The organism is Schaalia sp. lx-100 (genome assembly GCF_021083625.1).
Classification (GTDB): domain Bacteria; phylum Actinomycetota; class Actinomycetes; order Actinomycetales; family Actinomycetaceae; genus Pauljensenia.
Map to the genome: position 1 here is coordinate 1 of NZ_JAJNRP010000003.1, position 57671 is coordinate 57671.

51 protein-coding genes and 1 pseudogene are annotated in these 57671 nt (G+C 51.1%); 26 read left to right on the forward strand and 26 right to left on the reverse strand.

What is annotated here, in order from left to right:
• Positions 1-206 precede the first annotated feature (206 nt).
• The 15 genes from LRP54_RS02810 to LRP54_RS02880 form a co-directional block, all read right to left on the reverse strand.
• On the reverse strand, positions 207-905 hold the full coding sequence (locus LRP54_RS02810) for a hypothetical protein (protein ID WP_231234885.1): 699 nt from the start codon (positions 903-905) through the stop codon (positions 207-209).
• A gap of 74 nt (positions 906-979) precedes the next feature.
• Positions 980-1165 (reverse strand): hypothetical protein, encoded by a 186-nt coding sequence (locus LRP54_RS02815; protein WP_231234886.1) that lies wholly within the window; start codon positions 1163-1165, stop codon positions 980-982.
• Positions 1162-2523, reverse strand: a complete 1362-nt coding sequence (locus LRP54_RS02820; protein ID WP_231234887.1) for a DEAD/DEAH box helicase — start codon at positions 2521-2523, stop codon at positions 1162-1164. The genes LRP54_RS02815 and LRP54_RS02820 overlap by 4 nt, the downstream gene beginning before the upstream one ends.
• On the reverse strand, positions 2513-2785 hold the full coding sequence (locus tag LRP54_RS02825) for a VRR-NUC domain-containing protein (RefSeq protein WP_231234888.1): 273 nt from the start codon (positions 2783-2785) through the stop codon (positions 2513-2515). Before LRP54_RS02825 ends, LRP54_RS02820 begins: the two co-directional genes overlap by 11 nt.
• Before the next feature lie 271 nt (positions 2786-3056).
• Positions 3057-5432 (reverse strand): virulence-associated E family protein, encoded by a 2376-nt coding sequence (locus LRP54_RS02830; RefSeq protein WP_231234889.1) that lies wholly within the window; start codon positions 5430-5432, stop codon positions 3057-3059.
• 15 nt (positions 5433-5447) lie between these two features.
• Entirely contained in the window at positions 5448-7382 is a 1935-nt protein-coding gene (locus LRP54_RS02835) for a DNA polymerase (RefSeq protein ID WP_231234890.1), read from the reverse strand.
• 70 nt (positions 7383-7452) lie between these two features.
• Positions 7453-7989 (reverse strand): DUF2815 family protein, encoded by a 537-nt coding sequence (locus LRP54_RS02840; protein WP_231234891.1) that lies wholly within the window; start codon positions 7987-7989, stop codon positions 7453-7455.
• A gap of 37 nt (positions 7990-8026) precedes the next feature.
• A complete protein-coding gene (locus LRP54_RS02845; RefSeq protein ID WP_231234892.1) occupies positions 8027-9154 on the reverse strand; it encodes a DUF2800 domain-containing protein in 1128 nt (375 codons plus the stop codon).
• Positions 9147-9452, reverse strand: coding sequence for a hypothetical protein (locus LRP54_RS02850; protein ID WP_231234893.1), 306 nt, complete (start codon positions 9450-9452; stop codon positions 9147-9149). The genes LRP54_RS02845 and LRP54_RS02850 overlap by 8 nt, the downstream gene beginning before the upstream one ends.
• A 2-nt stretch (positions 9453-9454) precedes the next feature.
• Positions 9455-10156, reverse strand: coding sequence for a hypothetical protein (locus tag LRP54_RS02855; RefSeq protein WP_231234894.1), 702 nt, complete (start codon positions 10154-10156; stop codon positions 9455-9457).
• Positions 10153-10353, reverse strand: coding sequence for a hypothetical protein (locus LRP54_RS02860; protein ID WP_231234895.1), 201 nt, complete (start codon positions 10351-10353; stop codon positions 10153-10155). Before LRP54_RS02860 ends, LRP54_RS02855 begins: the two co-directional genes overlap by 4 nt.
• 214 nt (positions 10354-10567) lie before the next feature.
• Positions 10568-10780, reverse strand: a complete 213-nt coding sequence (locus tag LRP54_RS02865) for a hypothetical protein (protein WP_231235084.1) — start codon at positions 10778-10780, stop codon at positions 10568-10570.
• Positions 10781-10978: 198 nt separating this feature from the next.
• Entirely contained in the window at positions 10979-11200 is a 222-nt protein-coding gene (locus LRP54_RS02870) for a hypothetical protein (protein ID WP_231235085.1), read from the reverse strand.
• 432 nt (positions 11201-11632) lie between these two features.
• Positions 11633-11857 (reverse strand): helix-turn-helix domain-containing protein, encoded by a 225-nt coding sequence (locus tag LRP54_RS02875; protein ID WP_231234896.1) that lies wholly within the window; start codon positions 11855-11857, stop codon positions 11633-11635.
• Positions 11854-12102, reverse strand: a complete 249-nt coding sequence (locus tag LRP54_RS02880; protein ID WP_231234897.1) for a helix-turn-helix domain-containing protein — start codon at positions 12100-12102, stop codon at positions 11854-11856. The genes LRP54_RS02875 and LRP54_RS02880 overlap by 4 nt, the downstream gene beginning before the upstream one ends.
• A gap of 108 nt (positions 12103-12210) precedes the next feature.
• On the opposite strand from LRP54_RS02880, the gene LRP54_RS02885 reads away from it, so the two are divergent.
• The 13 genes and pseudogenes from LRP54_RS02885 (at position 12211) to LRP54_RS02945 (ending at position 26684) form a co-directional block, all read left to right on the forward strand.
• Positions 12211-12687, forward strand: coding sequence for a hypothetical protein (locus LRP54_RS02885; RefSeq protein WP_231234898.1), 477 nt, complete (start codon positions 12211-12213; stop codon positions 12685-12687).
• A gap of 46 nt (positions 12688-12733) precedes the next feature.
• Positions 12734-13114, forward strand: a complete 381-nt coding sequence (locus tag LRP54_RS02890) for a hypothetical protein (RefSeq protein WP_231234899.1) — start codon at positions 12734-12736, stop codon at positions 13112-13114.
• A 238-nt stretch (positions 13115-13352) separates the two neighbouring features.
• A pseudogene (locus LRP54_RS02895) lies at positions 13353-13661 on the forward strand (terminase TerL endonuclease subunit); the annotation flags it as partial.
• A gap of 216 nt (positions 13662-13877) precedes the next feature.
• Complete coding sequence (locus LRP54_RS02900; protein ID WP_231234900.1) at positions 13878-14204, forward strand: hypothetical protein; 327 nt, start codon at positions 13878-13880, stop codon at positions 14202-14204.
• A gap of 60 nt (positions 14205-14264) precedes the next feature.
• Positions 14265-14468: a hypothetical protein gene (locus LRP54_RS02905; protein ID WP_231234901.1), complete on the forward strand. Its 204-nt coding sequence runs from the start codon at positions 14265-14267 to the stop codon at positions 14466-14468.
• A gap of 677 nt (positions 14469-15145) precedes the next feature.
• The gene (locus LRP54_RS02910) at positions 15146-15730 is read left to right on the forward strand and encodes a hypothetical protein (protein WP_231204198.1); all 585 of its coding nucleotides are present in this window, start codon (positions 15146-15148) and stop codon (positions 15728-15730) included.
• A gap of 263 nt (positions 15731-15993) precedes the next feature.
• A complete protein-coding gene (locus tag LRP54_RS02915) occupies positions 15994-17247 on the forward strand; it encodes a hypothetical protein (RefSeq protein ID WP_231234902.1) in 1254 nt (417 codons plus the stop codon).
• A gap of 456 nt (positions 17248-17703) precedes the next feature.
• The gene (locus LRP54_RS02920; protein ID WP_231234903.1) at positions 17704-20685 is read left to right on the forward strand and encodes an InlB B-repeat-containing protein; all 2982 of its coding nucleotides are present in this window, start codon (positions 17704-17706) and stop codon (positions 20683-20685) included.
• 124 nt (positions 20686-20809) lie between these two features.
• Positions 20810-22138, forward strand: coding sequence for a heme/hemin ABC transporter substrate-binding protein (locus tag LRP54_RS02925; RefSeq protein WP_231234904.1), 1329 nt, complete (start codon positions 20810-20812; stop codon positions 22136-22138).
• 8 nt (positions 22139-22146) lie between these two features.
• Entirely contained in the window at positions 22147-23187 is a 1041-nt protein-coding gene (locus LRP54_RS02930; RefSeq protein ID WP_231234905.1) for a FecCD family ABC transporter permease, read from the forward strand.
• Positions 23187-24044 carry a heme ABC transporter ATP-binding protein gene (locus LRP54_RS02935; protein WP_231234906.1) on the forward strand — a complete coding sequence of 286 codons (858 nt, stop codon included), beginning with the start codon at positions 23187-23189 and terminating at the stop codon, positions 24042-24044. Before LRP54_RS02930 ends, LRP54_RS02935 begins: the two co-directional genes overlap by 1 nt.
• Positions 24045-24180: 136 nt before the next feature.
• On the forward strand, positions 24181-25272 hold the full coding sequence (locus LRP54_RS02940) for a hypothetical protein (protein WP_231234907.1): 1092 nt from the start codon (positions 24181-24183) through the stop codon (positions 25270-25272).
• A complete protein-coding gene (locus tag LRP54_RS02945; RefSeq protein WP_231234908.1) occupies positions 25269-26684 on the forward strand; it encodes a hypothetical protein in 1416 nt (471 codons plus the stop codon). Before LRP54_RS02940 ends, LRP54_RS02945 begins: the two co-directional genes overlap by 4 nt.
• An 89-nt stretch (positions 26685-26773) precedes the next feature.
• On the opposite strand, the gene LRP54_RS02950 is transcribed toward LRP54_RS02945, so the two are convergent.
• The 7 genes from LRP54_RS02950 to LRP54_RS02980 form a co-directional block, all read right to left on the reverse strand.
• Positions 26774-27835: an NAD(P)H-dependent glycerol-3-phosphate dehydrogenase gene (locus LRP54_RS02950; RefSeq protein WP_231204214.1), complete on the reverse strand. Its 1062-nt coding sequence runs from the start codon at positions 27833-27835 to the stop codon at positions 26774-26776.
• 48 nt (positions 27836-27883) lie between these two features.
• Complete coding sequence (locus LRP54_RS02955) at positions 27884-28585, reverse strand: L-ribulose-5-phosphate 4-epimerase (protein WP_442984585.1); 702 nt, start codon at positions 28583-28585, stop codon at positions 27884-27886.
• Positions 28582-30303 carry a ribulokinase gene (locus tag LRP54_RS02960; RefSeq protein WP_231234909.1) on the reverse strand — a complete coding sequence of 574 codons (1722 nt, stop codon included), beginning with the start codon at positions 30301-30303 and terminating at the stop codon, positions 28582-28584. The genes LRP54_RS02955 and LRP54_RS02960 overlap by 4 nt, the downstream gene beginning before the upstream one ends.
• 39 nt (positions 30304-30342) lie before the next feature.
• Positions 30343-31710: a sn-glycerol-1-phosphate dehydrogenase gene (locus tag LRP54_RS02965; RefSeq protein ID WP_231204218.1), complete on the reverse strand. Its 1368-nt coding sequence runs from the start codon at positions 31708-31710 to the stop codon at positions 30343-30345.
• Positions 31711-31849: 139 nt separating this feature from the next.
• The gene (locus LRP54_RS02970; protein ID WP_231204220.1) at positions 31850-32698 is read right to left on the reverse strand and encodes an HAD-IIA family hydrolase; all 849 of its coding nucleotides are present in this window, start codon (positions 32696-32698) and stop codon (positions 31850-31852) included.
• 83 nt (positions 32699-32781) lie between these two features.
• The gene (locus tag LRP54_RS02975; protein WP_231234910.1) at positions 32782-33852 is read right to left on the reverse strand and encodes a hypothetical protein; all 1071 of its coding nucleotides are present in this window, start codon (positions 33850-33852) and stop codon (positions 32782-32784) included.
• A gap of 101 nt (positions 33853-33953) precedes the next feature.
• Positions 33954-34409 carry a ribose-5-phosphate isomerase gene (locus tag LRP54_RS02980; protein ID WP_231234911.1) on the reverse strand — a complete coding sequence of 152 codons (456 nt, stop codon included), beginning with the start codon at positions 34407-34409 and terminating at the stop codon, positions 33954-33956.
• Positions 34410-35198: 789 nt separating this feature from the next.
• Between LRP54_RS02980 and LRP54_RS02985 the strand changes: the two genes are divergently transcribed.
• Complete coding sequence (locus LRP54_RS02985) at positions 35199-36755, forward strand: FGGY-family carbohydrate kinase (RefSeq protein ID WP_231234912.1); 1557 nt, start codon at positions 35199-35201, stop codon at positions 36753-36755.
• Positions 36756-36889: 134 nt separating this feature from the next.
• Here the strand turns inward: LRP54_RS02985 and LRP54_RS02990 are convergent, their stop codons facing one another.
• A complete protein-coding gene (locus LRP54_RS02990; RefSeq protein ID WP_231204228.1) occupies positions 36890-37729 on the reverse strand; it encodes a DeoR/GlpR family DNA-binding transcription regulator in 840 nt (279 codons plus the stop codon).
• Between the two features lie 212 nt (positions 37730-37941).
• Between LRP54_RS02990 and rsmI the strand changes: the two genes are divergently transcribed.
• The 5 genes from rsmI (at position 37942) to LRP54_RS03015 (ending at position 43276) form a co-directional block, all read left to right on the forward strand.
• Complete coding sequence (gene rsmI / locus LRP54_RS02995) at positions 37942-38805, forward strand: 16S rRNA (cytidine(1402)-2'-O)-methyltransferase (protein WP_231204230.1); 864 nt, start codon at positions 37942-37944, stop codon at positions 38803-38805.
• Between the two features lie 139 nt (positions 38806-38944).
• Complete coding sequence (locus LRP54_RS03000) at positions 38945-40405, forward strand: amino acid permease (RefSeq protein WP_231234913.1); 1461 nt, start codon at positions 38945-38947, stop codon at positions 40403-40405.
• Between the two features lie 165 nt (positions 40406-40570).
• Entirely contained in the window at positions 40571-41521 is a 951-nt protein-coding gene (locus tag LRP54_RS03005) for a metal ABC transporter substrate-binding protein (RefSeq protein WP_231234914.1), read from the forward strand.
• Positions 41522-41559: 38 nt separating this feature from the next.
• On the forward strand, positions 41560-42291 hold the full coding sequence (locus LRP54_RS03010) for a metal ABC transporter ATP-binding protein (protein WP_231204236.1): 732 nt from the start codon (positions 41560-41562) through the stop codon (positions 42289-42291).
• 88 nt (positions 42292-42379) lie between these two features.
• The gene (locus LRP54_RS03015) at positions 42380-43276 is read left to right on the forward strand and encodes a metal ABC transporter permease (protein WP_231234915.1); all 897 of its coding nucleotides are present in this window, start codon (positions 42380-42382) and stop codon (positions 43274-43276) included.
• A 93-nt stretch (positions 43277-43369) separates the two neighbouring features.
• Here the strand turns inward: LRP54_RS03015 and LRP54_RS03020 are convergent, their stop codons facing one another.
• Positions 43370-43948 carry an isochorismatase family protein gene (locus tag LRP54_RS03020; protein WP_231235089.1) on the reverse strand — a complete coding sequence of 193 codons (579 nt, stop codon included), beginning with the start codon at positions 43946-43948 and terminating at the stop codon, positions 43370-43372.
• A gap of 155 nt (positions 43949-44103) precedes the next feature.
• Between LRP54_RS03020 and metG the strand changes: the two genes are divergently transcribed.
• Positions 44104-45945: a methionine--tRNA ligase gene (metG, locus tag LRP54_RS03025; RefSeq protein WP_231204240.1), complete on the forward strand. Its 1842-nt coding sequence runs from the start codon at positions 44104-44106 to the stop codon at positions 45943-45945.
• Positions 45946-46054: 109 nt separating this feature from the next.
• On the opposite strand, the gene LRP54_RS03030 is transcribed toward metG, so the two are convergent.
• Entirely contained in the window at positions 46055-46618 is a 564-nt protein-coding gene (locus tag LRP54_RS03030) for a hypothetical protein (RefSeq protein ID WP_231234916.1), read from the reverse strand.
• Positions 46619-46699: 81 nt separating this feature from the next.
• Positions 46700-48370, reverse strand: coding sequence for a PspC domain-containing protein (locus LRP54_RS03035; RefSeq protein WP_231234917.1), 1671 nt, complete (start codon positions 48368-48370; stop codon positions 46700-46702).
• Positions 48371-48484: 114 nt separating this feature from the next.
• Here LRP54_RS03035 and LRP54_RS03040 point away from each other — a divergent pair, with 114 nt between their 5' ends.
• The 6 genes from LRP54_RS03040 (at position 48485) to sucD (ending at position 57630) form a co-directional block, all read left to right on the forward strand.
• Positions 48485-50005 (forward strand): ATP-binding protein, encoded by a 1521-nt coding sequence (locus LRP54_RS03040; protein ID WP_231234918.1) that lies wholly within the window; start codon positions 48485-48487, stop codon positions 50003-50005.
• A 40-nt stretch (positions 50006-50045) separates the two neighbouring features.
• Positions 50046-50696 (forward strand): LuxR C-terminal-related transcriptional regulator, encoded by a 651-nt coding sequence (locus tag LRP54_RS03045; RefSeq protein WP_231204248.1) that lies wholly within the window; start codon positions 50046-50048, stop codon positions 50694-50696.
• A gap of 136 nt (positions 50697-50832) precedes the next feature.
• Positions 50833-52323, forward strand: a complete 1491-nt coding sequence (locus LRP54_RS03050) for a DUF1846 domain-containing protein (protein WP_231204250.1) — start codon at positions 50833-50835, stop codon at positions 52321-52323.
• A 307-nt stretch (positions 52324-52630) separates the two neighbouring features.
• On the forward strand, positions 52631-55378 hold the full coding sequence (locus LRP54_RS03055) for an ATP-dependent helicase (protein WP_442984586.1): 2748 nt from the start codon (positions 52631-52633) through the stop codon (positions 55376-55378).
• 131 nt (positions 55379-55509) lie between these two features.
• Positions 55510-56685 carry an ADP-forming succinate--CoA ligase subunit beta gene (gene sucC / locus LRP54_RS03060; protein WP_231204254.1) on the forward strand — a complete coding sequence of 392 codons (1176 nt, stop codon included), beginning with the start codon at positions 55510-55512 and terminating at the stop codon, positions 56683-56685.
• An 18-nt stretch (positions 56686-56703) separates the two neighbouring features.
• Positions 56704-57630 (forward strand): succinate--CoA ligase subunit alpha, encoded by a 927-nt coding sequence (gene sucD, locus LRP54_RS03065; protein WP_231234919.1) that lies wholly within the window; start codon positions 56704-56706, stop codon positions 57628-57630.
• Positions 57631-57671 lie beyond the last annotated feature (41 nt).

The following is a 57671-nucleotide window of genomic DNA, read 5'->3' on the forward strand; positions in this document are numbered from 1 at the left end:
GAGAGTCCGAGTGTGAAAATGAGCAGAGTGATGGTGGTGAGTGCGGCCTTGCGTTTCATGCCTTTGAGTATAGCTATCTTAAGGCATTTGTGTGTGTGTGGGAACGGCCAGTCATTGCCCAAGGCCCTTTGTGATAGGGGTGCTGGGTGACTGGCCGTTTGCCGTTTGTTGAGTATGGGCACACTTTACCCCTACAGGTGGGGACATTAGCACACTTTTTGCATGAGTGCATTAATTTCCGCAAGATCGTACCCTTGCGTGTTGTGGGTAATTTTGCCTCGTTGCGCCCATTTTTTGAGCCGCTCCCGACTGAGGTCCGGGTAGATGTCACGAATTTCAGCTGCCGTCAGGCTAATTCCGGGCTTGGTGATGGCGCGGGCCGCGTCTTTCCTGTAGCAACCGATAGTGGTCCATGAGTGCCCCCTCGCGCACTCTAAAGGCCCGCTCGCGCCGCTCCTAGTCTGCTGCTGGGTCACATTCTCTGTGCAGCCCGCCACGATGCAAGGGCCGATCGTGCGTGGAGCGTTCCCTGTTAAGCGCGCGATGCGCTCATGTAATCGTTCAAGGTCTTCAGTAAAAGCCTCCCAATCATCCCATGTGCCGTGTAAAACGTCGGCGCGGGTGATGAGTTGGTAAACAGGGTCACCATCTGGTGGTAGGTCGGCGCTTAGGGCCCAGTCTTTCGCCCAGTCATAAAACCCCTGATAGGTTCGCACTCCGTCTGGGCCTTCTTCAGGGGCATCGAGAGCGGGTGTGATGATGTCGGCCAGATCGCGCACGACGTGTGCTCCAGAGGCACTGATGGCCCCGCGCGGGGCAAGAAGCGTAGAGGTAATGTCGGTGAGCAGTGGCATCCAGCGTTGGAGGTTTCTTAGCTGCCGACACACTGTTTTAGCGGGGGTCATACGTTGCTCCAATAGTCTCAGTTCGTTGATTTTTAACGTTCGGCTAGGTTCTGATGCACAACAGCAACGTGCATTCACTGTGTCACGTCTTCTACTTCGGGCGCTGGCATGGCGCTAAATCCGAGTGTGCGAGGTGTGGAATCGTGGTTTGCGTGTTCAACTAGGGCGCTTGGACCGTCAATGGTGACGGGTGGCTCAGCCGCGCCGGATTCAACGCGGAATTCTTCACCGCTAGACTCAATGGTTATAGTTATTTTCACTGCATCCCCCTTTGGTTTAATTCTACCGTGAGAGCGTCCACTAGAGCTGCTTGTGTCGCGTTTTTATCTTCTAAAGCCCGGGCTACTTGCACATCTATCGTGTCGCGGGCGATAAGCCTGTGGATAGACACTGGGTGGGTTTGGCCTTGCCGATGCAGCCTCGCGTTTGTTTGCTGGTACAGCTCCAAAGACCACGGGAGCGTGTACCAGATGAGGATGTGCCCGCCCGATTGAAGATTAAGCCCATGCCCTGCTGAGGCGGGATGAATCAGGCCAAGATTCACCTCACCACGTTTCCACGCTGCCATGTGCGCCGCAGATTTCAATTCTACGGCACCTGGGAAGCCCTCTAACAGGCGTTCACGGTCGGAGCGGTACCAGTATGCCACTAGAACATTTGCGCCGTTAGAAGCCTCTATAAGGTCGTTTAAGGCTGAAAGCTTCTCGTCATGCAAAATAAGCGTTTCCCCGTCAGACCCATACACGCTCCCTGAAGCCGCTTGTAAAAGCTTGCCTGCGAGAGCTGCCGCATTCATCGCATCCACTTGGCCGCCTTCAAGTTGCAGGCACAGGTCACGTTTAAGCGCACCATACGAGCCTCTAACCCGCTCAGGTAGCGTCACCAAATGGTCGGTGATGCTCACTTCGGGCAAATCCAGCATGTCTGCCGCCCGCATTGACAGCGTGATATCCCCAATGCGTTCATAAATCACCTCCTCAGCGCCCTCACGCGGCTTCCACGAGTACACCACGGACCCGCCGCGCTTATCGGGAGTGAACAAATCGTTCCGAAAACGAGTGATAAAACGCCCTAAACGCTCACCACCATCTAAAAGCCGATACTGCGCCCACAAATCCAACAACCCGTTCGCAGCCGGAGTACCCGTAAGAGCAACCATACGTGCAATTTTCGAACGCACACGCTTAAGCGCCCTGAAACGGCACGACCCATGGTTTTTGAAACTGGCCGACTCATCCAACACCACCATGTCAAACGGCCACGCCCCGTCCAGATACTCAACCAACCACGGCACATTCTCCCGATTGATGACAGTCACATCTGCGAGCGCACCAAGCGCCGCCTTGCGAGCTTTCACATCTCCTACAGCAACCGCCATCGTCAAACCGCTCAGATGATCCCACTTAGCACACTCCTCAGGCCACGTGTCCCGCGCAATACGTAGCGGCCCAATCACCAAAACACGCGACACCTCGAACATGTCATGCATGAGCTGGGCAATGGCTGTCAAGGTGATCGCCGTTTTCCCAAGACCCATATCAAGAAACAAAGCAGCCTGCGGACAGTCGACCAGATGCCGGATCGCCACCTGCTGATAACCGTGAGGCTCAAATCTCATCTAGCACACCCCCAATCTGTGACACATCATTGACAACGAAAACTTTCACACCGCGCTCGCGTAGCTGCTGGGCACGGATTGCTTGTACAGGACGCACGTTGCGTCCGGGGGCTTTGACTTCCACGAAAGCCGCTGGCCGTCCTGGGAGTATCACCACTCGATCAGGCACACCGACTACTGACGGCGAGGTGAACTTCCAACATAGCCCGCCTTTTTCTCGCACCGCCCGAACTAGAGATGCTTCCACGTCTTTTTCACGCATCTTTTTCACCACCGTCAAACGGGGTGTAACCGGTAACCAAAAAATCCCTATATACATATACCCCTATATAATGTGTATATATACGTATTTTTACTATCTATATCTTTTAATAGTATTTTTGGTTACGTTGGTTACAAACGCCTATTTTTCCCTTGTCTTATCTACGTTTCAGGGTGTAACCAAACCTGTAACCAACGTGTAACTAAAACCGTTGGTTACACTTTAGGTTGTAACCAAAATCAGACGTACCCAATTTTGATTACAGGTTTGGTTACACTTTTTCTCGCACTGGAACACCGTCCCAGGGCGCGTAAAAAGCCTTCTGCACTCCATATGGTTTCACTCGTATTGACTTGTTCCCACATTCCCATCCGAGCCGTTTAAGCATGTTCGCGATTACGTATGAATCACCTCTGCGCAGGTCAGCTTTCGGCTTACCGAAACACTCACACCACACTTCCACCACGCTCACATGAGAACGCGGGACAAGCGGCCCGTTCTCGGTTTTCTTCGACTCATCCCACGCCCCCTGTAGGTAACTGATACGCCCGTAAACGTCCATACCAGCCCAGTTAGCAGGTAGCGGAGTATCCAAGTACTCAGCAACAAGCCCGATACGCTCATCGACTTCTATCGCCGCTTTTTGACGTTTCGCAGCCTCCGCAGCAAGGTCCCCCGTCAGGTACAAGCGCTCTTCTTTTTCTTTCACCAAAGCCTCAGCCCAGACCTGGTTCACTTCAGCATCGCTGATATCCCACGCGCGCTTACTGGTCGCACCACTCACGTTCACCGGCCACATGCGCCTGTTACCCGCAGGGTCGGTAAGGAACCCGTTTTCTGCATTCGTTGTACCAATAAAAACGCACTGGCGCGGGTGGGATTCAACCCGCTTAGCATAAGCCGCGCGGTAGGTGTCGTCTTGACGGGAAATAAAAGAGCGGAGTGCCTCTGTTTCAGCTTTACGCATCCCCGCAAGCTCACCGAATTCTTGGATCCAAAAACCTTGAAGCTTTTCAGCGGCCGTCTTGTCTTTCGTATCCGCAAGAGACAAAGAATCGTTAAACCACTGGCCTGCAAGACGCGCGATAAGCGTTGACTTGCCGATACCTTGAGGACCTGCCAAAATCAGCATCGTGTCGAACTTACAGCCCGGCTGTTTGATACGCCGCACAGCCGCACACAACAGTTTCCGCGTGACCGCACGCACATACTCGCAATCTTCAGCCCCCAAATAATCAATCAAAAGGCTATCAACGCGTCCCACGCCATCCCATGCGGGTAGTTCCTCGAAAAACTGTCGGATCGGGTGGAATTTCCGTTTGTCAGCCACATGCGACAACGCTGCTTTAAGATCACGCTCACTAAACTGCACGTAGCGTTTCTCCAAGTAGACAGCCAAGTGAGCATCATCAACATCCCTCCACGCCACAGCCGGCCTAGCCCACGGCAACAGGCGCGTTGCGACAATAGCCCCTTTCAGCTCATCAAACGCGACACCAGCTAGCTCACGATCGTTTTCAAGGATAAGAACCAGATTGGACAGGGAGGGTTTGCAGATGCCGTTTTTCGTCATCTCCAACCTCCCCAGCCACTTATCATCAAAAGGGTCGAAATGGCTGATGGTTTCACGGAACGTTTCTAAACGGACTTTCTCTAAACCCGTAGCAAACTCGCTCATCGCCTTATATGATGCCAACTGGCTGGTGGGGATATCTTCAGCTAACACCTCGTCCATGTCACCGAACTTGTGCAAGCGCACAAGGTCGAAAGCGTTAACCAACTGCCCGGATGTCGGGTCAGTATTGTGATGAGAATACAGCCACTTATCGCCATAGATGATGGCCCCGCCCACGGACTCACCACCCGTGTAGGTTAGACGATTTTCTGAGCCCGCTGGCTCATAAGCCCCGGGGAGGAACTCATCTAAAGCCTCACGGATCGTGTACGCTCGACAAAAAGCCCCGACAAGCCCCGTTTTACTCAGAGGGTCTTCTTGCGCCCGCCCACGGGATACGGGCGCTTTAGCCTGCCGAGAGGACAGCGGCCATGTTGTCGCGTCCGTCCAATCGTCATACAGGCCCAGCATCATATCTGGGTCCAACCAGTCTTTCCCGTACTCCTCGCACCGGTACTGCCCGTCCAGTGCTGTCGAAGGGTAAAACATGAGGCGTGAAGCCTCATATGAAGTATCGTCGAACAGGTCAATCCCGATCTGTTGGGCGATTCTGCGGCCTAACGGGGCATATTCTTCCTCGCTCACATCCCGCGTCAAAGGTACGACAATGCGCACACGCGGCTTTTGAGGAGAATGCTTATGCGTCGTATAAGCCAAAGTCTTAAAATCAATCCAGTCATCCAGCTGCCGCCATAGCGTCTCATCTGCATAGTCGATGTCCAAGCAAACGAGGGAGCGTGAGAGCACGTGACCGTTTTTGCGTTTACCCTCGCGCAGATGCCCACCAACAAACCCGCCTACGTCTTTAACGTCCTGCTGGGCTTTATGACTCATCGCGAGATATTCTGCGAACGTTTCCTCAGTTCGTTTAGTTTCATGTAGCTTGCCGAGCAGCCATTCCCACGTCACTTCACGGTTTTTCCATTTTTTAGAAAAACGGTTTTGCGCGGTCGCTATTTTCAAAGTGCGCATAAACGTCCCCTCTTTTCATCCTTTCTTGTAATACGCGGATTCAAAACCTTCAGATGCCAGCGGCAAGCCACGCGCCCACGAGGGTGGCTTCGACATGATCTGATTCATCTCGTCTAGATCGTTCCCTTTTGAGGCCTCAACGATTACTTCGTCATGCACGTGTCCGACCACCGCATAGCCTGCTTTTTCCAGGCGCATGATCGCGTCCGCTAAAAGATCACGTGCGACAGCTTGCGTAATGTTTTCCACCAGTTTGCCGCCATACGTTTCAACACGAGTCCACCTGCGAGCAAAATCTAGACCCATGTGAGTAATCGACTCACCACCGAAACGGTTCACACCTATAGAAGGGGCGGGGTAGGCCAGGCGACGTCCTGAGGGTAGTTGGATGTATAAAATACCGTTAGTCACGCCGATTTCAATTTTGCCGACGATCATGGTTCGCCCGCTCATGATCGTGGCTTTAGCTGCCTTGTCGATGTCGTACCAGAACTGGACGATCCTCGGGTTCGCCACGCGCCATGCGACCACTAGATCGTGGATTTCCCGCTCTGACAAGCCCATGTCGGACGCGCCCATAGCTTTCAACGCACCGTCCCCGCCACCGTAACCGCACGCAAGCACCGCCACTTTCGCTTTTTGCCGCAACGGATTACCTTTCATGACCGGCTGAGAGAACATACGTGACCCCGTTTCACAGTAGATGTCACCGCCGTTTTCAAAGAGCCTTAGCACCCAGTCCTCGCCAGCAAGCCAGGCGAGCACGCGCGCTTCAATCGCCGAGTAATCCGCAACCAGCAGGCGGCCCGTTTCAGAGACGAAAGCAGTACGGATCAGCTCAGATAAGACCCTAGATGTTGACCCCCACACGAGTTCCAGCAGATCGCCTTCACCGTTTTTCACCAGTTCTCGCGCCACATGCAGACCCCCCAGCTGCTGCCGGGGCAGGTTTTGCATCTGGATAAGCCTCCCAGCCCACCTGCCTGTCGCGCCAGCACCAACAAACTGGAACAAGCCGCGAGCGCGCATGTCCTCTCCGGCGCATTTGCGCATGGCCTCGTATTTTTTCACTGAGGATTTAGCGAGTTGTGTGCGTAGGTGGAGGGCTTGGTGGATGTCGCCTGTTGCGTCTTTAAGGGCTGTGGCAACCGTTTTCTTATCGAGAGAGTCTATTTGCAGACCCGCCCCTTGTAGCCAGGCCAGGAGTTGTGAGGGCGAGTTGGGGTTGTCTAGGCCGGTGAGGTTTTGGAGGGCTGCGCGTTTTTCCGCGTGGTTTTCCTCGTCTATTGCGATAGCTTGCTCTACTAGGCTCATGTCGATGAGTACGCCTCTATCGTTTATTTTCTGATCTATCCAGTAGTTTTCCCATTCAAAGACGGGCACGGGGGATTTTGCTAAGCGTTCGTGAATTGCTTGTTCTACTTCCACGTCCCTCTTGCAGTAGTCTTTGAACATTTCCCAGTCATCAGGCATGTCTTTCGGGTGGTTTCTGGTGCGGCCACCGTTTTTCTTTGTGGGCTTGCAGGGTTGGGAGAAAAGGCGGATGAGGCGTTTACCTTCCGCCATTTTCTCAACAGGCAGGCCAAGGGCTTTAGCGCATGCGTCAAGGGATAGGTGAGCGCCGAGGATTTCAGAGGCTTCCACCATCGTGCAATACCAGCCGCGCGCGGGTAGGAAACCCGTGTCGTTTTTCAAATGGGCCGACAGGCACACTCTTTCGAAGGCGGCGTTGAACGCGTGTTTTTCCACCCGCTCGTCGCTTAGAGCGTTTATGACATTTTCAGGTATCTTTTCGCCTTGCGCGAGGTCAACAACTTTGACTGGGCCACGGTCGGCAGAGTAGGCGAATAGTAGAATTTCAAAACTAGGGTGTGCGGCGTATTTGTAGACTCCGTGCCCAGCTAGTGGCAGTTCACAGTGTGTTTCAATGTCGATAGACAGTGTTTTCATCGTATCCTCCTTGTGCCCGCCCCGGACTCGAACCGGGGAGTGGTCCTCTCGGGCTTGACTCCCCTGCCGTTTAGAGGAAGTCGTAGTTTTCGGTTTCAGTTTCGATCAGGTCGAAAGCTTCACCAGCCTTGGTAGCGACACCTCCTAGGGCCTGCCCATCGCGGACTTTCTGGATTGCTTGCAGGCCGACCGCGACCCCTCGGTTGCCGTTGACTGAGTAGGCGTAGAAGGAGACGAGAACGTTAGCGTAGATGCCGGAGTAGATTTCGTCCGGGTCAAGAACAGGGTTTAACGCGCCGTCAACCAGGTCAGGTTTACGGATGGAGTTAGCGTTGAGAAACATTGAGTCCGCGTAGGCTTCATCGTCGCGTTCCTCGTCCCCGTCGCGCAGTGGGAGTTTGAGAGCTTTCACGGAGGGGATTTTCCCGTTGAACTTGCGGTCTTTCCCATCTTCTAACGCCTGCTTCACAGCCTTTTCAACCTGAGCGATTGTCGCTTGATCGGTCTTTGGGATGATGATGGAGACGGAGTATTTTGGTTTTTGGTCGTCAGAGTTTTGACGCGGCTCGAAAACGTTCACGTAGGAGAGGCGGACGTTTTTCAGCACGGCTTCGTTCTTTTTCAATGTCATCAGTGTGATCCTTTCAGTTTTCGCCGAATGCGTCAGCGGGGGTAGTAGTACGGATAGGCTCACGCTTATCCGTTTCGGGGACGAGGACGGGAGAGCCCTCGGGCTTGTAGATGAGGTCACCGAGAATTTTTTGGAAATTTTCAGCGCCCATCAGTTTTTCCATAGCGGGGATACCGATCAGGTTTTTCTCGAAAATGTCGTCATACCCGCCGGCTTGAGCAGCTGCGATAGCAGCTTTCTCATCTTTGTATTTACGAGTGGACCTGCCAGCAACGACTTTTAATCCTGCGTATGTTTTACCGGCCAGTGCTTCGCTGAGGGCGTGTTTGCCCACGTCAGCGAGCCATCGTTTAATGTGGGGGGCGCGCGTGCAGATATGGGCGATTTCAACGTCAGTTAGTTCAGCTGTTTTACCGAAAGCCTCACCTATGGTTTTGAGGTTTTCGTCGGCGCGGGCCCGACAGGTGGGTTTGAGTTTGCAAAAAGTACACCATTCGCCCGCGTTAAACTCGCCTTCACCAGCATCAGCGAGCGCGGCCACAGGTTTAACCTGCTTCTCGCCCCATGCGGCAAGATCGCTCGTGCTGATAGTGAAGGTTGAGATGTTGTCTCGTCTAGGCTGGTAGATGTGCAGGTGGACCGTCTGTATCTGGTCGAAAATAATGTCGAACTCGTACAGTGCGCCTAGGGCATACAGCATGAGCTGCGGGTTCTCGCTTGCATCCACAATGATCCCCTCGCCATATTTCAGGTCGCACACGTGTAAAACGTTGTTGGAAAGGATGAGTGCGTCTGCTGTGCCGAACCCTGCGGGCACAAGATGCGAAAAATCCACTTGATGTTCTACAAAAAGCGTTTTCACAGGGTCCTCAAGGCGCGAGTACACGTCGTAGACGTATTCTGCGTACTCGTCCGTGTATCGTTCCATGTCCGCGTTAATGTAGGTTGAGCGCGGTTTGCGCGTTTTAACGCCGAAAAGCTTGTTGAGCTTGTGCTCAGCGAGCGCGTGAGCTGCTGTCCCTTCTTTAGCTGCCTCGCCTCCCGCAGTGTCGGGGATGTGGGCTGAGGCTTTAACTGAGGGAGGGCAGTGCATCCACCTGTGCGCGCTGGATGCCGATAGCGTCGCGTGACGTTCAGGCATTGTTTAGCCTTTCGATGAACTCCCTGATCTGCTCGGCTGCTAGGTCAGATACCCCGCTCACACCCATTTCGTCAAGAAGGTTTCGCACGGTTTCGCGTCCCTTCTTGGATGCTCTCGCAACCCGGATCGCCACAGTTTTTGCTTCGTCGAGACTTGGTGGCTCCTGCGGCTCAGGCTCTGGTTCGGTTTCGGGCTCAGTTGTGTGAGCGTCCTCGGGTTGGCTGGTGGGTGTTTCACGTAGTGCTTTCGCCAGTTCTTCCAGAGCTTCAGCGACGCGGTTGATTTTGTGTGTGTGCATTTTTAGTCGTTTCCTTTCTCGGCGTTTTTCAAATCGGTGAGCATCCGCTCTGGGCCCGGCATCCCCTCGGGGTTGCGGATGAGTTGGATGATGCCTGTTTCCATGTCGTCTAGGGCGAAAAGTATTTGTTTTGCTGCGTTATCACTTTTTTTGAAGCTGATGGTCCGAAGGGTTGCTCGCGGGTCAGCTTTCCCTTTAGGCGCGATGGAGGCGAGGTGTTTTGAGTTGATACAGATCGCTTGCGAGGCCGGTTCTTCAAAAGCTGCTTTTTCGGCTGCGTCGAGAATGGGTTTGATATGCGGGAAGTTTTCGGGTCCTGCAGACGGGTATTCTTCGGCCTGATCCATCACTGATACTCTGATGTGCTCATACGTGCTGGTGTCGATCTCGACTTCAACTCGCGCGTGAATGCCTTTCGGCATGTTTTTTTGAGCACTTTTCGCCCACGCTGCGACCTGTTGAGCGACCTTCGCGTTAATGGTGAACGAAAACTCCGCGTCAGGATCAACATTTGCGCCTTCGAGTTTGCGTGAGATCATGCGGTATCTGTCGGTCGCATCCGCGTAGATACCGTTCACGCGCTTTGTAATGCAGATATTGTGTAGATCAGGGATAGGGCTTTTAGGATCAGCAAAGACCGCGACCCTCTCCAGCCAGAACGCGAGATCCTTAGCATATGCTGTGAATTTTTGTGTATTCGTCATTTTTTGTCCTGTTTGTCCCATGTTGTCTCAAGATGTCGCACCAGTGTGCGGGTGGTCAGATACCATGCGCAGAACCCAAGGATCACAAGGGATATGAGGGCTGCCCATGCGTTATCGTGACCGTAGTTAGCCCACCCAAACCCGATAAGCCAACTCAAGGCGAAGGCGAGTGTTACCAGATAGTCGCGTTTCAACATTGCTCACACCCCCGCTTCCAACACTGGTAGGGGCATTTTCGAGTATGCTTATACATGTCTCCTCCTTAGGAGCGATTGGCCCCGTTTTCGTGATCGTCCGCCAAGTTGATAGCGAAAACGGGGTATTCTTTTACTAGGTATGTAGGTACTATACCTACAGTATCAATTGTAATCCTATATGAGCTCGATGTGTAAGGGGAGTATCTACAAGCGTTCAGTGCTTGAGAATTTGATACAACACAGACCTGTGAACACCGATTGCGTTGGCAATCTCCTGCCGAGGGATTCCAGCATCCATAGCAGCCTGTACCGCTTTGCGACGCTCGGACGAAGCCTCGTCTGCGCGCGCTCGCAATGCAGCAGCCTCTCGTGTAGCTTTCTTCGCTTCCGCAAGTAGCCTGCGCTTTTCTGCATCGTCCACAATCATCACCTCTTATGTTACCAATGCACTGCAGACAGGTATGCTTGTACACGTCTCCTCCATAGGGGCAATTGGACCCGTGCTGCTGCTGATCCGCCAAGAAAAGACAGCAGTACGGGTTTTTAACAGAATTTTGTGTAGTCACCGTGACTACATAGAGCATTGTATTATCAGAACGGCAACCTTGCAACCCCTCTGACTGTACTAACGGCGTGTTTTCCCTAGTAGGCGATACACGTTGTTCCTGTGTATCCCTGCTGCATCTGCAATCTCCTGTCGAGGAACACCAGCATCCATAGCAGCTCGCACAGCAGCAGCACGTCGAGCAGCCACATGTTCTGCTTTCTCGTAAGCCGCCCGACTCTCCTCGCTGGCTTTTTCGACCTCTGCGAGCAGTCTGCGCTTTTCTGCATCGTCCACAATCATCACCCCACATACTACCAACGTGCCCGCTCACTTGAGGTACCCCTGTGGGCGCGCAGTCTCACTTTTACGATGGCCTCGATGACGCGGGACATAAAAACTCCAAGGACGCCAACTAAAACGTCCCCTATGCCTAGGTTGATATACAGATGTAGTCATAATGTGCTCCTTACCGTTGTGTTTCATGATTCGTCCCTACTGGTTTTGATCCGGTAAGGCTGTGTTTTTTTGCCGCACTGTGCATCTGATGTATCTCAACAACAGTGGCTTTGCGGACATGGATGGGCCAGTCGTGACCATCGTCGATTTCAGATTCCCGCACGCTGTACGGGTGATAATTCGGCGGACAGACGTTAGGGGTCTCCCAACTCTGCCAACAACCCCTCCACCATGTACGGTGAGCCTTGCCTTTCGGTATTTTCGCGTTCGAGATAATCACAACGGGGCCTTCCTGTATGGGCCACGCGGATTACCTGACACGCCAACTTGGTCGATGGAGCGTCGTGAAATGAGGAGCTTATTACCTTTGCCGCGTCCCGTTTTACGACACCTCAAATCGCCTCGGTGAACCATCCTGTACACGGTCCACACGCTCACGCCCAAAATCACCGCTGTGTCGGCGACAGAGTAAAACTCTGGCTGTACCGTTGCCGCGCTCATGACACGGCCTTTTCAGCTTCTAGCCCGGCACAGGCGCATTGTTGCTCTGCGCGGCGCATGATCTCCCATGCGGGTGTGCATAGCACTTTCCCTATCGAGTACAGCTCGTTAGCCGTGAAATCCTTATGCCCGTTTAGGCGAGCGCTTAAGTATTCACGTCGCATCCCTGTGCGCTCTGCGAGGTGCGTGATCGTCATGTTTTGTCGCGCTATTTCGGCACGAAGTTCAGTTTCAGTGGATATCATTACCGTCCGTTCTTTGTTGCGAACATCTTGGTAAACATTATTGTTCGCAGCAGCGAACGTTGTCAAGTGTTTTTGACGTGATTGATCGCATATGCGAACATTTAGTTCATGGGAAACCCTTTACACACCGGCGAAATCGACCGGATACTCTCTGAAATTTTTGAAAACTACCTGGGCGAGTCGGGCCTTTCACTGAGGCGACTATCAGAAATTTCAGGCGTAAAACTAACAAGACTCGGGGACGTTTTACGACGCGGAAAAGCAATGACAGGAAACGAGATTCACGCTATCGCAGCAGCTTTCCATCGGTCAGGCTGGCGCGTTTTCCGTGAAGCCGAGGAGCGTTTAACCTCTGGTGAGCCACTCATCCACTCAGCCCTGTTTGAAGCCGCATCACCCCCACAAGCGGATGAATCAGAAGTCATAGAGCTACCCACAGGACACCAGATCACACGGGCGGACATTGATCGGGCGGCGGCATTAGATGTAGGCTACGCACCTGAAATGGAATGGGACCAACCGCCCGTTGATGACGAGGACTACTCCCAAGTCCCACCAGAATGGGACAGATGGGACGGAGCTTGAGATAGACGGTACGCAAATGTAGGCACCATGTTCGATCATATGTTCTATGAGATTGTGGGAGGTTGAGGACGCGATAGCAGCTCACGGCGCGGAAATCGTCGAAACAGAACACGTCACCGGAGGCGTATGGGGACGTTATCTTAAACCCAGAAAACTTGTCCTCTTACGTAAAGGGCTCACGCACGTCGGAAAAATTGCAGCACTCTTGCATGAACTGGAACACGTCAAAAACGGGGATGACGGTCACCAAAGCCCACACGAGGAGGAACGCATCAACCGCACAGTCGCACATGCTGTTATCACGGCTGACGAATGGAATCGCGCAACGCAGGTACTCAGCGCCCCACGTTTAGAAGACATAGCTGTAGAGCTCAACGTCCCCCTATGGGTTGTCGAATCGTACGCGGACTCTTTAGGACCATTTTAGGACCTATGAAAATCAGCACCGGAAAAACGTTGAAACTGCGCCAGTGTTAGAGCATCCCCTTAGCTCCACAATCACCCCGTGATTTCGTTGAGATCACGGGGTTTTCATTGAAATAAAGCGGAAAATAGCAAGTTGCGCAAATTAGGACTTTTGCAGCTTTTGGCATATGTGGTCCTAAATAGGAGCTTATTGGTCTTTGGGCCAATAAGCCGCCTTCCACTGACATGGAAAAGAGTGTCAGATGACCCAAAACCTCGCCCGTATAGGACTAAGCGTTATCCCGTTCAAGTAAGGCTTCAAAGACATGTCTCCTCCCGCTAAGGAGCTGATGAAACTCGCGTTGGAGGGCAAGTTCACTCATGACGGACACCCGGTACTGCGGTGGATGATGGACAACATTTTTATCCGCACCGACCCTGCCGGGAGCATCAAATCTGACAAAGAAAAATCCACCGAGAAAATCAACGGCGTCGTCACCACCATCATGGGCCTAGACCGCGCCATCAGATGCAGTGGGCCTGCCAGTGAATCGGTTTACGAGCAGCAAGAGCGCGTACAACAAAAAGCATATTTTTTTCATGTAATGTCAAGTTATATGCTGCATGCGATGAAACTCTCAGGTACTCTCTGAGTAGTGGTGTTGGATACGTCACTATGTATGACGAGTTTATAGTCACTGTAGGGCTTGTTCGGGTTAATAAATTTTACGCACATTTCCTACACGAACACCGAGAAAACGAAAAGAAGCACAAGGAGAATTACAATGACAAAAATTCTAGTAGGTGCTTTTAAAGCGCTGGTCGGTTCTGGCACTGCTGTTGCTCTTGTTTTGGGGTCAGGAGGCATCTCTGGAACGGCATACGCTACTGATTCTGGTGGTAAGCAACTTTTCGCGAGCGCTAGTGCAACAGTGTCTGAAGCTGAGGTAGCGAAATTGGCGGAAGATTTAGAAACGCTTTTCACCAAGTACGTACCTCAAGTCGATGGAAAATATATCGTAAACGAAGAAGCCGTCATTGAAGATGGTTACGCAGATCAACTTGAAGATTTTCGCACAGTCGCGGCGGTCTTCAATAGCACTTCAAATTAATTGGGAGCAGGCTTCTCTGTCGCAGCGGTATCTTGTGCTCTTTAATCTAGGGGAGGTCCGATGCGTGCGAATACTGTATTTACGTTAGGTTTTTTCGCCACTATTGTGCCGGCATTTTGGGTGATTATCTCATTTGCTAGAGATTGGGCATTCTTTGACCCAGTGTCAATTTTGGGTGCAATTGTAGGGGGCGTTTTTGTCACTCTTGTGGCTAGAAAAACACTTAAGAGTGACTCAAATTCCCCTAAAGGACCTAGTGTGTAAAGCGTTACCGAGCGTTGGGCATAGCGATCGCTTGGATGGTGCTAGCTCGCTTCATCTTTCTCAACACGGGACGCTCCTGGATAGAAATTCAGCCCGTACTCACACCACAAGAGGTGAAGCCGTGCTGAACGATTGAGCCCAATGTCAATTCGCAGGAGGTTTCTCGTCAATTGCTGTCTTGAACGAGTGATTCAAGGACGCAGGATTGATCCGATTTTTATCCAATGATTGATGTGTCATCGTTTCTGCGCTTGTTTTGCGCCCCGGTACAGAACGATACGTGCCGTTGCGCCCCGGTACAAAACGATACGTGCCGTTACGCTCCGGCTAACAAACTGATTGTCGCTTTGCGCCCTGGTACAGAACGATACGTGGTGCGTGTGTTACGTGCTCAGCAATAGCGCCATGCAACTCGTTTTTGTGCAGGATGATCCATTAATTTCATTCATCCCCACTTTTCCTATGGAGGTTTGTCAACACTGTTTTCTTCTAGTTCTGTCGCATTTTTAAGTGGCAGTTAAAGTACAAATTTGTCTTAAGACTTTAAGTGATTGTTGAAAGAATGCAGTGTGATTGAACGTCACATTCACGTTTTGTCAAACCTGTTGCTTGACAGTTTTCGGGGGGGGGGGGTAGTTTTGGTCTTGAAATAAAAGCCAAGAATAGGAGGGTGACAAATGTCAACCGAGAATACGACTTCTTTCCAGCTGGCTCCTGGTGAAACAAATGTGTACGGCGCAAAGGTCGCGCCATCGTTGCTGACACCTTACCTTAAGGGTGAGCTTATGTGTTCTTCGACCCGTTTGGTGTACAAGGTGCCTAACACCATTTTTGGTCTTATTCCGGCTGGCGCGTCGGAGAATACGGTTCCGCTTAAGGCGATTGCTTCTGTTAATACTTCTACGTCTTTTGAAGTTGGCCGGATAATCCTAGGTGTTGCTTTGGTGCTTGCTGGTTTTGGGCTAGGCGGTCAGGCCCTTCTTTTTGTGATTTTTGGGGTGATGTTCCTTGCGATGGCTTTTCCGGCGCAGCTTAATGTGGTTAATCATGCAGGCGGTGTTACGTCGGTAAAGGTTTCAATTTTGCATAAGAATGTTCTTCAGCAGTTCGCAAAAGAGCTTCAGGGGCGAGTTTTTGCTGATTTGGATGCGACGCGGCATGATGAAGCTCAAATGGCACGCATGATGCAAATGCAATTGCAGCAGATGCAGCTTCAACAAATGCAGGTTCAAAACGAAAACCGGCTTAATGACCAAAACTAGATAATGCTGGTATGTCGTTTCAAGAGTCCGCAGAAGGGCTAAGACAGGTGCCTGATGTGCGGGAATTGTGAGTGTTTTTCTGGTGCTACTAGTCGCGTGTTTATCTCATTTCTTACCCGCACACTCACAGCTTGCTATTACTCCCAGGCTCTCTACTGATACTTGCTTACCTGAACTTATCTGATCCCATCGAGGAATTTTAAGCGAGTATCACGTGGAGGCCTTCGGACGGGGAACGGCATACATGACGCGGAGGAACACTCATGAAAACACTACGACGTTTCGCATCAACACTGATGCTGACAATCAAAGAACACAAGCTGCTCTCTGCCTTAACTGGCATCGCAACGGTTCTCGCTCTTGTTGCAGGTGGTGTGGCTGTCGCGCAACTTGGCTCCCAGCCAGATCACATCACTGCTCAAAGCGCTGACACGCCAGCTCCGTCTCCCAAGCCCACTCCCAAGCCTAAAGCGAAGCTCAAGCTCGATGTCCAATCGAAAGACAAGACGTGGACAGACTCATCCTCGCCTGCGATCACTCGCATCCAAGGCGCTGAAGAATCCAATAAGAGCACGGACTTCCACCATGCTGTGCGTCCAAACGATCCACAGGACGTGAGCACTGTTGAGGTGCCTGTTGGACGTTATAACGTCTCTGTGATCTCTCCAATCAACGCTGATGGTTCGATTGAAGTAGCATCTAATCCTGCCAAGGCTGAAGCTGTTTCCACTCCTATCAACGTGTCTGCTCGCAACGAGCTGTCTACAGTTGAAATTCCAATTGCCAACGTCAAGCCCGCTGATGTTCCATCCGATGTGATCCATAAGATCGCAGAGGAAACCGGCAAAGCTATTGCCACCGGTGACGCTACTCTTGCGGGGGATGCTGGTAAGAACGCTTTAGACACCGTCGAAAAGAACGGCAAGGCGAACCCGAACATGAGTGAGGACGATAAGAGCAAGGTGGAGGAAACCACAAGCGCTGTCACTCCTGCACCTGAGGATAAGCCTCATGTGGACGCCACACCATCTACTCCTCAGCCTGCCGAGCCTGCTCCTGGCGCGTCCCCTGCCACTCCCAAGCCTGCTCAGCCTGCTGCTCCAGCAGCAAAGCCAAAGAAGTGGGTTGCTGAAAAAGGCCACTGGGATAAGCAACCAGTGTACGAGGAAGTCGATGTTCCCTACACGGAGAACGTTCTCGTCGAGGAAGCTCGTACGGAGTATGTAACTGTACGAGTAGAAGTTTATTTCCCTGAAAGTAAACGTCGATTCACTTATAATAGGGTTGCGGATCCTGTTCAGGATAAAGCAAACTATGACGCTTTTTGGGAAGAAGTATATGCTCATCAACTAGAACTCATGTACGCTGATAAAATCGGTAACTTTACTAACAAATTCATCAAAGGTCCAGTGGAAATCCCCGCGAAATATGAGACTGTGACGAAATACCGTAAAGAGTCTCGTCAAACCGGCACAAAGGACGTCTGGATCGTAGACGTCCCCGCTCACTGGGAGTAATACTCCACCACACCTCATGCGGCACTGCAACACTGTTGTGGTGCCGCATGATTTTACCAGCAACGTAACCGTTGCGATAGCGTGTGGTGTCGCGCGCATAGAGTGTGATGCGCCTGTATGTGGCTTCGCGGGCTGGGCAGTTTTGCATATTGCATGGAATCGCATTGTGGGGGGGGGCTGATGCTGTCTATTTGTACAGGTGACTGAGAGGGAAAGCGGGTAAATCCTGCGCTGATTTTTATTGATTGAGTGTCATATCCTTTTCTTATGTTAACGTTATTTTTTCCTTACAAGCTGTCATTTTGTGACTATTAAAAGTGTGTTATTCTCGGTTGTGCGCGCAGAAATTTTTTAGGTGGCTAATGCTTTAAGGGTCTACCTAAGTTGTATTTACTTAGGTTATACTTACTTACGCTCACCTAAGTTCAAATGTCAAAGTGACGTGAGGAGAAAGACATGCAAAGAAGCAGGGGAAAATGGAAAGGAAGTATCGCCGCTGCCGCGCTCTGCGGGGCATTAGCCACTTCCTTCCTTATTCCAATGGCAGCTCAAGCCTCCCAGCAAGAAATTAAAGACGCAGTCTTCCAATGGGGTCTGAACGCAGAATCAGGAAGCGCCGGATACGCACCCAACACTTGTAACTTCCTTGGCGCTGGTGTAGCCGGAGACAACGAATCTTCCAGCGTATGGCAAGGCGAACTACGGGAAAACGGCGCAGCCTTTGTCAACACTGAAAACCAAGACGTGATGTGGAGGCAAAACGAAGACAACACCTCCATCCTCAAACCCAATAGCAGCGGAGAACTAGTTCCAACCACCTGGGACACCAAATGCCAAACCCGAGACGGTTCTAAAACAAATACCTCAGGGAAAACCTCAGAAAATATTGTTCGTATCGTCAAAGGACAAGGAACGGTTGATCCTGCCGCAAACTCAGCAGAAATTCGCTGGTACGGCTCTTTCACAGTTGTCTACTACTCAGGAATGACCTACTGGAGCGTTGTCAATCCCAAGCTCAGCGTAGTCAACGGTGAAGGCACCCTCAAAGGACGTGTTTCCGGATACGGGACATCCATGGAAGACCAGAGCCAATGGAAAGGTCTGCGTAGCCGAGAAGTCACCCTCGCCACCTTGAAAAATGTCACGGTAACCGAAAACGGTATCAAAGTTACCCCCGAATACAAGGGAGTAGAGATTACTCCTCCCAACGGCGCAACCCAGGTACGCTCCGGAGCAAACTGGGGTTCATGGCCACAAGACTTTGTTGATTTCCAAGGTGAAACTGGGCAAGCACCCTACTGGTACTCCAGCGGCGGCGCAGCAGATGCACGTAAAATCCCCCAGGAAATCGGCATCACCTACAGTGTTGCCATGCCCGCGTCATACGCCATCTCAGTTGAAGGCGGAACAGCCTCCCTTACTCAAGCAACCGCAGGAACCCAAGTCACCTTAACCGCTGAAGTTCCTCAAGGTAAACGCTTTGCCGGGTGGCAGGGAATTAAAGGAGGCGCAACTATCGCCGACCCCTCACAGCCCACAACCACTTTCACTATGCCGGCATCTGACGTAACCATCAAAGCCGTCTACACAGATGAAATTACCCCCAGCTTTGAAGTAACCGTTGACGGTGGAACAGCGTCTCCCTCAAACGCAAAAGAAGGAACGAATATTTCACTGAGCGCAACGATTCCTCAGGGCAAACGTTTTGTTGAATGGAGCACCGAAACAGCCGGCGTATCCTTTGCCAACGCGAAAGATGCGAATACCAGCTTCACTATGCCCGCCTCCGCGGTTTCAATCACAGCAACCTATGAGGACGACCCGGCACTAGCTGCCCATCCGATCACCGTCACCGGCGGCACAGCTTCTCCGGATACGGCGCGTGCAGGGCAAAGCGTGACCATCACAGCTCAAGTCCCAGAAAATCATCACTTCCTTCGCTGGACGACTGAAACCCCTGATGTTACCCCGACCGCTTGGACCAGCCCAACAACAACCTTTACCATGCCTGCTTCAGCAGTGCAGATCACCGCAACTTTTGCGCCTAACGCTGCTCCTACTACTCGCCCCAAGCCCTCTGTGACCGTTGAACCGCACGAGAATCTTGACCCAGCAGCGAAAAATATCCTCACCATTACCGGTAAGGATTTTGTGGGAGATGCCGCGCGTAACGGTGTGTACGTGGTTGTCGGTGAAGAACGTGTGTGGAAGCCAGGAGAATACATCCACACCCAAGGCTTAGGTGAAGGCGAATTCCTTGCTTCCAGCTGGGTGACTCCCGAACAACTCCAAGCCAAAGATGGTGCCTTCACAGTGAAGCTCACTCTGGGCGCTAATAGTATGGACCGTTCCAAGACCTACTATGCAGGGACAATGGCCGCGCACGCTCTTGCTTTGACTGAGCGTTCCCTCGACCGAGCAGAAAAGCTCACATTCAACACGATCTCCTACGATCCCAACGTGATCTTTGCTCCGGATACCGTGACGGGAAGCCTGAGCAACGAAAGTGATGTTCGCGCTGAATGGACATACTCCGGACAAACCCCATCCCACGGATGGGACGTACGAATCGTCTGTGTAGAGAAGTGCTCCGATCCGCTGTATCAGAGCAAACAAAAGAGCATCAATGATCCCGACGCGCGCTCTGCCACCTTCACCGCGGTTCCTCATGGCGTATACACTCTTTCCGTTCGCTCCGCAGGATGGTACGGAAATGACTACAAGGAAACCGAATGGGTGGTTTCTGACAAGGTTTACGTAGGCGTGGATGCTTCCACTGACTCAAAGCCTGAACCGGAATCTCCTTCTGTGTCCCCGCAGCCTTCCCAGCCTGCTCAGCCAGAAACTCCTTCCGTAAGCCCGCAGCCTTCCCAGCCTGAGGACTCATCCACTACTCAGCCGGAAAACTCATTCACTACCCAGCCTGAGGACTCACATACCCAACCGTCCTCACCAGAGGCAGAAAATACCCCGGCAACACCCGCTTTTGTCCAACCAAGGCTCACCCTTGCGCGTACTGAAGTGGCAGCGGGAGAATCCTTAGAAATTGTCGTCTCAGGATTTATGCCCGGAACTGACGTGACCTTCGAGGCTCACTCTGATCCTCTCACCATCGGCACCATCACAGCCGATGCGCAAGGAATCGCACGCCTCACATGGAAAGTACCCGCATCCTTCCCTGCAGGTGAACACACCATACTCGCTACGGGTCTGGCCCGCGGCGCAGACGGCAAAGAACAGATGGTGACTTTATCCCAGAAGATCACCGTTGGAGCCGCAGAAGCAAAACACAACGGAGAGAAGAAAACCACTACCTCCCACGTGAACAGCGGACAACACCTCGCAGTCACAGGTGCCTCAACCCTGACGATCCTCTTAGGAAGCGGGATACTTGTCCTCGCAGGAGGAATCCTCACAAAGCGCCGTTTACAGGGCTGAAACTCCCCTGAAAAAGCGCGCTCCTGCGGGTTGGTCACGCACCACCCGCAGGAGCACCCTCCCGAAACTATGGAATCCTCGCCGCTCACTTAGGCCTTCCGCTCCGCATAAGCATCTGAGATACATGACGAACTTTTTGCAACGATTCAGCGCACACCGCCCCGCTGCCCCTTCCTTTTACACGGGGATACTCTGTGTTCTACTCGTATGCGTACCCGCTCTGGCAGGGTGCGCCAATATCGGTACTCTCAACGAAAACTACACCTCACAGTGCCAGAACATTCCTGCCTCCGAAGAAGCACGCATTCCTGTCCTTCCCCGTCCCGATCAACTCATCGCAGAACCAGCCCACTATCACGGCCCCACCACCGCTCGCACAGCAACACATGGGATAGTGCCAATCAGCGACAACCCGCTTCAATACCAAAAACTTCCCGTACACGTTGAATCCTCCGATGGGCCTATGCAGGAAATACGTGATACCACTCGGATTCTTGCCCTCAACCAAAACGGAGGCCTCGCTGCGGCCGTTGCTGCCCTAGGTTTTGGATGCTCCCTTATCGGCAAAGACACCTCAACAAACTTTCCCGGAACAGAACACCTGCCGCTGGTGACTAAAAACGGGCACGAACTGGACGCAGAATCCATCCTTGCTCTGCGCCCTACACTCATCATTACCGACACAACCGTTGGCCCCTACGACGTGCAACTTCAACTACGCCAATCAGGAATCCCCGTGGTGATGATACCCCATTCCTTCCACGAAGGAATCCAAGGAGTCGCCCCTCAAATCCGCGCGGTCGCGGCAGCCCTAGGAGTACCTGAACTAGGAGAACGGCTCGCACAACGTACCGATGAAGAAATAGCACGAACCGTTCAAACCATCGGAAAACTTGCCCCCACTGACCCTGCGAAAAAACCCCGCATTGTTTTCCTCTACGTTCGAGGAAAAAGCACCTACTACTGGTTCGGAGAAGGCTCAGGAGCAGATTCTCTTATCCGCGCCATTAGCGCCGTAGATGTCGCAGAAGAAGTAGGACTCAAAGGCATGGTACCAACAAATTCTGAAGCCCTGATACGTGCCCAGCCTGACATCATTATCGCCATGACAAAAGGACTGGAATCAGCCGGAGGACTGGAAGGATTTGTTACCCTCCCCGGAGTCGCCCAAACGCCAGCAGGACAAAACCGCCGCATCGTGGATATGAGCGACTACGAAGTGATGAGCTTTGGCCCACGGACAGCTGAAGTGATTGCCGCCCTCGCAACAGCCATATACGCGCCCGAAGCCGCAGAAGAAATACAGCGTGAAGCCTCCAAACCTGCTGCTGATTCTGACTCCTCAAACTCTGTATCTTCCGGCGCTACCTTCCCTTCCGCCCCCGGCTACGGCACGTACAATGCGCACTCTGCTCAGTCAGACTCGACCTCCACCGATGGAAAAGCGAGGTGAGGATGCTGATGAAAAAACGAATACCCCCCGCTTTTCTTGCCCTACTTCTTATCGTTGGCCTGTGCTGCGCGGTAGGAATCTCCGCAGTATATGGGCAGCTTATTATTCCAGCACGCGAAGTAGCAGGGAGCATCCTGCACACCCTGGGAATCCACTGGCTTCCAGAACCCTCCCACCCTTTCGGTAACGAAGCCCTATGGAACGTCCGCTTTCCACGTATCGCCATGGCCGTGATAGTTGGAGCCGCGCTCGCAGTTGCCGGAGCAATCATGCAGGGAATCTTCGGTAACCCTCTGGCAGAACCCGGGACCGTAGGAGTTTCCTCAGGCGCTGCCGTGGGAGCCTCATCCTCCATTGTTTTCGGATGGAACTTTCTTGGTGCCATGACGACACCTACCATTGCTTTTATCTGTGGTTTCGTCACAACAATGGGAGTCTATTTCCTCGCACGACACCACGGCCGTACTGAGGTGATTACACTCATTTTGACCGGTGTCGCGGTGAACGCTATCGCCGGAGCAATCATCTCGTTCATTGTTTTCCACGCGCCTACACATGCCAGAGAACAGATTGTTTTCTGGCAGATGGGAAGCCTCAACGGGAGTCTTTGGGAGCAAGTAGCAATCATTGCGCCCCTAGGAATTGTGGCTATCTGCGCCTCATTTTTTCTGGCCCGTCAATTGGACCTTCTCTCACTGGGAGAAAAAGCCGCAAGACACCTAGGAGTCAATGTTGAGATGCTGCGCCTGAGCGCAATGGGACTCGTTGCGCTACTCGTATCCGCAGCCGTCGCATTTGTTGGGATCATTGCTTTCGTAGGCCTTGTCGTCCCACACCTTTTACGTCTCCTTGTTGGCCCCTCTCACCGGTATCTTCTTGCCCTATGCGCGTTAGGCGGAGCTTTCCTCCTTGTTGTTGCTGATTTTGCCTCACGCACGCTGATTACTTTCGCTGATCTGCCAATCGGTATGCTCACCTCGCTGGTGGGCGGGCCTTTCTTCTTCTATCTTTTACGGCGTTCACGTACACGTTCAGGAGGGTGGGCCTGATGCTGAATCGACATCATCGCATCCCAGATACTCACCGTGTGGGGGAGCGCCTTGTTCGTGCGCGTCATCTGGAAGTGGAAATCGCTGGGAAACGCATTATTCACGACATTAACATTGACCTTTACGCGGGGGAAGTAGTTGCTCTTGTCGGTCCTAACGGCGCGGGAAAATCAACACTCCTTGCCGCACTCAGCGCAGATCTGCCTTTGAGTCGTGGGGAAGTGCTGATAAATGAGAGGGAAATATCTCGGTGGAATACGACTGAACTTGCTATGCGTCGCGCTGTTCTCCTGCAAAATATCGGTATTTCTTTCCCCTTCACCGTGGAAGAAGTGGTACGCATGGGGCGTTCTCCCTGGGCGGGAACACCAGCGGAAACACAAGACGAATTAATCGTCTCAGCCGCTATGCGTATGACCCAAGTGGAAGAACTACGTGAACGTTCCTACACCACTTTATCTGGGGGAGAAAAAGGCCGAGTAGCCTTCGCGCGAGTCCTATCGCAAGCAACACCACTCCTCTTTCTTGACGAGGCTACTGCAGCTATGGACATCCGCCATCAGGAAATGGTGATGGGAATTGCCAGAGACTACGCGCGCCAAGGGGGAGGCGTTCTTCTTGTCGTCCACTCCCTCGATGTTGCTGCAGCCTACGCCGACCGTATTATCCTCATGAAAGACGGCACTATCGTCGAAGAAGGAAAACCCCGAGACGTGCTGAAAGCTGAAACTTTGAGCACAGTGTATTCTCACCCGATCAGAGTTATAGAAGACCCTGACACCGCAAATCTCCTGATTATTCCTCAACGTCCTTTTTCGCCACTGTCCCCTAGCGATCATTCACCCAGCCACCACTGAAGGAGCACAACAAGTGAAAACCATGTATTCGCCTCGCCAGAAAGGAATGAGGACTCTCATAATTTCAGGGCTGGTAACTATGAGCACACTGCTCGGGCTTTTCTTCATGCCAGCTTCAGCGCACGCCGGAGGCCGGGTGAGCTACAGCATCGCTTCAGGAACACTCGCTGCAGACGCCCCCAGCGTTTTAGAAATAGCAGGATCAGGCTTCCAATCCGTGAAAGGAGGATTTGGCGGTATCTACGTCTTTTTCGGATGGGTAGATGATCCTTACGGGATGAGCTGGTCACCCAGCAATGGGGGCCTTACCGGCGTGAACTATCGCTACGCTTACGACGACGAAACCAACCCCGCAGGCTACCAGCTTTTTGTTGCTTTCCCGGGTTCTTCTACCTCTTTTGCAGCCAACGGCGGCCAGATTAATGCTGATGGAACCTGGAACGGTCAGCTCACGATTCCAGGAGCACAGTTCACCACCTACGATCGTTCAGGAAATGCCTCGCAGGTTGATTGCACCCAAGTTCAATGCGGAATCATTACAATCGGAGCACACGGACAAAAGAACGCCCATAATGAGAGTTTCACTCCCGTGAATTTCTCTACTTCCACCGCGCCCGCTCCCGCAGCGGCCCCCGGGGTTTCTCATGATACGACTACAGGAAATAACACTCAGAACACTACGGCAGAAAATAAAGAGAACACGAACGAGCCTCTTAAAGAAACCCCAGATAATGAGAGCAATATTTCTGAAGAAGACACAACTGGAGAGTCTGCCTCGCTCCCTGAGGACACCACGATAAGGAGAACAACGGCAACAAAGGACGCGGGAACTCCTTATGTGCAGGTGAGTGAAGATAATCGAGTCTCCACGTGGCTTCTTATTTTTTCCGCAGTAATTGCCGCTGCCACTCTTGTCTTTTTCGCCATAGGGACGGGCGCTTATCTGGCAATAAAAACTCTTATCGTGGGGATATCCCCTCAAGCTGCTCAGCGCGAGGAAGAACGCCGTAAAGTACGCGAGGAAAAACGTGAACAGCGCCCATCCCGCCGCAGCTACCGTCGCAGAGAATTAGAGAATGAGTCTGCTCCTTCGCTGTCTTTACCTCGAAGCAGTCAAGCGGAAGAAACCCGTGTCCTCCCCGCGTTAGAAGAAGTAAAAGACACGCACGCGCAGGCAGGGACAATGCCCAGCTTCTTCACAGATCAGGTGAAAGGAAAAGGGGAATGATTGAGGCAATGACACATGCTGTGAAGAAAGCCTGCTACATCTGTGCCGCCGCCATTCTGCTGGCTGGAAGCGGGTGGCTGCTCGCTCCTGCTCACGCTGAGGAAACACCTGCTCCTTCGGATGAGCAGGGGAGTAGTACTCCTCTTGAAGGCGTAAAAATACGGTGGGGAATGAATGACGAAAGTTCTTCAGCCTCTTTCAACCCGGGGACGTGCAATTTCCTGTCTGCGGGCACATCTGGAAGCAAAGGAAGCTCCGCGGTATGGACAGAAGCCGACGGTTTATACTCCTCACAAGACGGTCATGTTCGCATCGTTAAAGCGGATAGCAACGGCGGATGGACACAGGCTTCTTGGGCAACGCGTTGCCTTGACCGTAACGGTCGTCAAGTTGGCCTACAACCGATCGGGTGGACCACTCAGAGTGAGGTAGAAATATCTGAAGGAAAAGGTGAAGTCCGAAGTGACGGTTCTTTACGTGTGTCATGGACAGGAAGCTGGACGGTTGTTTACTACGGAGGAATGACCTACTGGAGTGCTAAAAACCCTGTTTTAACCTTGGATGCGCAGGGGAATGGGACACTTCGAGCAGTGGCATCAGGGTACGGAGCTGATCGGGAAAACACGCAGGAATGGAAAGCCATTCCTGAACAAGAAATCACTTTGGCGCAGCTACGTGGAGTTGATATGAGTGCTGCTCGCCGTGCGGGTGGTTTCAGCCATACTCCAGAATACGTGGGGGTTGCTATCCGCACGCCGAACGGAAGTGAAGCTCAGGCTCCTCGTACTGAACAAAACAAGGATTTTTGGGGATCTTTTCCTCAAGATTTTGTGGATTTTCAAGGGCTGACGGGGCAAGGATCCTACTGGTATTCTTCAAATGGTCAGCGTGACCGCGCGAAAGTTGCCTCCCCTGTGAATGTGTCATTTTCTTCCGCCTTTACCCTGCCTCCAGCGCAGAATGAGGGAAATCTGAGCGCACCTCAACCAAAAGATGAAGCGGATCCAGCCCAGTCAGCTCCTCCTGTTCCGCCGTCTGAAACTATTCCTTCCGATGCTCAGATGAAAGAAAACGAAGGAGCAGCGCACAATCCTCCCAACAACGCAGAGGCACGGAGCCAGAATTTTCGTCAGAACAAAGAAAAACCCGTAAACCCTGCCCAACAATCTTCGCAGAAAACACGTAATGCGGAGGAAGCCCAGAGTGACAAAACTTTAGGTTCTGAAGAAGCGAAGAAAAAGAAAACCAGCGAACCTGCTCGGGAAAAAAGGAATGAGACTTCTGCGCTACGTGCTCCAGAGCCTTGGAAAGACACTCCGGGACGTATCGCCCTTGGAGCAGGTACTCTGAGTGTAGCCTCAGCTTTGCCTGTATTGCTTGGAGTGCTGGTGAAACGCCGTCTTGCCTTGTAAGAAAATTCTGAACCGACGAAACTTTCGCACAGAAAGCATCACTGCGGGAAAGCTGACAGGCTATTGTGAGCAGAGACGGACGAATACTTTTACTTCACGGTGCGGAAAAATTTGTCCCACGGCACATCAAGTGGGGCATCTTGTGCCACTACCGAATAAAGGAAACGACAGAGCGGATACTCGTCTTCACCAATTATTCCGCGTTCAGTGAGCGGCCCCAGAGCCTGACCAATCACCTGAATCGCCGCAACACCTTCAAGAGTGACACCTTTCATGTAGCGTTCTTTCACCTCAGAGAAAGGAATACCTTCACCAACAAAAGCTCCTGCTTTGACGTTACGCCCACCCATCGAGGTCACGAACATGTCGCCAACCCCTCCTAAACCGTCAGCGGTATGTGGATTGCCGCCCATGAGTTCAATAAACGAACGTAACTCCATTTGACCTTGAGCGAATATGGCGGCTCCGTAGTTGTACATAACGTAACGGTCATTTTCTTTCCCCGCTTTGCGCAGGAGCCCCTGAGCAAAACCAGCAGCGAAAGCGTACACGTTCTTTGTTGCCGCACCAGTTTCATGGCCTACGAAATCTGTGGAAGTCCACACATGGTAGTAATCTGTGCGGAAAAGGTCAGCAAGATACTCCACATCCTCAGCATGACGGCCACAAAAAACCACGCAAGTATCGTGATGAACAGCCAGTTCACCGGCAATTGAAGGACCAACAATTGCATTCCACGAAATCTGGTCAGCAAGGTGAGGATCAAAATAGGAACGAATAACATCAGGCAAAATATGAAGCGTCCCATCTTCGTCGGCACGCATCCCCTTAGTGACACACAAGAGTTTCTGGCCGGGTTTCATGAAGGAGGCTAGCTGCTGACCGGCCCACTCAATGCCAAAAGAATTCACGCCGCACATCACAACATCAGCATCAGCGATAACATGAGCGGCATCTTCAAGCTGGAAGGCTGTGACACCCTCATTCACGTGAAGGCCAAGATCTGGGTGAATTCCACTTTTTTGAATTGAATCAATAATTTCCCGATCAAGGAAAGTGCCGATCAGACGGACCTCATTCCCGTTCTCTGAGGCTGGGAACGAAAGAGCCGTAGCCATGATGCCGGTTCCGAGAACAGCTATTTTTGCCATTGTTGTCCTTTCAACATGCGGCGGCCCTTGGAGCCTGTTTCAATAATCTCAATGCTGACCATATACCTTCTGGTAGCGTTCATAGAGCGTATCAGTGTGTTTTTGAGCAACAGGAATCGGGGTTCCTAACTGTTCAGCGATTGCGACAGTTCGTGCAACTTCCTCCACCATGACAGCGGCTTTCACTGCTGCCTCGCCATTTTTCCCTATGGTGAAAGGGCCATGATTAGCCATGAGCACGGCAGGGGAACGTGAATCTTTCAGAGTCTCAACGATGCCGCGCCCAATAGAATCATCACCAATAATTGCGAAAGGCCCTACGGGAACTTCACCGCCAAATTCGTCGCTCATCATTGTGAGTACACATGGAATTGGACGATGGGCAGCGGCGAAAGCTGTGGCATATGTGGAATGAGTATGCACAATGCCACCTACTTTACTCATATGACGATAAACGTAGGCGTGGGCCGCTGTGTCAGAAGATGGTGAAAGCTCGGAAGGCGTGCCGTCATCAATTTTTTCTCCATCACATGTGCAAACGACCATTGTTTCTGCGCACAGCTCATCGTAACGCACACCTGAAGGTTTGATAACAAAAAGATCAGTGCCTTCCACTCGTTCGGAAACATTTCCGGCTGTCCACACGACAAGGTTATTGGCGGGTAACTCGCCGTGGAGACGAGCTACCCGTTCCCTTGTTGCGTGGACGCGTTCCTGAATATCTTCAGGTAATTCGCTAAGCCGGATCACTTCACGTCCTGAGCCTCATCGGGGTTTTCGGCTTCAGATTCAGCAACCGCACGGTCCCGGAATATGCGAGCGCGAATATCTTTGAGGCGATGCATAGGTGATTCTCCCTGTGTGTAGCGCCCAAAGTAATCGTGTAGTTCCTTGTAGATCGCGTAGATTTCATCGTATTTAGCTGAATCTTCAAGGTGAGGCGTGTACGCATTTTTCTGTACGTGAGCCATTGCGTCGGCAGCAGAGAAAATGTCAGGGTAAATTCCGGCTGCGACGGCCGCAAAAATTGCTGAACCGAGCGCTCCAGCTTGATCTGAGGTGGAAATAGTGACTGGGCGACGAGTAACAGTGGAAAGGAGCTGCATGTAGAACTTATTTTTCAGCAGACCACCTGCAGCAACGATTTCATCGACTTTGATACCGTGCTTCTCGAAGTTGTCAATGATGACTCGACAACCGAAAGCTGTTGCTTCAAGTAAAGAACGGTAGATTTCTTCAGGACGTGTCGTAAGCGTTTGGCCCATTGTCAGGCCGGATAAACGCGCGTCTGCAAGGATAGATCGGTTACCATTGTGCCAATCGAGGGACACAAGCCCGTGTTCGCCTACTTCTTGGTCTTTTGCGAGTTCAACAAGGAGCTGGTGGACTGAGATGCCTTTCGCATCAGCTTCGTCCTTGTAGCTTTGGGGTACACAGTTGTCAACGAACCAAGCGAAGATATCACCTACAGCCGTTTGACCGCCTTCAAAACCCCAGTAGCCATCTACAGCGCCACCGTCAACGATTCCGAAAACTCCGGGACAGTCACTGTATTTTTCACTGTTCAAAACGTAACAGCAGGAAGTGCCAAGAATGGCAGTGAGCTGTGCGGGACGAACAGCATTCACACCAGCTACTACGACGTGGGCATCAATGTTTCCGGCTGCGACGGCGATACCTTCAGGTAATCCCATCAGATCAGCAAATTCTTTGTTCAGACCGCCGACTTTACCGCCGAGAGGCACAATCGGGTAGTTCATTTTGTCGGTGAACATTGTGCCAAAGCCCGGTTTGACGGCTTCAAGGTACTCGTAGGAAGGGAAAGCACCGTCTTGGAGCATGCGCTTGTAACCTGAATCGCCGGCGGCACCTGTGAGACGGCCAGTCATTTTCCATGTGAGCCAGTCCAAGAGGTTGACGATGTAATCGGTTGCCTCGTAAACATCGGGCGCCATTTCAAATACTTCGAGAACTTTAGGTAAAAGCAGTTCGGAGGAAAGTACGCCACCGTAGCGTGAAAGCCAGTCTTCGCGGCGAGCCTGAGCTACTTGGACTAGGCGGTTTGCTTGGTCTTGTGCGCCGTGGTGTTTCCACAGTTTAACGTAGGCGTGAATATTGTTTTCAAAACCGGGTTTTTCGCACAGGGGTGTTCCTTCTTTATCTGTGAAGAACACGGTTGCTGAGGTCGCGTCTACGCCAATGCCGACGATATCTTTAGCGTCAATTCCGGCATCTTTTATTGCTGCGGGCACGGATTCGCGGAGTACTTTGATGTAGTCAGCGGGGTTTTGTAAAGCAAATTCGGGGGGAAGCTGCTGGTTGTCGCCAGCAGTGAGGGTGCGGTCCATCACGCCGTGAGGGTATTCGGTGACGTGAGTGCCTACCTGCTCTCCATTTGCGGCATCAACAATGACGGCGCGGCCGGAGAGGGTACCAAAATCAATACCGATGAGGTATTTCTTGGACATTGTTATCTCCTTTGCAAAAAGTAAATGGGTGCGTTGAAATCAGGCTTCTGGGTGGCGGTGCTGTCCCCAGAAACCGTCCTTGGAGAACAGGTGTTCAATGATCTTGTCGTAAATACCTAAATCAACCAGAATGTCAAAGACCGTGTAACGGTCACGGATCATTTGGGCTTTGATGTGGGTTTCACGGAAACGATCCCAGTCGATTTTGATGAGTTCAGGGTGGTAGGGTGCTCCCACGGCTTTGAGGCGTGCCATGACATCAGATGGAGACATGAGTTGTGCTTTGCAGCGTTCACGCAGTTCGGGCCATTTTTCTTTGAGAAGGTTGATTCGGTCAACGAGTTCTTCGCCTTCGATGCGTTTTGTGAGGCTGTGGCGTAATGCTTCGTCTTGCATACGAGGTTGCAGGAGGGATCGTACTTGAGTTTCGATTTCTTCTGGTGTTTTTACGCTGGCAAGAGCATGTTCAATATCGAAGTCGTCGGCTTCCATTGCGAGGAATTCTTCCCAGATGGCACATGAGGCGATTGTGCCGATTCCGACCTTAAAGCCGTGAGAGAGCGGTGGTTCCCAATCTAAACCGTGGCCTTCCATTTCCCACGTGTGGGAGAATTGGTGGCCTGCACCTGAAGCTGAACGTGAGGACTGGCCGGCTTGCATAGCCAGACCTGACATGAGATTGCCTTCCATGAGGTTTTCGATGCTCTTTTTGTCGCCTTGAGCAATGGCTTCAGGGTCAGCTAAAGAATCACGCAGAGGCCCTTGCACCATATTCCACACGTATTCGTTGATGGCTTCGATACCTAAAGCGTCTGCGAGTATCCAGTCAGCTCCGGCGGGTATTTTTTCAATGAGGTCGCCGTATCCGGTAGCGATGAGGCGTTGAGGTGAATTGCATACGACCTCTGTGTCAGCGATAAGGCCGGCGGGCGCTGGGCATGAACGAGTGATTTTGAAACCGTCGCGCGCAATCGAGGCGCCAAAAGCTGCGAAGCCATCTACTGAGGGAGCAGTACAGACATTCATGTATTCGCGTCCGAGTTCACCGGAAGCGAGTTTGGCGATGTCGTTGAGGGATCCTGAACCGATTGAACATACGATTGCCTTCTCAAAGGGACGGATGTATTCGCGTAGGATTTCGACGTTTTCGTAGCCTGCGTACAGGGTGGGTGTGCCGGGGAAAATGTAGGGTTCGTCAGCGAATTCCACATTTGCGGCTTGAAGGGATTGAATAACTGCTTCGCCTGTTGCGGCAAAAGTGTTGCCATCAGCGACTAGGAGTACTTGTGCGCCTGGGAATAGTTTGGCAAATAGGGTACCGGTTTGTTTTGTTACGTTATCACCGAAGATGATGTCGCGGGTTTCGGTTGCGGTGGTGAGTGCTTTCTCAATTAATTCACTCGACATTTGTGTATCTTTCTTCTTTGCTGGGTGTGTGAAATGTGTTTATTGAATTGGGGTGCTGTGTGGGAGGCTTGGCTTTTCCTGTTGCGGTGGTAGCTGCGGCAGGAAAAGGCGAGGCATGTTTCATGTGGCGCGTGCTGTTTTAGTTATCGCTGTCTTTCCAGCCCCACTGGTCGCGGATTTGCTGAGGAATAAGATGATCGATCCGGTCGAGAACGTAGGTTGGTTGCTGGGATTTGTCTAGCGCTTCGGCTTCTTCGAGAGTGGAGTCTCCTGTGAGTAAAAGGCAGGAGTACATTCCTGTTTTTATTGCCATACCAATGTCGGTGGTGAGCCGGTCACCCACCATGATGCAACGGGCAGGATCAACATTGAGGCCATCAATAGCTGCTGAGAGCATAATGGGTTCAGGTTTTCCCATGTTGGCTGTGAGTGTGGTGCCGGTGCATCCGGTGATGGCTCCGACGATTGCTGCCGCGTCGGGTTCTCCGCGTCCTCCGGGGAATGGGCAGTAACGGTCGGGGTTGGTTGTGATGAGGAATGCGCGTTTGTGGTACCAGATAGCATCGAAGGCGATCTGGAGTTTACGGTAATCGAAAGTGCGGTCGTAGGAGGCGATAACGATGTCGATTTCTTGCGGGTTTTCGCTTATTTTGATTCCTGCGTCGCGTAGGGCCTTTTTGAGGGGTTCTTCGCTGATGGGGAAAACGGTAGCGTTTGGGTGGTGTGCTGTAAGCCAGCGCACGGTGGTTACTACGGTGTTAGCTATTTCGTTGATTGGTGTGGGGATGCCGAGTTTTTTGAGTTTGTCGACGTAAAGTTCGGGATCTTTGGTGGGGTTATTTGAGAGGAAACGTACGGGCCTACCGAGTTCACGTAGCCCTTCAATGAGGCGTTTGGCACCGGGGAGCAGGTCGTCCCCGAGGTAGATCGTGCCATCCATATCAAAGATGTATGCGTCGTATAGCTCAGTAGGAGCCGTACGTTTCATCGTCTCAACCTTTCTGTGTGTGAGTGGAAATGGGTGCTGTCATTTTGTAGGGAAAGCTCTGGTATCAGAGCAAAGGATCGGGTTTAGGCAAAGAGGGCAGCTAAGCTGACGACCGCGGTGTTACATATCCAGATGGCGGCAGCTGGTGGATCAATGTGTGAGGTGCCGCGTGAGTGCCATATGCGTGCGAAGCATTCGCCGGCGAACATGGTGACGACACCGGCAATTGCTGAGATCACAAGCGTGATGAGTACTGCGCTTTCGTTTGCGTGGAACCATGCGCCAAGTCCTTCGGTGGCGGTGAAGGATCCGCCGACGATGGGGAAGAACTGTATGGCAGCAAGGCCAGCAATATTTGTTGCGTGGTGTTGAACCGGCATGTTGCGGTTGGTGATGAGGAAAAGGATGATAACGGCTGAAATACCGAAAGCGAAGGTGTTTGCTGAGGATATGGCAACTGAGCCGTCGAGTCCGCGTGCGGTGAGTGAGCTAGAAACCATTGAGGCGAGTACTAAGGAAACCGCGCCAGCTGCTGTGCCGAAGGAAAGGCCGATTGCGCTGAGTTGTCCTGGTTTTTCTTGCCAACGTAGCCATTGTGAGCCGAAGTCGTCGCTTGGAGCAATCTTTTGCGCGAAAGTTCCTGAGCGGCCTTTGAGGTTGTGGAGTGAACCTTTGAAAAGGCCTTTCCCGGGCAGGCCGCCGAATAGGAGGCGAGCAGTAATACCGGAAAGGAGGACGGTGAGGGCAATGGAGTCGGTGTGAGAGCCAAACCAGGGGATGTAGGTGATGGCGATTTGAACGATGTGTCCGCCTGCACCAAAAAGTGCGCCTACCCAGAGCACGCTGGGTTTGCCTAGGCCAGCGAGAGGGGAGTTCACATCTTTGCCGTTATCCATGTGGCCTTTGTAGGCGGCGTAAATGGCTGCGGCGACACCGCCAGCAAAGACGATGTGGGGACCCATGAATGGGCCGAATGCAATGTAGTCGAGGCTGAAGGTGCTGCCGGTGGCCACGACGATACCCCATGATGCGAGTACGACGAAGCCTGTGAGGATGAAACCGTAGTTAGCGCCGATTGAGGCACCGAAAGCACCTCCGGCTAATGCTACGAGTAATCCGATACAGAATACTGTGAGCGAGGTTGTTAACATCATTGTTCCTTAATCTCTGGTGATTGCGGGTGTGCCGCATGTGATCTGAAAATGAGATTGTGTGTTCGTTGTGCAGCTTTGCACGTGGTGTGGGAAAGAAGTTTTCAGTCTTCGTATGCGCACAAAATGTCTACGTTGGTTTTTGAATGTGATGAGGGGTCGAATGTGTATCCGAGGAATTCGCCTGCGAGTCGGCGGGCGAGTTCAAGGCCGATGACGCGCTGGCCAAGGCAGAGTATTTGAGCGTTATTTGACAGGACAAGGCGTTCAACAGAGAAGGAATCGTGGGCTGTTGAGGCGCGAATACCTTTGACTTTGTTGGCTGACATGGCTACGCCCATACCTGTGCCGCAGACGAAAATTCCGCGGTCGGCTTCGCCGTCGGCAATTTTACGGGCTGCTGTGACTGCGATGTGCGGGTATTCCTTTGTGTCGTCGGAAGCAAGTACGCCGGCGTCAATAACTTCATCGACGCGAGGGTCGCTTTCTAGGTCTTTTTTGATGGCTTCTTTGTAGTCAAAACCTGCAAAGTCTGAGGCCACTACAATTCGATACCCCATGGTTTGTCCCTTCCTTGCGACATGTGTGTGATCTGTGTACCGCGCTGAGTGGTTTACTTCCTCCTGCGGATTGAAATTAACATATATCATGTTAAGAACATCGTGCAAGCTGTTTCTTATTTTTTCAAGGCAGGGATGTGTGTGCGATTCAAGGATTCTTTTCTTATTGTGCTACTTTGATATAGATATTGTTAAACTGTAAATTATGAGCAATCCTCACTAGAATTATTGGACGTTTATTATTCTAGAATGTAATCTAGCTCATAGTTTTATTGTATAGATTTTTATGTGAAGTCTGTGAATTTCTCCGGATTTCTTCGTGTTAGTTGTGAAAATGTGAAAAATTTTTGTGAGGCTCTGAAATTTTTGTTCACCTAATCCTCCGCTGTGAAATTAGGGATTATCAGGTGGGAATATTCGGTAAAAATCGCTAAAATTCAAAGAAAAATCATGTTTTTTGCAGATTCTTGCATGCGAAAAATTTGCTGTCTAATAGGGTTTTACTTCGTGCTCTCGGCGCATAAGTCTTTGTTTCAAAGCATGAATCTCAACTTATTATCAATTGACACTGTTAAATTTATCAGTCATGATGTGATTTCGAGACGTTGTTGTTTCACGTGAGTCAGATATGTGAACAGGCTCAGCACAGCTTCAAGACGGTGAACCTCCACCTGAAAGTTTCGTGAGCACGTGCAAAAGCCAAACGAGCTCAGCACTGAGTGCAGAAAGCCTTGAGCTTTTCTTGCACGCAGACCTTTATCAATACCTGACAACTCAAGGGAGAGTCACATGCATAACACCGAAGGACCATACCTGCTTGGCATTGATTTCGGTACAGAATCATGCCGCGTCGCTATTTGTGACCTTAATGGTCATCCCCTCACTTTTGCTGCCACTGCTTATCGCACCTACTACCCTCGTCCAGGCTGGGCCGAACAAAAGCCTGAAGACTGGTGGCAAGCACTCCAAGCATCCACTCACAAAGCACTTGCTGCAGCAGGAATCCCTACCTCATCAATTGCAGGAATCTCCTATGACGCCACCACATTGACGATGGTTGTCATGGATGAAAAAGGTGAAGAACTGTGCCCCGCCATCATGTGGATGGACGTGCGCGCCACCGAACAAGCCAAACGCGCTGAGCAATCTGAATCAGTTGCCCGCCTATATAACGGAGGCGGCACTTCCCCTGCAATCGCTGAATGGCTTCCCTTCAAAGCTGCATGGCTACGTGAAAATAAGCCAGAAATCTGGGCAAAAGCCGCTCATATCGTTGATGCCCCAGACTGGGTGACCTACAAGCTCACCGGCGAATGGACAATTAACATTAACTCTGCTGCTCACCGCATGTACTACAACCGCGATCGCGGCGGTTGGCCAGTAGATTTCTACGAAACCATTGGGTGCGGTGACATTTTCGACAAACTTCCCGCACGTGTTGAGGATATCGGCCGACAGATCGGTACCCTCGGCCTTATTCCAGCACAGTTACTTGGGTTGCGTCCGGGTATTCCGGTTGCTCAAGGTCCAGCAGACGCATGGGCTGGTCAGATCGGTCTTGGCGTACTCAACCCTGGTTCAGCAGCACTAATCACTGGTTCCTCCCATGTGCTTTCAGCTCAATCAGCCACAGAAATCCATGGCAAGGGCTTCTTTGGTGCTTACACTGATGGTGTTGTTCCTGGTCAATACACTGTTGAAGGTGGCGGAGTATCCACAGGTTCAGTACTCAAATGGTTCAAAGATAACTTTGCTGCTGATCTTGTCGCCGCGGCAGAAAAAGTCGGCTTGAATCCTTACAAAGTACTTGACGAACAGGCTGCGAATATTCCTCCTGGCTGTGATGGTCTGGTCATCAATGAATACTTCCAAGGCAACCGCACACCATATTCAGATTCTCGGGCACGCGGAATTATTTCGGGCCTTTCCCTCATGCACACTCCAGCGCATATCTACCGTGCCATCATGGAAGCAGTATGCTACGGAACCGCGCACAATATTAAGGCTATGGAAGCAGCTGGATTCTCCATCAACAAGATGGTGGCCTGCGGTGGCGCAACAAAGAGCCGCGACTGGATTCAGATGCACGCTGATGTTTCCGGTGTGCCTATCAGCCTTACTGAGGTGGGTGACGCTGTTGCTTTGGGTACCTGTATGGCAGCAGCGGTAGGCGCAGGTTTCTACAGCGATCTGCAAGAAGCCGCTCAGCATATGGTTCACGAAATTGATGTGCTTGAACCAAATCAAGAGCTACACGAGGAATACCAGTTCTTCCTTGGACGCTACATGGATAACTACGCTGCACTCCAAGAATCAATTCATAAGACAGTAGACCATTTGGCCTGACCTGAGTTCTGCGTATTTTTCACTGAGGGGATCACTTGATGCCTCTCATATGCGGGAAAGACGTAAGCACTGAGAAAAAATAATGGGGGAGGGGATCGGGTTTTCCGGTTCCCTCCCTTATATTGCGACGCGCATTAACGTGCCACCAAAATATTGACTTTTTCTTTTTCAAGTGTGGCAATGATTTTCTCTGGTGTGTGCGCATCAATGACAACATGCGTAAATTCTTGAAGCGTGGCGAACTCATAGAGTGCGCGTCGAGTAAATTTCGTGTGATCGACGAGGAGAATCTTATTTTCAGCGGAATCGAGCATAGCCCGTTTAATCTCAGCATTTTCCTGGTAAGGATGGAAACAAGAAAAACGAGAAATCCCCGATGTTGAAATCACACAAAAATCAGCATGAAGGGAACGAATGAAACCGGTAGCCGCATTTCCCATGAGTGCACGTGACCACGGCTGATATTCGCCACCTGTTACGACGAGCTTATTGGAATGGCTTTGAGCAACTTCAGAGGCTACAAGTAAGGAATTCGTGACCACGGTGATAGAAGCCTGATCGCCTAGAGCGCGAAGCAGCCACACTCCAGATGTGGAGTCGTCAAGCATCAGTGAACTACCTGCGGGGATGAGTGATACCGCGGCTGAAGCCACTGCTCGTTTGGCAGCCGAGGATTGTTCGAGGCGAAATTCAGCATCAGCTTCATGTAAGCCACTTGCTACCGCAACAACTTGGCCCCTGTGACGTTGAAGGATACCGCGTTCTTCCAAAATAGCAATATCACGATAGATCGTCATAAGGGATACGTCTGTCAGCTCTGCAAGGCGTTCCACGCTGGTCGTGCCGCCTTTAATTACAGCTTCAGCGATCATGAGTTGACGTGAGCGAGGGCCGTCCAGATGAGGGTTACCACCGCCTAATGGATTTTCATACACGGTGGCATCTTGTTCCTTCGCCGGTTTTTCTGATGTCATTATCCTCTCCCAACCGAAAATCGGTGTTGGGTACCTGCGCTCACTTGTACATATCTGAAAAGTGGTCGCCGCCTAAAAACGAATAACCACTTTCGTTTACGCGAGAGGTCGTTTGCAGTACAACGCGCCCTCACGAACTTCCCTCAGCTTATCAGTCTGAAAGAGCGGGGCAAAACGTGGAGCTCTTATGACATGCGTGGGACAATAAAACAATGAAAACGACGCAACAGGCGCGCAATTCTGCTGAAGGATACATCACCATTGCTGCTACACCTATTGGTGATATCGGTGACGCATCCCCCCGATTCGTACATGCGCTAGCGCAAGCAGATATTGTTGCTGCGGAAGACACCCGCCGCCTTTTAGCTTTAGCTCACCGGTTAGATGTACGAGTAGTCGGTTCCCTCATAAGCTTGCACGATCACAACGAGAAAGACCGCGCACATAGCCTTGTTGCTCAAGCGCAGAACGGTGCTCATGTTCTGCTTGTTTCTGATGCGGGAATGCCGACAGTATCTGACCCCGGATATCGAGTAGTCAGTGAAGCCGTGGAAGCAGGGGTGCGAGTCACAGCCTTGCCGGGTCCTTCGGCTCCCGTGACGGCTTTAGCTGTTTCTGGCCTGCCATCAGATCGTTTCAGTTTTGAGGGGTTCCTACCCCGTAAAGAAGGTGAAGCCCAACGTTTCCTTGACGGGCTCGCACGAGATTCTCATACGCTCATATTCTTTGAATCTCCGCGGCGACTCCACCAGAGCCTACAGAAGATGGCACAAGCTTTTGGCCCACAACGCCGAGCAGTGATCTGTCGTGAACTGACGAAAAGCCATGAAGAAATTATCCGAGGAGATCTGGAAAGCTTAATTGCGGCCACAGAAAATGACGTACTCGGTGAAATCACTATTGTTGTTGAGGGCTATCGTGGCATGGCTGATCCTGCAGATCATGTGGGCGCTGTTCTTGCCCTTGCTGCTGAAGGTATGCGACTGAAAGAGGCCGCAGGTCAGGTTGCTCAGGCTACGGGGGCAAGAAAAAATGACCTATATCAGGCGGCACTAGCGCATCGAGATTTGTCGTGAACAAAAGTGCTCATAGTGTACTGATAAGCGGAAATGCCATATTTTAGAACGAACAGCGCTACTGGAAAGCAATACTTCACAATAGGCAGGTGTGTCCCACATACGCATATGCGGACACAGTGAATACAAGGAGATTGGAATGCCTGACAGCGGCACGCCTGCAGAGCGTCATACATTGAAGCGCACATTGCGTACACGACATTTAACGATGATTGCTATCGGCGGTTCGATAGGCACTGGCCTTTTTGTTGCTTCCGGTGAAACTATCTCCACAGCCGGTCCTGGTGGCGCTCTGGTGGCTTACACCTTGATTGGTTTCATGGTGTACCTGCTGATGCAGTCTCTGGGTGAAATGGCGACATATTTACCAGTGGCTGGCTCTTTTGGGGAGTATGGGACACGTTTTATTAGCCCAAGTTTTGGTTTCGCTTTGGGGTGGAATTATTGGTTTAACTGGGCAATTACGGTGGCAGCAGAATTGTCAGCAGCGGCGCTTGTCATGAAATTCTGGTTTCCGGATACTCCCGGCTGGGTTTGGTCAGCGCTCTTTTTGGCAGTCCTTATTCTGTTGAATGCGCTGTCGGCGCGGGCCTACGGGGAAGGTGAATTCTGGTTTGCTTTTATTAAAGTAGTGACTGTTATTGTATTCCTTGTCCTCGGGTTGTTGGTGATCCTCGGTATTCTTGGTGGAGAATCACCGGGTTTCGTTCACTGGGTTGAAGGGGATGCGCCTTTTGTGGGCGGTGGAATGGGGATCCTCGCTATTTTTATGGTGGCGGGTTTCAGTTTCCAAGGGACTGAGCTTGTAGGGGTTGCCGCTGGTGAGGCTGATAATCCTTCTCAGACAGTGCCGCGAGCTATTCGTACGATTTTCTGGCGTATTTTGCTGTTCTATATTGGGACGATCGCTGTCATTGGTTTCTTGATTCCTTACGCTGATCAGAATTTGTTGAACTCTGAGATTTCAGATATTTCAGTGTCTCCTTTTACTTTGGTATTTCATCGTGCGGGGATTGCTGCTGCTGCGGCGGTGATGAACGCGGTGATTTTAACGTCGATTCTTTCTGCTGGTAATTCGGGTCTGTATGCTTCTACTCGCATGTTGTACGCTTTGGCTCAACGCGGTTCGGCGCCAGCGGTATTTGGCCGCACAAATAAGTACGGTGTTCCTGTTCTTGCTTTGGCTGCGACTGCGGCAATTGGTGCTATTTGTTTCATTTCCTCATTAATCGGTGATGGTGCGGCCTATACGTGGTTGGTGAATGCTTCAGGTTTGGCTGGCTTTATTACGTGGATGGGTATTGCTTGGTCGCATATGAAGTTCCGTCAGGCTTTGGCGGTTCAAGGTTTTGATGTTGCGCGTTTGCCTTATCGGGCGCGCTTGTATCCTGCGGGTCCGATTATTGCCTTGGTGATGTGTGCCATCGTGGTTGTGGGGCAGAACGTAGAGGCGTTGCTAGGAAATGCTGATATGACAGCTTTACTGTCCAGTTATATTGGTTTGCCATTGTTCTTATGCGTGTGGCTGATACATAAAGTTGTTACCCGACAGCCAAAGGTTGATCCAGCGCAGGCAGATTTAACCTCTGTTGGCCAGTAGAAATTAACGGACGTAGGTCCTTTATATCCCCTTTACAAGAGCGCGTGTTGCGTTGTTTTGTTAAGGGGATTGCTGTTTTTGGCCTATAGTCCCTGTTTTTAGGTGGCGTTTCCTGAAAAAAGTAGGTAATATTTCGGGTACCCGAAAAATTACGAAAGAGGTATCGTGCGTACATTTTCCCGCATCCGCGCAACCGTCGTGAGCACCATATCCATTGCAGCCCTTTTCCTTGCTGCATGCAGCTCAATAAATACAGCACCATCTGGCACACAAAGCGCCACACCCACAGGCGATAAACCAACAGTGGCCACCACATTCACAGTCCTCGCAGATATTGCACGCAACGTCGCTGGTGAATACTTGGACATTGTCTCTATCACCAAAGAAGGCGCAGAAATCCACGGATACGAACCCACACCGGGGGATATCGCAAAAGCCTCAAAAGCCCGCCTTGTCATCGACAACGGCCTTGGCCTTGAATTATGGTTTGAAAAATTTATCGCCGAAGCAGCCGTCCCACATATCGTGGCCTCTCAAGGAGTCCCCTCGATTCCTATTGCTGAAGATGCCGCTCAAGGGCACGACAACCCCCATGCCTGGATGTCACCAACGCACGTAAAAACCTACGTTGATAATATGGCGCGCGCATTTGCTGACATTGACCCAGAACACGCGCAGGCATACCGAAACAACGCTGAAACCTACAAAACAAAACTCGACAAAGTGCGCACAGACCTCATTGATACCCTCTCTGTTCTACCCGAAAACCAACGCGCATTAGTTACCTGTGAAGGCGCATTCAGCTACCTCGCAAAAGACGCAGGACTCACTGAAAAATACCTGTGGGCAGTAAACGCAGAAAACCAAGCAACCCCAGGGCAAATCGCCTCAGCCATTGAATTTGTGAAAGAACACAACATTCCCGCAGTATTTTGTGAATCAACCGTTTCAGACGCCCCCATGCAACAAGTCGTCGATGCCACCGACGCGCAATTTGGTGGAGTACTCTACGTCGATTCCCTCAGTGATAAAAATGGTCCGGTTCCTACCTACCTTGACCTGATTACACACGATGCTCAACTCATCGCTCACGCCCTTACCGGAGCAAAAAATTGACCCAGACAACGCCTACACAAGAGCACACAGCTCTAAAAGTGACACACCTATCTGTTGACTACGGTGACGTACACGCATTAGATGATGTCAATTTGACACTGCAATCTGGAAAGCTGTGTGCTCTTGTCGGTGTGAACGGGTCAGGTAAATCAACCCTCCTGAAATCCATACTCGGACTCGTCAAACCAACCACCGGAACAATAACCATCGGCGGTTTGAACCCAGCTCGAGCACGAGCTGCCGGAAGAATCGCTTACGTACCTCAAAACGAAGATGTCGATACCACCTTCCCCATCAGTGTCGAAGATATTGTGATTTCTGGTCGTCAAAGACATATGGGCTTCCTACGACGCCCCCGAAAAGCAGATAAAAACGCAGTCGATCAAGCAATAGAAATGGTCGGCCTAACAGACCTACGGCACCGACAAATTGGTGCCCTCTCTGGCGGCCAAAGAAAACGCGCTTTCGTTGCCCGAGGCATAGCGCAAGACGCGCAACTCCTACTCTTTGACGAGCCTTTCGCTGGAGTAGACCACGCTTCAGAACAAACAATCCGTACACTCATGCGCGGCTTGGCCACACGTAATAAAACACTGCTAGTAGCCACACATGACCTCGCGGGACTATCCACTTTCGCAGATGAAGCACTCCTGCTCGCCGGCAGAGTCCTCATCCACGACACTCCAGATATTGTCTGTACCCCAGAAATCCTCGCACAAGTTTTCGGAATCGTCGCTAACAAAAGCACGTCGAATTCCACAGAAAACTAAAAACTCAAGAAACGTCGATACGTGCTCTCACAATGGCTGCATGCAGCACCCCAAAAAACAGAGCACACGAAAAACGACGAGGAAAAGCATGCTCCACGCGATACTCATTGACTACATCATCGAACCTTTCAGCTACGGATTCATGACACGTGCCCTAGTAACTTCTATGGCCGCCGCACTGGTATGCGCCTTACTTTCATGCTGGCTCATACTGGTCGGATGGTCCCTTATGGGTGATGCTGTATCCCACGCCGTCTTACCTGGTGTTGTCTTGGCCTATATCCTTGGAATTCCTTTCGCCATCGGCGCTTTTATCTCGGGAGCCTTATCGGTGGCCCTCATCGGAATTGTTAAACAAAAAACACGCATCCGCGAAGATGCTGCAATAGGCATTGTCTTTACTATTTTCTTTGCGACAGGCCTGCTTCTTGTCTCTATCACACCCAGCCATGTTGACCTCACACACATTATTTTTGGCAACATCCTTGGTGTCCTCACAAAAGACATGATTCAAGTCATCATCCTCTCACTGGCTGTCGCAACAGTCCTGATTCTTTTGCGCAAAGACCTCATCCTCAACGCCTTCGACCCCGTTCATACTTTCGCAGTAGGACTTTCCCCTAAACGCCTCAACGCATTTCTCCTCGGTGCGCTCGCGGTGACAACAGTGGTTGCCTTACAAGTCGTCGGCGTCATCCTCGTCGTCGCCTTACTTATCATCCCAGGAGCAACTGCGCGCCTACTCACAGATCGTTTCGGACGGATGCTTGTCATCGCCCCAGTATTTTCCATCGCATGCACATTTATTGGAATACTCGTGAGCTACCACAAAGACGTTGCCTCAGGAGCCATGATCGTTATTGTCCACGGTATCGGATTTTGTATCGCGTGGCTGCTTTCCCCCAGAGTGGGCCTGTATCGAATAATGAAAAACCGTTCCCTCGCCCGCAAACGTATGAGGGAAACAGTATCCGCCACCTCGTAAAATGCAGGGGATACCCCAGTGAAATACCTGAAACATACCCTAAAGCGGCTTGGGCCTGCCTCCGTAATCTTCCCTGAAATGCGGCCACCCTGCTTACCAGCGAGCATCACACGAACGAACTAGCGCAACACCGCGCTCACACATAACACGAGAAGCTTTTTCCCCAAGCTCAGGGGTGACCGGAACCGTCAAATCAGAAAACACTCGCACAGAAAACCCATATTTCACCGCGTCACACGCAGTCTCACATATACAATGCGACTGAGCTAAACCAACAATATCCACATGAGTGACGCCTGCCCCAGTCAGCAGCGCATTCAAAGAAACCCCTTCATCATTCATCCCCTCAAACCCTGAATAAGCTGCGCCATAGTGACCTTTACGAATCGCCGCATCATATGCGAAACCCTGCAAAGCCGGATGAATACGCGCGTTCACTGTTCCCGCCTGCGCATGAGGCGGCCACGTATCCACATAATCTGGGGTCGCAGAAAAATGAGCACCCGGGTCAATATGCCAATCCTGTGTAGTGATGAGCAGGCGATAACGATCACGGTTCTTTTTAAGGAAATAGGCAATATCATCTGCGCATCTGTCGCCACCCAGAATAGGGAGTTCTCCGCCTTCGCAAAAAGTCGGCTGAACATCAACAATGATGAGCGCTCGTATCACCATGATCTCCTGACGTTGAACATAATTTCCCGGTAACGCTAACAAGTCACACCATAGCTGAATATCCGCAGCAACAAAAGAACACGAATGTGTCACACGTCCACGAAGCATAAGGATAAGCAAAGTCCCGAAGTAACATGACTAAACTACGCAGTATGAGTCGTATTCTTTCTGCAGTCGCCTGGCCTTACGCCAATGGCCCTCGTCATATCGGACATGTTGCTGGTTTCGGAGTGCCCTCAGACGTATTCTCACGCTACATGCGTATGGCCGGTCATGAAGTCCTCATGGTGTCAGGAACAGATGAACATGGCACCCCTATTTTGGTGGCTGCTGACGCTGAAGGTATTAGTGCGCGAGAACTCGCAGATCGTAACAACCGCCTCATCGTGGAGGACCTTGTTGCGCTCGGCTTGTCCTATGACCTTTTCACCCGTACAACTGCGGGAAACCACTATGCAGTCGTTCAAGAAATGTTCGAGGTCGTTCGAGACAACGGATACATGATTGAACAGGTCACCCGTGCAGCAATCTCGCCATCAACAGGGCGTACACTACCAGATCGCTACATTGAAGGCACATGCCCGATATGTTCAACACCGGGAGCACGAGGCGATCAATGCGATGCCTGCGGGAACCAACTTGACCCCACGGACCTTATTGACCCCCACTCACGTATTAACGGGGAAAAACCGCAATTTGTTGAGTCAACACACTGGTTCCTTGACTTACCTGCGTTAGCAGATGCCCTTTCCCACTGGTTGAATGATCGTGAGGATTCGGGAACATGGCGGCCAAATGTTATTAAATTCTCGCAGAACTTCCTCAACGATATACGCCCACGAGCAATGACACGTGACATCGACTGGGGTATCCCCGTCCCAGGATGGGAAGATCAACCCACAAAACGCTTGTACGTGTGGTTTGATGCCGTGATCGGTTATCTATCGGCCTCAATCGAATGGGCGCGCCGTCAAGGTGATCCACAAGCATGGCGGCAATGGTGGAATGATCCTGAAGCTTTGTCGTACTACTTCATGGGTAAAGACAACATTGTGTTCCACAGTCAGATTTGGCCTGCTGAATTACTGGGATACAACGGTCAAGGCTCAAAGGAAGGCCAGCCAAAAGACCTGGGCGTACTCAACTTGCCAACAGAGGTTGTCTCCAGTGAGTTCCTGACGATGGAAGGGAAAAAATTCTCATCTTCCCATGGCATCGTGATTTATGTGCGCGATTTTCTTCAACGCTATCAGGCTGATGCGCTGCGTTATTTCATCAGTGCAGCAGGGCCTGAAACCTCCGACGCTGACTTTACATGGGCAGAGTTTGTGCGACGCACGAATGGTGAACTTGTTGCAGGCTGGGGTAACCTCGTCAATCGGACAGCCTCAATGATTCACAAAAAGTGTGGTGCTATTCCCGAGCCTGGTCCGCTCCAAGAAATTGATGAGGCTTTGCTGGCGGCTATTGAATCCGGTTTCGCTGAGGTGGGGGATCTGATTCGTCATCACCGTCAAAAAGCTGCTTTAGGTGCGGCTATGCGTCTTGTGGCGGAAACAAATAAATACATCACAGAAACAGAGCCTTTCAAGCTGAAAGCCCCTGAGCAGCAGGAGCGTTTACGTACAGTTTTGTGGGTTCTTGCTCAAGCTGTATCTGACCTGAATACGATGCTCAGCCCATTCTTACCTCATGCCGCAAATGCGATTGACAGCATCATGGGGGGCGCGGGCGATATTGCACCTATGCCTCGGATTGAAGAAGTAGCAGAACTTGATCCTGATGTGCTGCCTGAAGATTTCCGTGGACGCGCAGGTTACCCGATTATTACCGGTGATTATGAAGGTTTCCCAACGTGGGAACGTCATCCTGTGGTGGTGGGGCGCGAAATTGGTAAGCCTTCGCCGGTATTCGTCAAACTTGATGAGTCAATTATTGAGGAAGAACTGGCTCGTTATGCCGATATGCTTCCTGACGATGTGACAGGCGCATAAAACCTAGGCTATAGGCCTAAAACGTAGCCCCGATCATAACCTGCAGGTGAGGTGAAGATCGGGGTGCGTGCTATGCGGTTCGCATGTGCTCAGCGGGCGGAACCACTCATTACTTTTTTCTGGTTCCTATGATAAGGGCCGCGAGAATCAGAGTCAGGCCCACCGCAGCAATCGCGCAGATTAAAGCGAAAACTACGTCAATGTACCCGATGAATGCGCAGAAGATGAGTAGCAGACCAATGATGATGACGAGGGAAGCCCACAAAAACTGGCCTATACGAATCCCTCGTGCTTCGCTTTCTGTGTGTTGTGCGAGGTCTTGTGGTGTGACAAAGCGAGGATAGGCCGCAGAAACCGTTTCGGTTGTCGGCGCAGCAGTCTGAGGGGCATCTGACTCTTGTAGTCGAAAGGAATCGGGTGTATCGCTCCCGTTGTTTTTAGGTGCGGCAGTGTCTGAAGAATCCTGCGCTTTATCAATGGTAGGGGTATGTTCCTCAAGGATGCTGGTTTCAGCGGTGTCACTGTTTTCTGGCTGCAAGAGAAGCGATGATGGTAGCGAGGAAGCATTATGGGGGCTTTTATCCTGCGTGTGGGTATGAGAATGTTCCTCCTGTCCTGCAGGCGTTGATGTGTTCAAAGTTTCGGTTTCACTATCGCGTGTGTGCTGAGGCATAAGGGTGTTTTCCTTGTTATCAAGTATTTTTATGGCTGATGTGAGCTTGTCAGGCTGAGCGTTCTTTTTGAGGGTGCTCTCTTAGCTTCCAGATGGAGGGGCTGGGGTGGCAGAACTCGACGGTTTGGAAGATGAGGAAGCGTCGCGTAAGCCATTGAGTGTGAGTGTTTCCACCTCTGGGCTGAGGAATAGGGTGATTCCATTTTCCTCGGTGAAATTTGATGTACGCAAGATGGTTTCTTCATCAATACTGCTGTCTAAAAGCGAGGTGCTGGTGGCATCTAAGGTGACGTTATTGACGTTTAATCGGTTAATGCCACCGGAAGCTATGATTTGCAGAGGTTGATCTGAACGTAGAGTTACCGTTGTATTTGAGGCGCTAGATCCAGTAAAAGTAATAGTTTTATGAATTTTTTGCGGTGCATCTTCTAATTTTATGGAAAGATTTGCCGCATATACGGGGAGGTGAACAACATCAGCTTCCCATGTACTTTCGATTGTGTTGAAGCTGTAGAGAGTTGTGTGGTTGCTCCATGAGCCAAGCCATGACACATTGACACCGGCGGCCAATGGAAGGGCAGCAAAGGATGTGGGAACGGCAAGAAGCACACCAAAGACTGATAAGCCTACGAGCCATCCGGCGCTGCGATCACGAACTGAAGCGAAAGCAATGACGAGGCCGACAAAGATCAGTGAAATTCCGCCGCCAATCAGAGCTGTTTGGCATAGCCAAATTATATGCGTTGGGGTGCCGGTACTTGCTTGGCTGAGTATCCAGAAGTAACGCATGAGGAAAAAAGACGCAGTAATGATGAGCGTGATAATTCCGGTGACTGCCAAGTTAGTAGCGGTGCTGACCCGACGTGTTTTCGTGAAAGAACGCATGGGTTGTGTGGCATAAACCGGTGTAGGCGTGCCGGCCATTGTCGGGGGCGCGTAAGGTGAAGCATATGTGTGCGCAGATGTTTGCCATGAGGAGGTGGGGGGAGTAGTCGCAGATGGAGGAGCAAAAGATGTTGTTCCAGCGGGAGGGTATCCCATAGAGCCTGCTGATGAGGTTGGTTCTGTTACCTGTGGGCTGCGGCTGGGTCCTAGGTTTTCATGCGGCAACACGCCGGGTCCGTGAGGCTGAGTATGTGATGAGCTAGGAGCGTTTGCTTGAGGTGTAGGGGGCGCGTATGCAGGTACGCCGTAGTGGGAGGAGGTGTGTCCCGGAGAAGTTGACTGTTTATTTCGTGCAATGAAGAAAATAATCAGCAGGATGCATAAGACCCACATGCTAGGAATAAAAAGTGTGAAAGGGGAAGAAAAACGGGAACTGAAAAGGACCGATGAAATCGAATATGACCCACTGAAGGCAATAAATAGAAGGAAAATTTGCCCCAAATGCGCAATATTGAAACGACCTTTGATGAGTTCTTCAGCGTGGATGCGGCCGTCAGATTGTTCAGGGAGGAAAGCCCAGGCAAGCCCGTAGAGAGCCAAGATAAGTGGCATGAAAAAAACAAAGATCAGTGTCAAGCCGCGGATGAGAGCAGGGTCCCATCCAATTTTTTGTGCGATTGCCCCACAAACGCCACCAATGAAACGTGAGTCGGTACGGTAAAATCCTGACGAACGCAGTGAACGGAAAAAAGAATGAGAATTGTAAGGGTCAGAATCTGGCTGAGGGGCTGAAGCAGGTGGAGGGCCACCGTGAGTTCTCCAATTGTGAGGATCAGAAGGTCCAAATGAAGATTCCTGTGTATTCATAGCATCTACTGTGCCTGAAAAAAGAACAAAAAAATATTGGGGGTTCCCCTGATCTGCCCCTGATCGTACCGTGAGCAGGTGCATATGAAGGCGCATTGATGGGAAAATATATGTGTGGATGAACAAACGAACCCTCACACATGCCTGAACGAACAAGCTGGGTATGGTGCGGGAGCGCCAATGGGCAAGGGCTTTCCGTACACACAGGTGGAACACGATACTTCAGTTCCTTCTTTTGCTTCTTTGCCATATCGTTCGTCTGATGAGTCAGTTCACCCACAAAAACCTGCGCAAAACTACCGGCGCTACGACTACTCATACGATCCAACTGGCACACCTCATATGAGGGAACCTCAAGCTTTCCGTGATACTTTCATGCTGGGGGAAAAGACTATGCCTCCACGCCATACAACAGAGCATCCCCCTTTACGTCGTGCGACTGCTCGAAGTGCAGATATGCCAACCCCCTGGGCAGCGGGTATTTGCTCAGGCTTGTCCATTCACCTCGGCATATCAGTGAAAGCTACGCGAATTATTTTCATTATTGCCAGCATCATGGGTGGTGGAGCAGGGGCTTTACTGTATGTGTGGTTATGGCTCATGGTTCCACTGGATGTGCCAGAGATATCCACACATCGTGGGGAACGGATTGCTGAGCGTCTGGCTTCTGTTGGGATTGACCGGCGAGTTTCGACTGCGCGTAATCAGCTTGTCTTTGCGGGGATTGGCCTTATCGGAGTGGCTTTTCTGCTCATTCTCTTTATGGGAAACCGAAGCGTAAGTTGGCAGGTAGCCTCAGGTATTTTCCTGAGTGTTTTCGGTTTACTTCTCATTTGGAGCCGTGTCGATTCTGCGCAACGCTTGTATGCTCCACTGAATATCATGGTAATCATTGTCGGTGCAACGCTCTTTAGCGTAGGACTGTTGTTCTTTATTTTCGGCCATGAATCACTGCTGCACACACTACGAGTAGCCTCGGTTATTTTGATCTCTATTGTTGGTGTTGCTTTGGCTTTGATGCCTCTGGTCCTTCGTGCACATCGTGATGGGCAGGTAACACGTGAACAACAGGTACGTGATGCTGAACGCGCAGATATAGCTGCGCACTTGCATGATTCAGTTTTGCAAACTCTAACTCTCATACGAGGAGCAGCTCAAGACCCTCAACGTGTGCGCGCCCTTGCTCTTACACAGGAACGTGAATTACGTTCATGGCTGTACACAGGGCGAACGGAAGTGGCAGATTCTTTCGCACAAGCTCTTAAAGAAACTGTCGGTCATATTGAATCACTGCACGGTGTGCCCGTGGAAGTCGTTACTGTTGGTGACGTGCAGCCGGGGCCAGCAGAACTTGCATTAATTGCCGCCTGCAGTGAAGCAACACATAATGCGGTTCGTCATGGTGCTGCTCCTATTTCTGTTTACGCTGAAACAACACCGACACGTGTTGATGTGTATGTAAAAGACGCAGGTCCAGGTTTTAATCTCGACGAGATCGCTGCTGACAGGCACGGAGTGAAAGGATCAATCTTTGGGCGTATGGAACGGGCAGGTGGGCAAGCTTCCATACGCCGATTAAATCCCGGAACTGAAGTACACATGTATGTTCCACGCGGAACAGAATCAACAAACTGAGGTATAGGCATATAGCTGATACGCCACGAAAGGACATGTGATGACTATTCGTTTGATCGTCATTGACGATCACCCTATGGTACGTGCGGGGGTACGTGCTGAACTTGAGTCTTGCGGCGCAGATTTAGAAATTATTGGCGAGGCAACGGATGTTGATAGCGCTATTGTGGCCTGTCATGAACTGCGCCCAGATGTGGCTTTACTTGACGTGCATTTGCCGGGAGGAATGGGCGGTGGCGGCGCGGAAGTTGCTGCACGCTGTCAAGATATTGACTCAGTACGTTTCTTAGCTTTATCAGTGTCAGATGCCCCAGAGGATGTCGTGTCAGTCATCCGTGCAGGTGCCCGAGGGTATGTGACAAAAGCGATTTCTACTCCTGATCTGGTGGAAGCAATTGGTCGTGTAGCAGCAGGAGATGCCGCTTTTAGTCCAAGGCTTGCAGGATTTGTCCTTGATGCTTTTGGGACGGGTGCTGTGGCTTATACAGATGAAGAACTGGATATGTTATCTGCGCGTGAACAGGAAGTGATGCGTTTGATTGCGCGTGGATATACCTACAAGGAAGTAGCCTCTGAGCTGTTTATTTCTATTAAAACAGTAGAAACACATGTCTCAGCGGTACTGCGTAAACTCCAGTTGTCGAACCGGCACGAACTGACACGGTGGGCTATTCAACGTCACATAGTGTGATCTGAAACGAGACTTTCTGCTTTGTGGTGCCTCAACTATGCGCTTACCGTTGCTGCCGCTAGAATCGGTAAGGCGGGCGCGAGGGTCACCGGACGGCGATCGGGACACCTGCCGCTAGCTTTTTGGAGAGTGACACGTGCAGAAGATCGGATTCGACCGCCAAAAATACCTCGAAATGCAATCTCAACATATTGCACAGAGGCGAGCACAATTCGGTGGGAAACTCTACTTAGAATTCGGTGGGAAACTGGTAGATGATATGCACGCTTCACGTGTGCTGCCGGGTTTTACCCCTGATAACAAAATCGTCATGCTTGCTGAACTAGCTGATGAAGTAGAAATCGTTGTCGTGGTGAATGCGGAAGATTTTTCGCGTCACAAGGTGCGCGCTGATCTGGGTATTCCCTATGAAGACGACGTGCTGCGTCATGTGGATGCCTTCCGTTCCTACGGGCTTCATGTTGGTTCAGTTGTGGTGACACGCTGGAATGATGACAACCATCAAGCGCAGGCTTTCAAAAATAAGGTAGAAAAACTCGGCCTACCTGTGTATCGGCATTACACGATTGCTGGATATCCGCGTGATGTGGCAAAAATCGTGTCAGATGAAGGATACGGTCGTAATGAATATATTGAAACCAGCCGTGACCTTGTGGTGATTACAGCACCAGGCCCCGGCTCAGGTAAAATGGCAACCTGTTTGTCGCAGATGTATCACGACCATAAACGCGGTATTCGTTCAGGATACGCCAAATTTGAGACATTCCCGATCTGGAATCTGCCTTTAGATCACCCTGTTAATGTTGCCTATGAAGCGGCGACAGCAGATCTTGATGACGTGAATATGATTGATCCTTTCCATCTGGCAGCTCATGGTGTGCAAACCGTGAACTACAACCGTGATGTGGAGATTTTCCCTGTATTGTCACGTTTATTTGAACAAATCCTCGGTGAATCACCCTACCAGTCGCCAACCGATATGGGTGTGAATATGGCGGGGCACTGTATCAGTGATGATGAGGTGTGTTGTCAGGCATCACGGCAAGAAGTCATCCGCCGCTATTACAAGGCTTTAGTTCAGGAACGTCGTGACGAAGTAGACCCTGTTCAATCAGAGCGTATTGCTCTGTTGATGACTTCTTTAGGTATTGAACCTACTGATCGTCCTGTGGTGCTGCCGGCTTTACGTGTTGCTGAGGAAACGAATGGGCCAGCTGCTGCTCTTGAATTGGCAGATGGGCGCATTGTGACAGGTAAAACCAGTGAACTGCTTGGTGCATGTTCAGCGATGCTTTTGAATACGTTGAAATTACTGGCAGGGATTGATGATGAGGTGAAATTACTGGCTCCTGAATCAATTGAGCCGATTCAGACGTTAAAGACTGCGCATTTGGGTTCTCAAAATCCTCGTTTGCATACTGATGAGGTGCTGATTGCTTTAGCGGTGTCCGCAAATGGTGACGAAAATGCCCGTCGAGCATTGGAACAGCTTGCTGCTTTACGTGGGTGTGATGTTCACACGTCAACGATTTTAGGTCCTGTTGATGAAGGAATTTTCCGTTCGTTAGGTATTCAAGTGACGAATGAGCCTGTGTATGCGACAAAGAGGCTGTACCAAAAGCGTTAAACGCAGGCATGTTACTTGGTAGCTGGGAATTTCTGTACGACGATACCTTAGGTGCGCTTTGACCTACGTGATCTGGTGAATATGTGGGGTAGATGCATGGAAGGACGTTCGTCTGCTCCTTCCCGGTAGGCGACTTGAGTACCTAACAGCCACTGGCCTTGACCTGTGATTGAGGCATAGCACACTCAAGGCGCTACCGCTCCACTTACTGTGCGAGGCTCAGATCGTATATGGAAAGAGAAACTGCTGACAAGAAAGCGCGACACATATGTACCGCAGATGTGGGTATGTGTCGTTAAAGTAATTAATGATGGAACGTAACTTCACTGCACTACCGGACCTTGGTTCTGAGTATGTCCCTGTAAGCTCTCTCGAAGCAAAAAATGGGCATATTACGAAACCGTATCTGACTTCAGGTGAAAATCAGGAGTCACATGCTGATCTTCTTGTACTGGGGGAAGAACACTACACTTCCTTTGAACAGCCTCGGCAGGGTATTTCTTCAGATACCTACTCTTGGCATGCGCATGAGGACAGTGAGCAGGCAGAACGGCTTCTTATTGGTCTGAACGAACAGCAGCGTGAAGCAGTAACACATCATGGCTCACCTCTACTGATTATGGCAGGTGCAGGTTCTGGTAAAACACGTGTCTTAACTCATCGGATTGCCTACGCGCTAGCGACAGGGCAAGCGACACCCGGACAGATTCTGGCGATCACTTTCACAAATAAAGCGGCTGCTGAAATGCGTGAACGCGTATCAGCGCTGGTGGGACGCGGTTTTGCAGGTATGTGGGTGTCCACATTCCATTCTGCATGTGTACGAATATTGCGGGATAACTATGAGGCTGCGGGGTTGAGGAGCACATTTACCATTTATGATGCGCAGGATTGTCAGCGCCTCATACAGATGGTGTTAAAAGACGCTGAAGTGGATGTGAAACGGTACAGCCCAAAGCTGATTTCAGCACGTATCAGTGATCTGAAGAATGAGCTGATTACGCCTGAAAAATATGCTGAACAGGCATTACATGATCCCATTTCACGTATTGTGGCACCTGCATATGCGGAGTATCAGAAGCGACTGGCACAAGCCCATGCTGTTGATTTTGATGATCTGATTATGCGTGCCGTCCAACTTCTGCGTTCGCGTCCACAGATTGCTCAGTACTATCATCGGCGTTTCCGGCATATCCTCGTTGACGAGTATCAAGACACAAATCATGCGCAGTACGTGCTTGTGCGGGAACTCGTTGGGACAGAAGACGCTGGTCATATGCCTGCTGAACTTACTGTGGTGGGTGATTCTGACCAGTCGATTTATGCTTTTCGTGGCGCAACTATTCGTAATATTGAGGAATTTGAACGCGATTTTTCTGGTGCGCGAACAATCATGTTGGAACAAAATTACCGTTCCACCCAAAATATTCTTTCAGCAGCAAATGCTGTGATTTCTCAAAACCACGGGCGTTTTCCAAAGAAACTATGGACCGCCAGTGGCGATGGGGAACCGATTGTTGTGGATGTGGCAGATTCTGATCGTGATGAAGCACGTTTTGTGATTTCGGAAATTGATCGTCTTGCCGATCAAGGCGCGAAATGGGGTGATATTGCTATTTTCTATCGGACTAACTCACAGTCGCGCGCATTTGAAGAATTATTAGTCAGGCAAAGTATTCCCTATCGAATAGTGGGGGGTACACGCTTTTATGAGCGTAAAGAAATTAAAGACGCTTTAGCGTATATGCACGTCGTCTCAAATCCTGACGACGCTGTAGCAATACGCCGTATCCTGAATGTTCCTCGTCGCGGATTGGGCGCAAAAGCAGAAGCCGCACTGAGCGCACATGCTGACCGTTATGGCATTTCATTTGGACAAGCACTTCGCCATGTGTGGCTTTCATGCGGGCGGCCGTTAGGTGAAGGTGAAGGACTATGCGACGAAACAGGAACGCAGATCCAGCCTTTTGCTCAATCTGAAAAATCAGAACACGGGACAAAGCCGCGCGAATATTCTGCTGCGGAGCGTCACACTGAAGAAGAACACATACCGGAAGTTACCGGTTTAACGCCTCGTGCTGCTCAATCAGTGGCACGACTCTGGGGCCTCATCGAAGTATGCCGCACCTGTGATAGCCGCGGAGGAATGAGTGCTCACATTCTTGAAAATATTCTTGACACAACCGGATATATTAAACAGTTACGGGAAAGTGAAGATGTGCAAGATGCCTCACGAATAGAAAACCTTGCAGAACTTCATTCAGTTGCTCAAGACTTTTCTTCTGCCCACCCGGAAAGTTTCCTTGTGGATTTCTTAGAAAGAGTGGCTTTAGTTGCTGACTCAGATCAAGTGCCTTCCCAAGACGGAACCCACGGGGAAGTCACATTAATGACAGTACACACAGCAAAAGGCCTAGAATTTCCCACAGTATTTGTCACCGGTATGGAAGATGGCACTTTCCCGCATCAGCGTTCCTTCTCTGACACATCCGAGCTGGCTGAAGAACGCCGTTTAGCATATGTTGCTATCACACGTGCGCGGGAACGTCTCTATCTGACTCGTGCGGCAGTTCGCACCTCGTGGGGAGCACCGCAAGAAATGCCCCCCTCAATGTTCCTGAGCGATATACCAACGGAATTACTTGAATTCAGACGTGCGCGTAGCTCAATGGAAAAAATTCGTTACGGCAAAGAAGTAGGATCTCAGCGATATTCCTCATCTGCATCTCAGGAAGATGAAGGTCATATCTTAGGTGCCGGGTACTCGTCATATAAGGCATCTTTTACAGTGGCCCCGCGTATGCGCACAGTACAACGTATGGGAATGTCACAGATTACTTCTGCAACGGCAAGCGACACCTCAACTGCTTCTGTTCCTAGCGCAGGTGCGCCATCATTGGAACTTTCAGCAGGGGATCGAGTCCGTCATACGACCCTTGGGATAGGCACAGTCATAGGTGTTGAAGGGCAAGGCCCTCGGGCTATTGCGCGGGTTGATTTTGCTGGGACAGAAAAACGTTTACTTGTCCGAATGGCTCCGATGCAGAAAATATGAAAAGACTTTTCTTAAAATGAACCAAAAACGGGACGAATGGCCCAGATCGCGTTACTCTTAAGAAGAACGTCTCGATGTTGAGCGATATGTTTAACATCCTCCCCTTACGCCACAACCTGAAGGGACACAAGGTGGACCTCTACGAATACCAAGCACGAGACATATTTACACGTCACGACGTGCCAACCTTACCGGGCATTGTTGCAACCACACCAGAAGAAGCCTATGACGCAGCACAGACTTTACTGACGCACACAGACCTTGTGGTCGTCAAAGCGCAAGTGAAAACTGGTGGACGCGGCAAAGCTGGCGGTGTGAAACTTGCGCGCACCGCACACGAAGCGAAAGAAAAAGCTGAAGCGATCCTCGGTATGGACATTAAAGGCCACACCGTACATACAGTCCTTATAGCCTGCGGCGCTGATATCGCTGAAGAATACTATTTCTCCATTCTCCTTGACCGGGCAGGACGTCAACACCTTGCGATGTGTTCACGTGAAGGCGGCATGGACATTGAAACCTTAGCGGCCGAGCGTCCACACGCTCTGATCCGTCAAGGACTCGATCCGCTCTTAGGCATTACCCATGACGTTGCACTGAAAATTCTCTCAGACGCTGGTTTCGCTGACGAAACCGCGGGAAAAGTTGCCCCTGTCCTCGTAAAACTGTGGGAAACCTACCGAGATGAAGATGCCACACTCGTTGAAGTAAACCCCCTGGTTCTGAGCGCTCAAGGAAATATCCTCGCCATTGACGGAAAAGTAACCCTTGACGATAACGCTGCTTTCCGTCATCTGGACCACGCTCAGCTTGTTGATACGCGCACTGAAGACCCCCGTGAAGCACAAGCAAAAGAAGCCGGCCTGAACTACGTGCGCCTCGAAGGACAAGTCGGCATTATCGGAAATGGTGCAGGCCTGGTCATGTCAACACTAGATGTCGTCGCAATGGCCGGAAAAGACCTCGGTATGCGGCCAGCAAACTTCTTAGATATCGGCGGTGGCGCTTCAGCCCAAGTCATGGCCCAAGGTTTAGATGTCATCCTTGGTGACGATCAAGTTCGCGCAGTTTTTGTCAACGTTTTCGGTGGAATCACCGCATGCGATCAAGTAGCTCAAGGCATTATTGGCGCACTTGACACCCTAGGAAACGCGGCCACAAAACCCATCGTTGTGCGTTTGGACGGGAACCGTGTCCTCGAAGGACGCGCAATCCTCGAAGCCGCCCATCATCCCCTCGTCCACATGGCTGACACCATGGACGGCGCTGCTCGCCTTGCCGCCGAACTCGCCGCATCCCAGAACTAAAAGCTGAAAGGAACACCGATGTCGATTTTCCTCCACGCTGACTCCCGCGTAATCGTCCAAGGAATGACGGGATCAGAAGGTATGAAACATACCGCTCGTATGCTCAATGCAGGTACCCACATAGTGGCAGGTGTGAACCCACGTAAAGCAGGAACAACAGTTACTTTCACAGTTGAAGGTTACGGCCCATGCGCTGACCAAGTACACGACGGCCCGCACGAAGTACCCGTGTACGGGACAGTTGCAGAAGCCATGGCAGCCACAGGAGCGGATGTATCTGTCATATTCGTTCCACCTGCCTACGCCAAAGACGCTGCATATGAAGCAATTGATGCAGGAATTGGCACTCTGGTCATGATTACAGAAGGCATTCCCGTTGCTGATTCCACAGCATGTGTGAACCACGCACTGAACAAAGGTGTACGTCTGATTGGTCCAAACTGCCCAGGAATTATCAGCCCCGGACAATCCAACGTCGGTATCACCCCGGCCGATATCACCGGACCAGGGCGCATTGGACTCGTATCCAAATCCGGCACACTAACCTATCAAATGATGTTTGAGCTGCGAGACATCGGCTTTACCACATGCCTAGGAATCGGCGGTGATCCGGTAATTGGAACAACACATATTGATGCGCTCGCTGCTTTTGAAGCTGACCCTGACACAGATATAGTGGTCATGATCGGTGAAATCGGAGGCGACGCAGAAGAACGCGCTGCCGCATGGATCAGCGAAAACATGACAAAACCTGTGGTCGCATATGTCGCTGGCTTTACTGCACCTGAAGGTAAAACAATGGGACATGCAGGAGCCATCGTGTCAGGTTCTTCCGGAACAGCAGCAGCCAAAGCCCAAGCTCTTGAAGCTGTCGGTGTACGAGTCGGGAGGACCCCATCACAAACAGCTCTTCTCGCTCGTGAAGCATTACAAGCCCTCAGCTAAATATTTCGAGCTTCCTCACAGAAGTAATCAGCCATCTATCG

Bases quoted from the DNA above. Each gene is read 5' to 3' on its own strand.
- LRP54_RS02810 (WP_231234885.1), bottom strand. From the start codon at position 905: ATGACCCCCGCTAAAACAGTGTGTCGGCAGCTAAGAAACCTCCAACGC.
- LRP54_RS02820 (WP_231234887.1), bottom strand. From the start codon at position 2,523: ATGAGATTTGAGCCTCACGGTTATCAGCAGGTGGCGATCCGGCATCTG.
- LRP54_RS02825 (WP_231234888.1), bottom strand. From the start codon at position 2,785: ATGCGTGAAAAAGACGTGGAAGCATCTCTAGTTCGGGCGGTGCGAGAA.
- LRP54_RS02830 (WP_231234889.1), bottom strand. From the start codon at position 5,432: ATGCGCACTTTGAAAATAGCGACCGCGCAAAACCGTTTTTCTAAAAAA.
- LRP54_RS02835 (WP_231234890.1), bottom strand. From the start codon at position 7,382: ATGAAAACACTGTCTATCGACATTGAAACACACTGTGAACTGCCACTA.
- LRP54_RS02845 (WP_231234892.1), bottom strand. From the start codon at position 9,154: ATGCCTGAACGTCACGCGACGCTATCGGCATCCAGCGCGCACAGGTGG.
- LRP54_RS02850 (WP_231234893.1), bottom strand. From the start codon at position 9,452: ATGCACACACACAAAATCAACCGCGTCGCTGAAGCTCTGGAAGAACTG.
- LRP54_RS02855 (WP_231234894.1), bottom strand. From the start codon at position 10,156: ATGACGAATACACAAAAATTCACAGCATATGCTAAGGATCTCGCGTTC.
- LRP54_RS02860 (WP_231234895.1), bottom strand. From the start codon at position 10,353: ATGTTGAAACGCGACTATCTGGTAACACTCGCCTTCGCCTTGAGTTGG.
- LRP54_RS02865 (WP_231235084.1), bottom strand. From the start codon at position 10,780: ATGATTGTGGACGATGCAGAAAAGCGCAGGCTACTTGCGGAAGCGAAG.
- LRP54_RS02870 (WP_231235085.1), bottom strand. From the start codon at position 11,200: ATGATTGTGGACGATGCAGAAAAGCGCAGACTGCTCGCAGAGGTCGAA.
- LRP54_RS02875 (WP_231234896.1), bottom strand. From the start codon at position 11,857: ATGAGCGCGGCAACGGTACAGCCAGAGTTTTACTCTGTCGCCGACACA.
- LRP54_RS02880 (WP_231234897.1), bottom strand. From the start codon at position 12,102: ATGATATCCACTGAAACTGAACTTCGTGCCGAAATAGCGCGACAAAAC.
- LRP54_RS02885 (WP_231234898.1), top strand. From the start codon at position 12,211: ATGGGAAACCCTTTACACACCGGCGAAATCGACCGGATACTCTCTGAA.
- LRP54_RS02890 (WP_231234899.1), top strand. From the start codon at position 12,734: ATGAGATTGTGGGAGGTTGAGGACGCGATAGCAGCTCACGGCGCGGAA.
- LRP54_RS02900 (WP_231234900.1), top strand. From the start codon at position 13,878: ATGACAAAAATTCTAGTAGGTGCTTTTAAAGCGCTGGTCGGTTCTGGC.
- LRP54_RS02905 (WP_231234901.1), top strand. From the start codon at position 14,265: ATGCGTGCGAATACTGTATTTACGTTAGGTTTTTTCGCCACTATTGTG.
- LRP54_RS02910 (WP_231204198.1), top strand. From the start codon at position 15,146: ATGTCAACCGAGAATACGACTTCTTTCCAGCTGGCTCCTGGTGAAACA.
- LRP54_RS02915 (WP_231234902.1), top strand. From the start codon at position 15,994: ATGAAAACACTACGACGTTTCGCATCAACACTGATGCTGACAATCAAA.
- LRP54_RS02920 (WP_231234903.1), top strand. From the start codon at position 17,704: ATGCAAAGAAGCAGGGGAAAATGGAAAGGAAGTATCGCCGCTGCCGCG.
- LRP54_RS02925 (WP_231234904.1), top strand. From the start codon at position 20,810: ATGACGAACTTTTTGCAACGATTCAGCGCACACCGCCCCGCTGCCCCT.
- LRP54_RS02930 (WP_231234905.1), top strand. From the start codon at position 22,147: ATGAAAAAACGAATACCCCCCGCTTTTCTTGCCCTACTTCTTATCGTT.
- LRP54_RS02935 (WP_231234906.1), top strand. From the start codon at position 23,187: ATGCTGAATCGACATCATCGCATCCCAGATACTCACCGTGTGGGGGAG.
- LRP54_RS02945 (WP_231234908.1), top strand. From the start codon at position 25,269: ATGATTGAGGCAATGACACATGCTGTGAAGAAAGCCTGCTACATCTGT.
- LRP54_RS02950 (WP_231204214.1), bottom strand. From the start codon at position 27,835: ATGGCAAAAATAGCTGTTCTCGGAACCGGCATCATGGCTACGGCTCTT.
- LRP54_RS02960 (WP_231234909.1), bottom strand. From the start codon at position 30,303: ATGTCCAAGAAATACCTCATCGGTATTGATTTTGGTACCCTCTCCGGC.
- LRP54_RS02965 (WP_231204218.1), bottom strand. From the start codon at position 31,710: ATGTCGAGTGAATTAATTGAGAAAGCACTCACCACCGCAACCGAAACC.
- LRP54_RS02970 (WP_231204220.1), bottom strand. From the start codon at position 32,698: ATGAAACGTACGGCTCCTACTGAGCTATACGACGCATACATCTTTGAT.
- LRP54_RS02975 (WP_231234910.1), bottom strand. From the start codon at position 33,852: ATGATGTTAACAACCTCGCTCACAGTATTCTGTATCGGATTACTCGTA.
- LRP54_RS02980 (WP_231234911.1), bottom strand. From the start codon at position 34,409: ATGGGGTATCGAATTGTAGTGGCCTCAGACTTTGCAGGTTTTGACTAC.
- LRP54_RS02985 (WP_231234912.1), top strand. From the start codon at position 35,199: ATGCATAACACCGAAGGACCATACCTGCTTGGCATTGATTTCGGTACA.
- LRP54_RS02990 (WP_231204228.1), bottom strand. From the start codon at position 37,729: ATGACATCAGAAAAACCGGCGAAGGAACAAGATGCCACCGTGTATGAA.
- rsmI (WP_231204230.1), top strand. From the start codon at position 37,942: ATGAAAACGACGCAACAGGCGCGCAATTCTGCTGAAGGATACATCACC.
- LRP54_RS03000 (WP_231234913.1), top strand. From the start codon at position 38,945: ATGCCTGACAGCGGCACGCCTGCAGAGCGTCATACATTGAAGCGCACA.
- LRP54_RS03015 (WP_231234915.1), top strand. From the start codon at position 42,380: ATGCTCCACGCGATACTCATTGACTACATCATCGAACCTTTCAGCTAC.
- metG (WP_231204240.1), top strand. From the start codon at position 44,104: ATGAGTCGTATTCTTTCTGCAGTCGCCTGGCCTTACGCCAATGGCCCT.
- LRP54_RS03030 (WP_231234916.1), bottom strand. From the start codon at position 46,618: ATGCCTCAGCACACACGCGATAGTGAAACCGAAACTTTGAACACATCA.
- LRP54_RS03035 (WP_231234917.1), bottom strand. From the start codon at position 48,370: ATGAATACACAGGAATCTTCATTTGGACCTTCTGATCCTCACAATTGG.
- LRP54_RS03045 (WP_231204248.1), top strand. From the start codon at position 50,046: ATGACTATTCGTTTGATCGTCATTGACGATCACCCTATGGTACGTGCG.
- LRP54_RS03055 (WP_442984586.1), top strand. From the start codon at position 52,631: ATGATGGAACGTAACTTCACTGCACTACCGGACCTTGGTTCTGAGTAT.
- sucD (WP_231234919.1), top strand. From the start codon at position 56,704: ATGTCGATTTTCCTCCACGCTGACTCCCGCGTAATCGTCCAAGGAATG.